Annotated in this window: 45 protein-coding genes and 3 pseudogenes; 28 read left to right on the top strand and 20 right to left on the bottom strand. The window is 70.4% G+C overall.

The features are described from left to right. The first annotated feature begins 821 nt into the window (after positions 1-821). The 5 genes from ACFXOM_RS07380 (at position 822) to ACFXOM_RS07360 (ending at position 6771) form a co-directional block, all read left to right on the top strand. Entirely contained in the window at positions 822-2609 is a 1788-nt protein-coding gene (locus ACFXOM_RS07380) for a S8 family serine peptidase (RefSeq protein ID WP_384928198.1), read from the top strand. 1229 nt (positions 2610-3838) lie between these two features. Continuing rightward, on the top strand, positions 3839-4348 hold the full coding sequence (locus ACFXOM_RS07375; protein WP_384928195.1) for a hypothetical protein: 510 nt from the start codon (positions 3839-3841) through the stop codon (positions 4346-4348). Positions 4349-4363: 15 nt separating this feature from the next. Beyond that, positions 4364-4807: a hypothetical protein gene (locus ACFXOM_RS07370; protein WP_384928193.1), complete on the top strand. Its 444-nt coding sequence runs from the start codon at positions 4364-4366 to the stop codon at positions 4805-4807. Between the two features lie 18 nt (positions 4808-4825). Next, positions 4826-5503 (top strand): two-component system response regulator CseB, encoded by a 678-nt coding sequence (cseB, locus tag ACFXOM_RS07365; protein ID WP_385037278.1) that lies wholly within the window; start codon positions 4826-4828, stop codon positions 5501-5503. Between the two features lie 5 nt (positions 5504-5508). After that, entirely contained in the window at positions 5509-6771 is a 1263-nt protein-coding gene (locus tag ACFXOM_RS07360; protein ID WP_384928188.1) for an ATP-binding protein, read from the top strand. A 371-nt stretch (positions 6772-7142) separates the two neighbouring features. Here the strand turns inward: ACFXOM_RS07360 and ACFXOM_RS07355 are convergent, their stop codons facing one another. Continuing rightward, positions 7143-8399 (bottom strand): ROK family protein, encoded by a 1257-nt coding sequence (locus tag ACFXOM_RS07355; RefSeq protein WP_385037275.1) that lies wholly within the window; start codon positions 8397-8399, stop codon positions 7143-7145. Between the two features lie 777 nt (positions 8400-9176). On the opposite strand from ACFXOM_RS07355, the gene ACFXOM_RS07350 reads away from it, so the two are divergent. The 6 genes and pseudogenes from ACFXOM_RS07350 to ACFXOM_RS07325 form a co-directional block, all read left to right on the top strand. Beyond that, positions 9177-10055 carry a universal stress protein gene (locus ACFXOM_RS07350; RefSeq protein WP_384928182.1) on the top strand — a complete coding sequence of 293 codons (879 nt, stop codon included), beginning with the start codon at positions 9177-9179 and terminating at the stop codon, positions 10053-10055. Positions 10056-10811: 756 nt separating this feature from the next. Beyond that, complete coding sequence (locus ACFXOM_RS07345) at positions 10812-12035, top strand: arginine deiminase (protein WP_385037272.1); 1224 nt, start codon at positions 10812-10814, stop codon at positions 12033-12035. A 65-nt stretch (positions 12036-12100) separates the two neighbouring features. After that, entirely contained in the window at positions 12101-13102 is a 1002-nt protein-coding gene (gene argF, locus ACFXOM_RS07340; protein ID WP_384928177.1) for an ornithine carbamoyltransferase, read from the top strand. A gap of 34 nt (positions 13103-13136) precedes the next feature. Further along, positions 13137-14090, top strand: coding sequence for a carbamate kinase (locus ACFXOM_RS07335; protein WP_384928174.1), 954 nt, complete (start codon positions 13137-13139; stop codon positions 14088-14090). Then, complete coding sequence (locus ACFXOM_RS07330; protein ID WP_384928172.1) at positions 14087-15628, top strand: YfcC family protein; 1542 nt, start codon at positions 14087-14089, stop codon at positions 15626-15628. Before ACFXOM_RS07335 ends, ACFXOM_RS07330 begins: the two co-directional genes overlap by 4 nt. Positions 15629-16440: 812 nt before the next feature. Next, positions 16441-16626, top strand: a pseudogene (locus tag ACFXOM_RS07325) (LuxR C-terminal-related transcriptional regulator); the annotation flags it as partial. 203 nt (positions 16627-16829) lie between these two features. Here the strand turns inward: ACFXOM_RS07325 and ACFXOM_RS07320 are convergent. Beyond that, positions 16830-17702: a universal stress protein gene (locus ACFXOM_RS07320; RefSeq protein WP_384928170.1), complete on the bottom strand. Its 873-nt coding sequence runs from the start codon at positions 17700-17702 to the stop codon at positions 16830-16832. A gap of 273 nt (positions 17703-17975) precedes the next feature. On the opposite strand from ACFXOM_RS07320, the pseudogene ACFXOM_RS07315 reads away from it, so the two are divergent. Continuing rightward, positions 17976-18099 (top strand): annotated as a pseudogene (locus ACFXOM_RS07315) (IS630 family transposase); the annotation flags it as partial. A 237-nt stretch (positions 18100-18336) separates the two neighbouring features. On the opposite strand, the gene ACFXOM_RS07310 reads toward ACFXOM_RS07315, so the two are convergent. Beyond that, positions 18337-18882: a hypothetical protein gene (locus ACFXOM_RS07310; RefSeq protein WP_384928167.1), complete on the bottom strand. Its 546-nt coding sequence runs from the start codon at positions 18880-18882 to the stop codon at positions 18337-18339. Between the two features lie 204 nt (positions 18883-19086). Here ACFXOM_RS07310 and ACFXOM_RS07305 point away from each other — a divergent pair, with 204 nt between their 5' ends. After that, complete coding sequence (locus tag ACFXOM_RS07305; RefSeq protein WP_384928164.1) at positions 19087-19584, top strand: GNAT family N-acetyltransferase; 498 nt, start codon at positions 19087-19089, stop codon at positions 19582-19584. A 273-nt stretch (positions 19585-19857) separates the two neighbouring features. On the opposite strand, the pseudogene ACFXOM_RS07300 reads toward ACFXOM_RS07305, so the two are convergent. Both ACFXOM_RS07300 and ACFXOM_RS07295 read right to left on the bottom strand, forming a co-directional pair. Continuing rightward, positions 19858-19995 (bottom strand): annotated as a pseudogene (locus ACFXOM_RS07300) (DUF3291 domain-containing protein); the annotation flags it as partial. A 380-nt stretch (positions 19996-20375) separates the two neighbouring features. Next, the gene (locus ACFXOM_RS07295; RefSeq protein WP_384928161.1) at positions 20376-20852 is read right to left on the bottom strand and encodes a copper chaperone PCu(A)C; all 477 of its coding nucleotides are present in this window, start codon (positions 20850-20852) and stop codon (positions 20376-20378) included. Between the two features lie 1126 nt (positions 20853-21978). Between ACFXOM_RS07295 and ACFXOM_RS07290 the strand changes: the two genes are divergently transcribed. Then, complete coding sequence (locus tag ACFXOM_RS07290) at positions 21979-23220, top strand: cation:proton antiporter (protein WP_384928158.1); 1242 nt, start codon at positions 21979-21981, stop codon at positions 23218-23220. Between the two features lie 321 nt (positions 23221-23541). On the opposite strand, the gene ACFXOM_RS07285 is transcribed toward ACFXOM_RS07290, so the two are convergent. From ACFXOM_RS07285 to ACFXOM_RS07260, 6 genes are all read right to left on the bottom strand, one after another. Further along, positions 23542-24378: a DUF1206 domain-containing protein gene (locus tag ACFXOM_RS07285; RefSeq protein WP_384928155.1), complete on the bottom strand. Its 837-nt coding sequence runs from the start codon at positions 24376-24378 to the stop codon at positions 23542-23544. 272 nt (positions 24379-24650) lie between these two features. Then, a complete protein-coding gene (locus tag ACFXOM_RS07280) occupies positions 24651-25325 on the bottom strand; it encodes a formylglycine-generating enzyme family protein (RefSeq protein WP_384928152.1) in 675 nt (224 codons plus the stop codon). Positions 25326-25366: 41 nt separating this feature from the next. Further along, positions 25367-25945, bottom strand: a complete 579-nt coding sequence (locus ACFXOM_RS07275; protein ID WP_384928150.1) for a helix-turn-helix domain-containing protein — start codon at positions 25943-25945, stop codon at positions 25367-25369. 212 nt (positions 25946-26157) lie between these two features. Then, a complete protein-coding gene (locus tag ACFXOM_RS07270; RefSeq protein ID WP_384928147.1) occupies positions 26158-26613 on the bottom strand; it encodes a tellurite resistance TerB family protein in 456 nt (151 codons plus the stop codon). 76 nt (positions 26614-26689) lie between these two features. Next, a complete protein-coding gene (locus tag ACFXOM_RS07265) occupies positions 26690-27271 on the bottom strand; it encodes a TerD family protein (protein WP_385037268.1) in 582 nt (193 codons plus the stop codon). Positions 27272-27308: 37 nt separating this feature from the next. Beyond that, the gene (locus ACFXOM_RS07260; protein WP_384928141.1) at positions 27309-27884 is read right to left on the bottom strand and encodes a TerD family protein; all 576 of its coding nucleotides are present in this window, start codon (positions 27882-27884) and stop codon (positions 27309-27311) included. Between the two features lie 164 nt (positions 27885-28048). Between ACFXOM_RS07260 and ACFXOM_RS07255 the strand changes: the two genes are divergently transcribed. The 3 genes from ACFXOM_RS07255 to ACFXOM_RS07245 all read left to right on the top strand — a co-directional run bounded on the left by ACFXOM_RS07255 (position 28049) and on the right by ACFXOM_RS07245 (position 31603). Then, the gene (locus ACFXOM_RS07255) at positions 28049-28459 is read left to right on the top strand and encodes a BlaI/MecI/CopY family transcriptional regulator (RefSeq protein WP_385037265.1); all 411 of its coding nucleotides are present in this window, start codon (positions 28049-28051) and stop codon (positions 28457-28459) included. 4 nt (positions 28460-28463) lie between these two features. After that, a complete protein-coding gene (locus ACFXOM_RS07250; protein WP_385037262.1) occupies positions 28464-29390 on the top strand; it encodes a M56 family metallopeptidase in 927 nt (308 codons plus the stop codon). A gap of 500 nt (positions 29391-29890) precedes the next feature. Then, on the top strand, positions 29891-31603 hold the full coding sequence (locus ACFXOM_RS07245) for a hypothetical protein (RefSeq protein WP_385037259.1): 1713 nt from the start codon (positions 29891-29893) through the stop codon (positions 31601-31603). 140 nt (positions 31604-31743) lie between these two features. Here the strand turns inward: ACFXOM_RS07245 and ACFXOM_RS07240 are convergent, their stop codons facing one another. From ACFXOM_RS07240 to ACFXOM_RS07230, 3 genes are all read right to left on the bottom strand, one after another. After that, entirely contained in the window at positions 31744-32850 is a 1107-nt protein-coding gene (locus ACFXOM_RS07240; RefSeq protein WP_384948623.1) for an alpha/beta hydrolase, read from the bottom strand. A gap of 267 nt (positions 32851-33117) precedes the next feature. Continuing rightward, the gene (locus tag ACFXOM_RS07235; protein WP_385037257.1) at positions 33118-33975 is read right to left on the bottom strand and encodes a hypothetical protein; all 858 of its coding nucleotides are present in this window, start codon (positions 33973-33975) and stop codon (positions 33118-33120) included. Positions 33976-34102: 127 nt separating this feature from the next. After that, positions 34103-34330 (bottom strand): hypothetical protein, encoded by a 228-nt coding sequence (locus ACFXOM_RS07230; protein WP_384948627.1) that lies wholly within the window; start codon positions 34328-34330, stop codon positions 34103-34105. 314 nt (positions 34331-34644) lie between these two features. On the opposite strand from ACFXOM_RS07230, the gene ACFXOM_RS07225 reads away from it, so the two are divergent. Next, a complete protein-coding gene (locus tag ACFXOM_RS07225) occupies positions 34645-37134 on the top strand; it encodes a helix-turn-helix domain-containing protein (protein WP_384948630.1) in 2490 nt (829 codons plus the stop codon). Positions 37135-37747: 613 nt separating this feature from the next. Here the strand turns inward: ACFXOM_RS07225 and ACFXOM_RS07220 are convergent. Continuing rightward, positions 37748-38254, bottom strand: coding sequence for a hypothetical protein (locus ACFXOM_RS07220; protein ID WP_385037255.1), 507 nt, complete (start codon positions 38252-38254; stop codon positions 37748-37750). Positions 38255-39146: 892 nt separating this feature from the next. Continuing rightward, positions 39147-39284, bottom strand: a complete 138-nt coding sequence (locus ACFXOM_RS07215) for a hypothetical protein (RefSeq protein ID WP_384928109.1) — start codon at positions 39282-39284, stop codon at positions 39147-39149. Positions 39285-39722: 438 nt separating this feature from the next. Between ACFXOM_RS07215 and ACFXOM_RS07210 the strand changes: the two genes are divergently transcribed. Together ACFXOM_RS07210 and ACFXOM_RS07205 are read left to right on the top strand one after the other, a co-directional pair. Further along, entirely contained in the window at positions 39723-39959 is a 237-nt protein-coding gene (locus ACFXOM_RS07210) for a hypothetical protein (RefSeq protein ID WP_384928106.1), read from the top strand. Beyond that, positions 39959-42220, top strand: a complete 2262-nt coding sequence (locus ACFXOM_RS07205; RefSeq protein WP_384928103.1) for a heavy metal translocating P-type ATPase — start codon at positions 39959-39961, stop codon at positions 42218-42220. Before ACFXOM_RS07210 ends, ACFXOM_RS07205 begins: the two co-directional genes overlap by 1 nt. A gap of 337 nt (positions 42221-42557) precedes the next feature. On the opposite strand, the gene ACFXOM_RS07200 is transcribed toward ACFXOM_RS07205, so the two are convergent. Continuing rightward, positions 42558-42773 (bottom strand): heavy-metal-associated domain-containing protein, encoded by a 216-nt coding sequence (locus ACFXOM_RS07200; protein ID WP_384928100.1) that lies wholly within the window; start codon positions 42771-42773, stop codon positions 42558-42560. 314 nt (positions 42774-43087) lie between these two features. On the opposite strand from ACFXOM_RS07200, the gene ACFXOM_RS07195 reads away from it, so the two are divergent. The 4 genes from ACFXOM_RS07195 (at position 43088) to ACFXOM_RS07180 (ending at position 48661) form a co-directional block, all read left to right on the top strand. Continuing rightward, positions 43088-44494, top strand: a complete 1407-nt coding sequence (locus ACFXOM_RS07195; protein ID WP_384928096.1) for an MFS transporter — start codon at positions 43088-43090, stop codon at positions 44492-44494. A gap of 15 nt (positions 44495-44509) precedes the next feature. Next, positions 44510-46336 (top strand): asparagine synthase (glutamine-hydrolyzing), encoded by a 1827-nt coding sequence (gene asnB, locus ACFXOM_RS07190; protein ID WP_385037252.1) that lies wholly within the window; start codon positions 44510-44512, stop codon positions 46334-46336. Between the two features lie 10 nt (positions 46337-46346). Beyond that, complete coding sequence (locus tag ACFXOM_RS07185; RefSeq protein ID WP_385037249.1) at positions 46347-47612, top strand: cytochrome P450; 1266 nt, start codon at positions 46347-46349, stop codon at positions 47610-47612. Between the two features lie 119 nt (positions 47613-47731). Next, a complete protein-coding gene (locus ACFXOM_RS07180; protein WP_384928087.1) occupies positions 47732-48661 on the top strand; it encodes an L-tyrosine/L-tryptophan isonitrile synthase family protein in 930 nt (309 codons plus the stop codon). A gap of 391 nt (positions 48662-49052) precedes the next feature. On the opposite strand, the gene ACFXOM_RS07175 is transcribed toward ACFXOM_RS07180, so the two are convergent. Next, positions 49053-50300 carry a cation:proton antiporter gene (locus tag ACFXOM_RS07175; RefSeq protein WP_384928084.1) on the bottom strand — a complete coding sequence of 416 codons (1248 nt, stop codon included), beginning with the start codon at positions 50298-50300 and terminating at the stop codon, positions 49053-49055. Positions 50301-50307: 7 nt separating this feature from the next. Beyond that, positions 50308-50793 (bottom strand): cation:proton antiporter regulatory subunit, encoded by a 486-nt coding sequence (locus ACFXOM_RS07170; protein ID WP_384928081.1) that lies wholly within the window; start codon positions 50791-50793, stop codon positions 50308-50310. A 265-nt stretch (positions 50794-51058) separates the two neighbouring features. Here ACFXOM_RS07170 and ACFXOM_RS07165 point away from each other — a divergent pair, with 265 nt between their 5' ends. The 4 genes from ACFXOM_RS07165 (at position 51059) to ACFXOM_RS07150 (ending at position 54689) form a co-directional block, all read left to right on the top strand. Then, positions 51059-52027, top strand: coding sequence for a sensor histidine kinase (locus ACFXOM_RS07165; RefSeq protein ID WP_385037246.1), 969 nt, complete (start codon positions 51059-51061; stop codon positions 52025-52027). Next, complete coding sequence (locus ACFXOM_RS07160; RefSeq protein WP_385037243.1) at positions 52024-52692, top strand: response regulator; 669 nt, start codon at positions 52024-52026, stop codon at positions 52690-52692. Before ACFXOM_RS07165 ends, ACFXOM_RS07160 begins: the two co-directional genes overlap by 4 nt. 233 nt (positions 52693-52925) lie before the next feature. Continuing rightward, positions 52926-53918 (top strand): helix-turn-helix domain-containing protein, encoded by a 993-nt coding sequence (locus ACFXOM_RS07155; protein WP_384928072.1) that lies wholly within the window; start codon positions 52926-52928, stop codon positions 53916-53918. Between the two features lie 375 nt (positions 53919-54293). Then, positions 54294-54689 carry a hypothetical protein gene (locus tag ACFXOM_RS07150; protein WP_384928069.1) on the top strand — a complete coding sequence of 132 codons (396 nt, stop codon included), beginning with the start codon at positions 54294-54296 and terminating at the stop codon, positions 54687-54689. A gap of 359 nt (positions 54690-55048) precedes the next feature. Here the strand turns inward: ACFXOM_RS07150 and ACFXOM_RS07145 are convergent, their stop codons facing one another. Further along, positions 55049-57670, bottom strand: a complete 2622-nt coding sequence (locus ACFXOM_RS07145; RefSeq protein WP_385037240.1) for a Pls/PosA family non-ribosomal peptide synthetase — start codon at positions 57668-57670, stop codon at positions 55049-55051. Position 57671 lies beyond the last annotated feature (1 nt).

The raw sequence follows: 57671 nt of genomic DNA, 5'->3' as shown, positions 1-57671 counted from the left end.
CGTCCGCACCCCCGTCCCGGTCCCTGCCGCGCCGGCCCCCAGCTGTGCCACCCGCGCTGGTCCGGCCCGCTCCCGCAGTGCTCAACCCCGGGTTCGTGACCGCGGGATCCGCATCGGCGCCGCACGGGGTGCGTCGGCCGTGACCAGTATCCGGGAACGCGTCACCCGGGGCTCAACGCCGTCGCACGGCTCGTGCGGCGACCGTCGTGGTGTCGTGTGGCGTTGCCGTTCACGGCTGCACACCCGTCGGATCCGCACGGGCGCGTCGCGAGGGGAAGAGCCGGAGCTGGTTCTCCGGCTTTCCCGCCGGACGTCGGGGCCGGTCCGTGCCAGCGGCGCGACGGCCGTGTCGACACCGGAAGTCCGCCGTGCCGATGGCCGCGGAGTGCGGTGGCGGGCGTTCCCCGGCGGCGCGTCGAAGAGGCGGGACGCCGGTTCCTGCCTGCCGAACGGTCCTTTCCGAGTGGCGGTCGGACGGGCGTGCCTGCTGCGGTACTCGCGGAAGCGCTCAGGCCGTGCCGACGACCGTGCCCGCGGTGACGGTTCCCGGACGGCGCGTTCCGTGGCGAGGTGAGGGGAGTCCGGGGACGTAGGAGCCACTGCCGCAGCACTTCGCTCCCGTGCACGGCCAGGCGTGCGGGGCGGGGGCAGCTCGTCCGTGCCCCGCGGATGCGGAATCTGCATCAACCACTTGTCCCGGCAGGCTACTTGTACGATCAAATACTTCCCCTCCGGGGTGATCATCTGGCATCTTGCGTCCACCACTTCCCACACTCGGCCCGGCTGGTGCCCCAGCACCACCGAGCCACCCGGAGGACTCATTGCTTTCCCTCATATCGAGCCGCCTGAGACGTTCCGTCACCGCCGCCGCCACCCTGGGCGCGGCCGTCGCGCTCGTGGTCCCCGCAGGTGCCGCCCACGCGGCGCCGGACGCGCACACCGGAGCCACCGCCCCCACGGTGTCCACGGGGACGTGGGCCGCCGGAACCCGGGCCTATCTGGTCATCACCTCACCGGGCGACACCTCGGCCGTCCGCGCCGCCGTCGCGAGCAACGGCGGCACGGTCTTCGCCTCCTACGACGCGATCGGTGTGATCGTGGCGCACTCGACGTCCGCAGCCTTCCCGGGCGCCATGCGCGGCGTCAGCGGCGTCCAGCAGGTCGGTGCCACGCGGACCTCGGACGTTCCCGCAGACGCCTACAACCCGGCGCTGCCCGCCACGCCCACGCAGTCCACGACGACCCTCACCGAGAGCAACCGGTGGGACATGACCCAGATCAAGGCCGACAAGGCCTGGGCCGTGACCACCGGCTCCCCCTCCGTAAAGGTCGGCGTCCTCGACACCGGCGTCGACGACCTGCACCAGGACATCGCGCCCAACTTCAACGCGGCCGACTCGGCCTCCTGTGCCTACGGCAAGGCCGACACCCGGCCCGGTGCCTGGCGCGACGTCGACGAGCACGGCACTCACGTGGCGGGCACCATCGCGGCGGCCAAGAACGGCAAGGGAGTCGTCGGCGTGGCCCCCGGGGTGAGGATCTCCTCCGTCCGGATCGCCGAACCCAACTCCACGTTGTTCTTCGCCGAGAACACCATCTGCGGCTTCATGTGGGCGGGTGACCACGGCTTCAAGGTCACCAACAACAGCTACTACACGGACCCGTGGCAGTTCAACTGCCCGGACGACGTGGACCAGGCCGCCATCATCGAGGGCGTCAAGCGCGCCCAGGAGTACGCGGAGCGGAAGGGATCACTCCAGGTCGCCGCCGCGGGCAACTCCAACGTCGACCTGGCGAACAAGCGGACCGACACGTCGAGCCCCAACGACTCGACCCCCGTGACCCGCACCCTCACCAACGCGTGCATCGACGTGCCGACCGAACTGCCGGGCGTGGTGACCGTCGCCGCCATGGGCAAGGGCAACGTGAAGGCGTCGTACTCCAACTTCGGTCGCGACATCATCGACGTCGCCGCTCCGGGCGGCGACGGTGCGTACGGTGTCTACTCCACCCTCCCGGGCGGCAAGTACGGGAACTTGAACGGCACGTCGATGGCCTCACCACACGTCGCCGGCGTCGCTGCGCTGCTGGCCAGCACCAACCCGACGGCCACCCCGGCCGACCTGAGGGCCAAGCTCGCCGCACAGGCCAACGACACGGCGTGTCCCTTCGACAGCCGGTGCACCGGCACGACGGCCAACAACGCGTTCTTCGGTGAGGGCCAGGTCGACGCCCTGAAGGCGGTGGGCAGCACCCCGCCGCCCGGTGGCTACTTCGAGAACACCGCGGACGTCGCCATCAACGACAACACCACGGTGGAGTCCCCGATCACCGTGACCGGCGTCAGCGGCAATGCCCCGGCGGCCCTGAAGGTCGGCGTGGACATCAAGCACACCTACCGCGGTGACCTCGTGATCTCCCTCGTGGCCCCCGACGGCTCCGTGTACCTGCTCGAGGACTTCCCGAACGGCGACAGCGCGGACAACGTCGTCACGTCGTACACGGTCAACGCCTCCTCCGAGGTGGCGAACGGCACCTGGAAGCTGCGCGTCAGCGACCAGGCGTACCAGGACACCGGCAAGATCGATTCCTGGAACCTGACCTTCTGACGCCTCGTGTGCACACGCTCCGGGGGCGGTCCCACAGGGCCGCCCCCGGAGCCGTGCGTCGCCCGAGTCGCGTTCCACCGCCGAGCGGCCGGACGGACGACTGCACGGCACGACACGTGGATGGCCGCGCCGTGGGACGGGGCAGACAACGGCGGACCACGGGAGGGGAGCACCACACGGGCACGCTGCTCCTGGTCGCTTCGGCCGTCGCCGCCATCTGGGTCGTCGTCAGGGAACCGCTGTGGGCCGGGAGGCGCGCCGCCGGTCTCGGCGTCACCCGCACCGGTGGACGGGGGCCGCGAGACCGTCCACGCGGACCCGCGATCCCGAGGCTTTCGGACGCGTGAGGGGAGCTCCCGCCGCGGGCGGGTCCAGCCGATCCGTCCGCTACCGAGCGGTAGTCAACGCACCCGATCTCACCGGTGCACAAGGGTTCCTTTCCAGCCAGCACGGCGCGTACTGTCCAGGTCCCGGCACTCGCCCGCCGGGACTCGCGGTGCACCTCCCCCCTTGCGCACCGCTGCGAGACCCCGCCCGCGTCATCGCGGCGGGGCCTCGCCACGTCGTCGAACGCGGCCGTGTCCCGCACGGCGTCGGCCCGCCCGACGAGGTGCCGGAGCCCGACGAGGTACCGGCCGGGCCGCCCCCTGCGCCAGCCGTGACTCGGCACCCGCCCGTACGTTCGGAACCAGGGCGTCCATCGGACGCCGTGTCTCCCGCATGCCGCGCGTGTTCCGCAGGGCCGGGCCGGGCCGGGCGCGGGGCACCGGTGGTCCGTGGTGGGAGACGGGAACACGGTTGCCGGGTGGTCGCGGAGCACGGGCGTCACCTGAACCGGGCCGGCCTGTGCACACGGGCGCCGCAACCCACGGCGGCCCGTGCGGAGCTCCGCGCGGAATCTGGGCCGACCGCGTTCCGGGTGCTGCGCCCGCGGAGTTCCGCGGGAGGGCGCCCGGGTGAAGCTCGCCCGCAGACGTTTCCGGGCGTCCCGGACGACGGCATGTTCCCTTGCACCAGAGCTGCCGGCAGCGATCGAACACGCATCGGAGCGCCACCGGATTCCGGCCGCAGCGCGGGGCGCGGTCTGCTCCGGACCGGAGTCAACGTGACGCACACCGATCGTGTAACGACTTCCGACGTACGGCCGTGACACGGCTGACGGATCACCGAGAAGCGCCGCTCGTAGCTTCTGAGGCCCATCCGCTCACCCACGAACCGGAGCCCCAACCATGACGCGCACCACCGTGACCTCCCCCCGTCGCACCACCAGGCCGCTGACCGCCGCCCTCGCCGGGGCCCTGTTCCTCGGCCTGCTCACCACCGCCTGCGGACAGCAGGGAAGGACCGCTGGTTCTTCCGGAGTCGTCAGCCGCACCGAGAGCGTCGCCAGCACAGGTGCCACCCCCTACGTCGTCAACCACTACGGCGAGGAGAACACCGACGCGGGACGCGCCGAGCGCAGCCCCAAGACCCTCGTCCTGTCGGAGTTCACCACCATCAGCGACGTCACCTGGCAGGAGTGGGGAGCGGAGCGGGCCGTGGGCACCGGTGGGGTCACCGGCACCTGGTGCCTGGATGCGTGCGTGGACCAGCCGCTGAAAGCCACCGTCACGCTCTCGGACCCCACATCGGTGGACGGGAAGGAAGTCTTCTCGGCCTTCCGGCTGTCGCTCACGGTGAAGGCCGGAGCGTACGATTCCGAAGACCTCAGGGGCAAGCGCCCACTCGTGACCCACTGATGTGAAAGGCGTTCGATGAGCAAGCCGACGGCCGCGGCCGCAGTCCTCGTGGTGGCGCTCGCGGCCCCGGGAACGGCCGGCTGCGGTACCGGCGGCGGCCCGCACGTCCAGGGTCCCGCGCCGAGCGCCGACCGGAACACCAAACCCGTCTACGTCTCCGACACCATGGGCAACCCGCTGAGCCGCCCCACGGGCTTCGGCATCACGGAGCACGCCTCGCTGTCCGAACTGCGCTGGCGTGCCTGGGGCGAGGAACGGGCCACCGCCACCGGGAGGGTGAGCGGCCCGTGGTGCCTGCCGGATTGCTCGGACAGCGGATACCCGGCCAGTGTGGAACTCACCGGACTGGAGGGCCGCGAAAACGTCGCCTACTACACCCACGCCGTCGTCCGGTCCTCCCACCTCCCGGTGGAGCAGGCGGCCGAACTGCACGACCTCCGCCTGCCCGTCCCCAACTGACCCCGAGGAGTGGCCCACATGACCGAGGTACTGCTCGTCGAAGACGACGCGCTGCTCCGTGAGGCCACCCAACTTTCCCTGGAACGCTACGGCTACGCCGTGCGCACCGCGTCGGACGGACTCGCCGGCCTGGCGCACTTCCGCGACCGGGCGCCGGACGTGGCGGTGCTCGACGTCATGCTGCCCCACCTCGACGGGGTCAGCCTCGTGCGCCGCATCCGGGAGGAGAGCAGGGTGCCGGTGCTGATGATCTCGGCGCGCACCGATCCGGTGGACGTCGTGCTCGGCCTGGAAGCGGGTGCCGACGACTACCTCACCAAACCGTACGACGTCCCCGTACTCGTCGCCCGCATCCGCTCCGCCTTGCGCCGCGCCACGGACTTCGCCCATGGCGGTCGTCGCGCCGACCGGTCGCTCCTGCGGTTCGGCGACCTCACCGTGGACCCGGCATCCCTCCAGGTCCGCCGGGGGGAACGGCTACTCGAACTCACCCCCACCGAACGCAAACTCGTCATGGAGTTCGCGGCGAGTCCCGGCGTCGTCCTGTCGCGAAGCACCTTGCTGGAGCACGTATGGGACTACGCCTGGGGCGGTGACACCCGTGTGGTGGACGTCCACGTGCAGAGGCTGCGCGCCAAGATCGGCCGCGACCGCATCCAGACCGTCCGCGGCTTCGGCTACAAGCTCGCCCCCTGACCACCATGCGGACCGGACCCCGGACGACCGCCGTGAGGCCCGCCGTCGGGCTGCGCACCAAAGCCGCACTCGTCATCGCCGGCACCGCCGCGGTCATCGCCGCCCTCATCGGGATCCTCGTACACCAACGCACCGCCGAGAACCAGCGGCAGAACGTCGCCGGCCTCGTGGACGCACAACTCCTCGACGCAGCCGACGACTACGCCGCCGGCATTGACAGCGGTGCCCTCGTCAACCCTACGGACCTGCCGGCCGAGTTGCGCCGGACCGTCACCGACGCCCCGGTACGGGCCACCTTCCTGCAGGACGCCGGCGACTCCCGGGACGCGGTGATGTGGGCCGCCGCCAAGACCGGGGACGACGTCCTGGCCGTACGGCGGTCCTACGCCCCCCAGGCCCGTGCGCTCGCGGACCTCGACCGGGTGCTGCTCGGCTCCGGAACGGCGGCCGTCGCGTTCGGCTGTGTCCTCGGTGCTGCCGTGGCCGCCGGAGCGGGACGTCGCATCGCGGCCTCCGCCCGCACCGCGCAGCAGATCGCCGACGGTGATCTGACGGCCCGGGTCCTGCCCAGCGGCACGGACGAGATCGCTCGGCTCGGCGCGGCGGTCAACACCATGGCCGACGCCCTGAGCGCCCGTCTGGAGGCCGAGCGCCGGGTCACGGCGGACATCGCCCACGAATTGCGCACACCCGTGGCCGGCCTGGTCACGGCGGTTGGCCTGCTGCCACCCGGACGTCCGGCCGACCTGGTGAGCGGGGGCGTCGACGTGCTGCGCCGACTGGTGGAGGACGTCCTCGAGGTGGCCCGGTTGGACGTTCCTGGCGTCGAACGGGCACAGACGGAGCAGGTTCCGGTCAGCACGCTCGCCCACCGGGCTGCCGCCGCGGTGGGCGCGGGCACGGAGGTCAGGGTCCGTGGCGACGCGGTGGTCGAGACCGACCCCCGCCGGGTCGAGCGCATCCTGGCCAATCTGATCGGCAACGCCCGGCGACACGGTGCCCCGCCGGTCCTGGTGGAGGTGGACGCGACCGCGGTGCACGTCAGCGACGAGGGTCCCGGCTTCCCCGAGGACCTGCTGGAGCACGGGCCACGACGCTTCCGCACGAGCGCCCGTGAACGCGGCACGGGTATCGGCCTGGGGCTGACCATCGTCGCGGGCCAGGCGCACGTGCTGGGCGCTGCGGTGACATACGAGAACCCTCCGACGGGAGGAGCCCGGGCGACCCTCGACCTGGCGCCGGACGTCGGTCGGGTGCCCAGGAGCTGACGGGCCCACGTCCTGTGGTGGGGACACGGGTGGTGACCACCGGCTTCGCCTGTGCCCGGCGGTGGTTCCCCGCCCGTGTGATCGGCGGGACTGACAGGCGAGGGGCCGCGTTTCCGTGCGCTGCCGACGGCTCGTCGGGCCGGGACGGCACCACCGCACGGGGACCGGGACGGCCGACCACCGCACGGTGGGGGCCAGGCATGGTGAGGCCGGGTCCTCGTCCTGCGTCGGACGGTCCGGGCCCGTTCCGAACGGGGAGCCGGCGAAGCACCGGGCGTCAGCCCTGTGCGGTGTTCGAGGGACGGCGTCCGACCGGCCCCGATCACGGTGAGTCTGCCCTCGCTGCCCTCGTGCTCGGTCTCCGCACCGGTTCAGCCGGGTTGGGATTCGACCGCGGTCTCCGCGCGCCCGAACACCGGCGCGAGCACCAGCTGGGCCGCTCCTTCCGCGACGCGGTACGCACTGCCTCCGGCGGGGGCCACGAGTACCTGGGTACGCGAGGGCAGGGCGGCACGCACGCCCCGGACGAACTCCGATTCGTCCGCTGCCACCACACGGCCGCCGAGCAGCACCTGGTCGATGTCGAGCAGCTCGGCGAGGTTGGCGATGCCCACGGAGAGCACCCGCGCGGCCTCCCCGACGTCACCGCGGTCCGCGGCAGCCAGGCACACTGCCTCGATGCACCCGTGCTTGCCGCACGCACAGAGGGGTCCGTCCAACTGGACGACCTGGTGGCCGAATTCCCCGGCCCCCGTCCGAACTCCCCGGTACAGGCTCCCGTCCAGGACGAGGCCCGCACCGATCCCGGTGCCGAGGTGAAGATACGCGAACGATCCGCTCTCTCCCCGGAGCAGGATCCCGAGGGCCGCGGCATTGGTGTCCTTGTCCAGGACCACCGGCAGCCCGAGCCGGGCGGCGATCTCGTCACGCAGCGGGTACCCGTTCCACTCCGGGTAACCGGTGACGCGACCGGGAACCCCGGCACGGTGGTCGAGCGGCCCGGGCATGGCGACCCCGACGCCCAGGACCCGCGCTCCCGCCCCCACGTCCGCGGCCGTGTCGCTCGCCGAGCCCGCAGGTTCTCCTGCGGTGCTCTTCAGATAGCCGGCGTTCACGGGGTCCGCGTGCAAGGAGTCGCTCAGCAGGGCCCGTACCTGCTTGGCCACCTGCTCCGTCACCGCATCGGGGCCGGCCCCGAGATCTGCGGAGACCGCGCGGGTCGCGATCTGGGTACCGGCCAGATCCAGCAGCACCGCCGTCAACTCGTCACGGTCCAACTGCACGCCCACCGCATACGCCGCAGAAGGGACCAGCCGCAGTGCCGTGGGCGGCTTGCCCCCGGTCGAGGCGCGCCGTCCCGCTTCCGTGACCAGGTCCTGCTCCCGCAGCCGGGCGGTGATCTTGCTGACGGCCTGCGGGGTGAGTCCCGTGCGTTCCGCGACCTCCAGGCGGCTGATCCCCTCCTCGCCCGCCGTACGCAGCAGGTCCAGCACCAACGCCGCGTTGTGATTGCGCAGCGAGGGGAGGTTCGCTCCCGGCCCGCCTCCCCAGCCGACCGCCGCGGAACCGTCCGCGTCGTCGCCGGCGGCTCCGATGGCCCTGGCCCAATTCACCCTCACGCCTCCCATTGTGCTCTCTGCTCACCGTTTGGCAACAGCGTTGCTTAAGTGTGCGGGGGTGCGGCGCCGGGCACATGGGCGGAACCACGCGTGCGGGGGTGCCGAGCCGCGCGTCGCCCGTGATCAAACGGTCGTCGGGCGCCTGGTCCGTCCACGGCGGCGTCCCGCCCCTTCCCGCTTCCTCTCGCCGCCACGATCGCCGGGTCCGCTCCCGCCCCGGTCACGCGCGCCGCCGGCTTCGGGACCCCCCGTCAGTGGTCCCACCCCGGCATCCTGCGTGACGGAGCGCCGGGGAACGGCGCTCGCAACCGCAAGCGGCGACTCGGGCGCCTTGTACCCGGGCGTGCGGTCCGACTCCCTCTCCGTGGCCCCGCGCGCCCTCCACCGCTTTGCCTGCTTCTGGTGAGCTTGCTCCGGTTCGGCGGACATTCGAGATCAGGGGTTCGTCCCCGGGAGGGTGTCCACCATGTCACCAGGCGCCTGGGGACCAACCCCGAAGGCGGCTGGCTGGATCCTCGTACCACCGCGGAACTCCTCAGCCACGACAACATTTCGCAGCTGTCGTGGACCTCGGCCGAGGACGGGAAAGCTGCCGTCAGCGCAGCCGAACGGCTCGCCGGCGCAGACGGACGCGTGGTGATGGAGGCGTACTCGCGTGCACGTCAACTTCCGCCCCGGCCCGCGCGGGCCCTCCAGCCCCCTGCGGGGACCTGTGGCCCCTTCTGCTCCGTGTCAGCACCCACCACTGTGAGGGCATCACGTCGTCCTGGACTCGGAGGTCCCCAGATGTCCCGCACTGTCACCGTCGGCCTCGACGGTTCCCGAGAAAGCATGGCGGCCGTCGACTGGGCTGCGCGTGAGGCGCTCGCGCGCAGCCTGCCGCTGCGGCTCGTCCATGTCTGGGACATCGAGCCGGATGTGCACACGCCGCTCATCAGCCCGGACAAGCGGCGCCATTGGGCCGAGCGCACTCCGCGCAAGGCCGCGGAGTGGGTGAGCAAGCACCACCCCGGGCTCGAGGTGGAGACGGCACAGGAGTGCGGGGATCCTGCCACGATTCTCTGCGAGGCAGCCGAAGAGGCCGCTTTGCTGGTCCTTGGGTCCCGAGGGCTCGGCGCGATCACCGGCTTCGTCGCGGGGGCCGTGTCCTTGGCCGTCGTCGCCCGTACTCGCCACCCCGTCGTACTGGTCCGGGGCCAAGAGCCGCCGGTGCCGTCCAGCGTGCCCCAGGCGGTGAGCGGCCCCGTCGTCCTCGGAGTGGACATCTCGCACCCATGTGACGAGCTGCTGGAATTCGCCTTCGCCCACGCTGACCGTCACGGGGCCGGGCTGCGCGTGGTGCACAGCTGGAACTTCCCGCTGGCTTGGGGGCCGGATGCGGCAGCAGCCGCCGCCGTACTCAAGGGCGAGCTCGAGGGGGCGAAGGCAGACGCCTTGGCTGCGGTGCTCCTGCCGTGGCGGCATAAGTTCCCTGAGGTACAGGTCACCGAGGAATCCCGCCTCGGCCGTCCCACCACCGACCTGCTGGCCGCAGCACGCGGTGCCCGTCTCGTCGTGGTCGGGCGCCGCAACCGTACGTCCTCGATCGGTACGCACACCGGGCCGGTGACACATTCTGTCCTGCATCACTGCGCGGCTCCGGTCGCCGTGGTGCCGCACAACTGAACGACTCGTCAGAACGGCGCCGCTGCCTCGTGTCCTGGCAGCGGCGCCGCACGTGTCGGCGTGCCGAAGCCCAAGCGTGGATGGGCAGTTTGCCCAGGCATCGCTGTGCGGCGCCTGCAGATCACTGACAGCCGGGACCCAAGGCCCGGTGTCGCTGCCCCGCAGGGTCGGTCGGCGGTGAGTTGGACTCTTGAGGACCTGCGCCGGGGCTTCGGGAGCGGCGAGCGTGGACCAGGAGGGCGCCGCCGGATCCGGCCGTGGGCGCCACGTCGACTGTTCTGAGGCAGCGATGACCGTGGTGCTCCGACGACGAAGAGGCCGTCGACGGCCTGGCAGCCTTCGTCGCCGGGCTCGACAGTGCCGAACGCGTCGGTGTCCCGCCCTTCCACCGACTCGGTGTCCCCGAGTACGAAGCCCTCGGCATTCCGTTCCCCTTGCGCGCCACGCCCGCGCCGGATGCGCAACTCGTGGAGCGGGTCCGAGGACAGTTCCGCGCCCACGGCCTGCAAGCGGACTGACGCATCGCCCGGTCGGCGGCGGCGCAGGGCCGAAGGTCCCGTTCGGCCCGGCGACCGGGTCAGGGGCGACAGGTCCTGTACGGCCTTTGCGTGGGGACTGTTGCCGTCCGTCTCCGCACGGTCCGCATGGCAGGGTCAACTCATGGCCGAGGCGCGGTCCGGCGGCCGCCGGACCGCGCGGCGAGAGCCTCACTTCGCGCCCGAGCGCAACAGACCCTCCAGCGTGCCGAGGAGCACTATGTCCTTTCATGTCGATTCCGAGACCGGCAGGCTCAAACAGGTCATCCTGCACCGGCCCGACCTGGAGTTGAAGCGGCTGACCCCGACGAACAAGGACGCGTTGCTCTTCGACGACGTCCTCTGGGTCAAACGAGCTCGGGAGGAGCACGACGCCTTCGCCGACACCCTGCGCGACCGCGGAGTCCGTGTTCACCTCTTCTCCGACCTGCTCACCGAGACCCTGGCTCGCCCCGCCGCCCGCACCCTCGTCCAGGACCGCGTCTTCGACGAGCGGGACTTCGGCCCGCTCGCGACCGACCGTATGCGTGTGCTCTTCGACTCCCTGGAACCGGCCGAACTAGCCGCGTGCCTCATCGGCGGAGTCACGAAGAGGGAGTTGCTCGGGCGCATGGGCGCCGTGCCGAGTGTGCGGCTGCACGCCATGGCGCCCGACGACTTCGTACTGGCCCCGCTTCCCAACCATCTGTTCACCCGCGACACCTCGTGCTGGGTGTACGACGGCGTGAGTATCAACCCGATGAAGAAGCGGGCGCGGCGCCGCGAGACTGTTCACTTCGAAGCGATCTACCGGCACCATCCCCTCTTCGAAAAAGGAGAGTTCCAGCGGTGGACGGACGGGGAAGCTGCCTATCCGTCCACCATCGAGGGCGGCGACATCCTGGTCATCGGCAACGGCGCGGTTCTCGTCGGCATGAGCGAGCGCACCACCCCGCAGGCGGTGGAAAGGCTGGCCCTGCGCATGTTCGCCGGAGGCTCCGCGCGGTGCGTGGTGGCACTCGACCTGCCCAAGAGCCGCAGTTTCATGCACCTGGACACGGTGATGACCATGCTGAGTGGCGATACCTTCATCCGCTACGCCGGGCTGGGCATGCTGCCGTCCTCGACGATCGAACCCGGCCTCGGTGGCCAAGGCCTGAAGATTACCGACCACGTGCCCGAGGAGATGGACCAGGCCATCGCGAACGCCCTCGGTCTCGATTCCATCCGGGTGCTCACGCCCAGCCAGGACGTCCGCTCCGCGGAGCGGGAGCAGTGGGACGACGGCTGCAACGTACTGGCCGTGGAGCCCGGTGTCGTCGTGGCGTACGAGCGCAACGTCACGACCAACACGCATCTGCGCAAGAGCGGTGTCGAGGTCGTCACCATCCGGGGCAGCGAACTCGGCCGGGGCCGCGGCGGCCCGCGCTGCATGAGCTGCCCGATCGAGCGCGAATCGGTCTGACGCACAGTCAGTCTTCCTTCCCAATGACCCTCACTCGTCGAAGAGAACCAAGGAGTCGTGCCGGCATGGCCGTCGATCTGCGTCATCGCCCCTTCCTCAAGGAACTCGACCTCACTCCGGTCGAGTTCCGCCACCTCCTCGAGTTGTCAGCGCAGCTGAAAGGCGCCCGCCACGCGGGCACGGAAGAACCCCGCCTGCGCGGCAAGAACATCGCGGTCATCTTCGAGAAGACCTCCACACGTACGCGCTGCGCCTTCGAGGTAGCGGCGTACCAGGAGGGCGCCCACGTGACCTATCTGGAACCTTCCAGCTCGCAGCTTGGCCACAAGGAGTCCGTCAAGGACACCGCCCGGGTCCTGGGGCGCTACTACGACGGCATCGAGTACCGCGGCAGCGATCAGCGCCTGGTGGAGGAACTGGCCCGGTACGCCGGCGTCCCGGTGTGGAACGGGCTGACGGACCAGTGGCACCCGACACAGTCGCTCGCGGACGTGCTGACCATGTGGGAGCACACCGACAAACCGCTGACCCAGGTGTCGTTCGCCTACCTCGGCGATGCCAGGAACAATGTCGCCAATTCCCTCCTGATCACCGCCGCGATGCTCGGTATGGACGTACGCATGGTTGGCCCCCGGTCCCTGCACGGTGCCCCCGAGTTGGTATCCGAAGCACGCAGGGCAGCAGCTCCCACGGGCGCGCGGATCACCGTGACCGAAGACGTCCCCGAGGGCGTGGCGGGTGTCGACTTCGTCTACACCGACGTATGGCTGTCCATGGGGGAGTCCCCGGAGATGTGGGACGAGCGGATCGCCCTGCTCAAGCCGTACCAGGTGACCATGGACGTGCTCAAGGCGAGTGGAAACCCGCAGGTGAAGTTCATGCACTGCCTGCCGGCCTTTCACGACAGCGACACCACCGTCGGCGCGAAGATCGCCGCACGGACCGGCATGACCGCCATGGAAGTCACCGACGAGGTCTTCGAATCGGCCCACTCCATCGTCTTCGATCAGGCAGAAAACCGGCTGCACACCATCAAAGCCGTCCTGGTCGCCACCCTCGCCGACTGAAGCTCCACCTCCACACCTCCGTGAAAGGCACCCCATGCGCGTCGTCGTCGCACTGGGCGGCAACGCCCTGCTCCGCCGGGAGGACCGGCCGGACGCCGCCGTACAACTGGCCAACATCCACCTGGCGGTAGCCGCTCTGGCACCACTCGCACACCATCACGAGCTGGTGATCACCCATGGCAATGGTCCACAGGTCGGCGTCCTCGCGCTGCAGAGCGCAGCCGACCATTCCCTGACCCGTCCGTACCCTTTCGACGTCCTGGGGGCGGAGACCCAGGGCATGATCGGCTACTGGCTGCTGCAATCCCTGCAGAACGCCCTGCCAGACCGCCAGGTCTGTGCCCTGCTCAACCAGACTCTCGTCTCCGCCGCCGACCCTGCCTTTGCCCATCCCGAAAAGTTCGTCGGTCCCGTCTACGAACAGGCCGAGGCAGAACGGCTGGCTGCGGAGGGCAACTGGACGATCAAACAGGACGGCACGCGATGGCGGCGGGTCGTGCCCTCACCTCGCCCGCAACGCGTCGTCGAAACGCCCCTGATCCGCCTGCTGCTGAACGCCGGTGCCGTGGCCGTCTGCGCCGGCGGCGGCGGTGTACCCGTCATCCGGGATGAAAAGGGGCAACTCGTCGGCGTCGAGGCGGTGGTGGACAAGGACCTCACCGCAGCCATGCTGGCCGAGGCACTCGACGCCGACGTGCTCCTGCTGCTCACCGACGTACCCCACGTCGAACTCGGCCACGGAACCCCCGAAGCGCAACCCATCGGCCACACGACGCCGGCCCGTCTGCGCACGCACCACTTCCCCGCCGGGTCGATGGGCCCCAAAGTCGACGCCGTCTGCCGGTTCGTGGAACTGACCGGCGGCATGGCCGCCATCGGCGCACTCGACGACGCGCAGGCCATCCTCGACGGCGCCACCGGCACCGTCGTCACACCCAGCGGCCGCCACGGTGACGGCGGCCCGTACGCATCCCAGGACCCGAGATGACAACCAGCAGCGCCAGCAGCGTTTCCCCCGCGCCCGAGCCCGCGGAGCAGGACACCGACCCGCACGGCGCCTCGGCCGGCACGCGCAGATTCTCCTTCCCCTCGGCCTTCACCGTCCTGATAGCGGTGACGGTCGGGGTATGGGTCTTGGCCTTCGTCATACCGGCCGGCCGCTATGACACCGAGGACGGCAGCCCGGTCCCCGGCACGTACCACCCCGTGGATCTGACGACCGGCATCGGGGACCGGCTCAAGGACCTCTTCCTCGCACCCGTCAACGGCCTGTACGGAGTCACCGACCCCGAGAGCGCGCTCACTGCGCCCGGAGGCAGCGGCGACTTCGCCGGAGCGGCCGGTGTGTTCCTCTTCATCCTGGCGGTCGGAGCCTTCATCACCGTCACCATGCGCACGGGTGCTCTCACCCTCGGGGTAGCTCGCCTCGCGCACCGCCTGCGGGGCCACAGGACACTGCTCCTCGTGGTGCTCCTGACCGTCTTCTCTCTCGGCGGCACTACCTACGGCATGGCAGAGGAAACCCTCGGCTTCTACGGACTGATGATCCCGCTCATGCTCACACTGGGATACGACCGCATGGTCGCCGCGACGGTCATCATGGTCGGCGCCGGGGTGGGCACGCTTGCGTCCACGGTCAATCCCTTCGCCACCGGGGTCGCCTCCGACAGCGCGGGCATCGGTACCGGCGACGGGATCGTCCTGCGGCTGGTGATGTGGCTCTGCCTGACCGGTCTGGCGGCGGCCTATGTGGTGCGCTACGCCCGGCGGATCCTCGCGGAACCCGCCCGGTCACTCGTTGCCGACGCGGAGGAGGACCATCTCCTCAAGGACAACGGTCATGAGGCGGCGCAGCTCTCCGGCCGTCAGCGCATCGTGCTCTGGACCTTCGCGGGCACCTTCCTCTTCATGATCTTCGCCGTGGTCCCGTGGGCCGACCTGCACGTCACCGTCCTGCCTACGCTGGGCTGGTACTTCCCCGAGCTCGCCGCCCTGTTCATCGTCGCGGCGATCGCCGTCGGCCTGATCGGCGGCCTGGGGGAGAAGGGCACGGCGGCCGCGATCACCAGCGGGGCCGGGGACTTCGTCGGAGCGGCGATGATCGTCATGCTGGCGCGCGGAGTCACCGTCATCATGAACAATGCCGCCGTGACCGACACCATCCTCAACGGGCTGCACAGCGCGGTCTCAGGTGCGTCCTCCGGCATGTTCGGCATCCTGATGTTCCTCATCAACATCCCGCTTGCCTTCTTCGTGCCCTCCTCGTCGGGGCACGCGGCCCTGGCCATGCCGATCCTCGCGCCGTTGGCCGACTTCGCGGGGGTCAGCCGGGCTCTTGTGGTCACCGCCTACCAGTCGGCCTCGGGCTGGGTGAACCTGATCACCCCGACCTCCGCCGTCGTCATGGGCGGCCTGGCGCTGGCCAAGGTCCGCTACGACCAGTACCTGCGGTTCATGGCTCCGCTCATGGGGGCACTCCTGGTGGTCATCGCCGGATTCCTCGCAGTCGGGGCGACCCTGAACTGACGTGTGAGCGAGGGACAGCCGTATACGTGGTGGGCGACCGACCTCCCCGGTCGCCCACCACTGGCGCGTTCGCCGGTACGTGCTCCGGTCCGGCTGCAGCTGAGTATCGGACAGCGCCCGCCGACTTGAGGGGACAGCCGGCACATGCCTCGGGCGCTTGTCCCGACCCGCACACCGTGCTCCGCCATCCCCCCGTACCCCAGCGACGTGTGCCCGTTGCCGACTCTCGCCACAGACCAGCCCGCTGTCGTCCCGCGTCCAGCGGCATCGGTGCCGTGCGGCGGTGGACATGTATGCCGCCTGCGCCGTCAGCGCAGAGCCTCGGTGTGCGGACAGCAGGCGGTTTCCGGCTGGATGGCGGCTCCCCGTGAGGCGGCGGCTGCGGGCGATCGTTGACCATGTGCTGGCCACTTCCTGGTGCCCTGTCGCCCGCACCCCACCGCAGCCGGATGCGCCGTGGGTACGTCGCGGTCGTCGACGGTGTGGGTCAGCTCGTCGATGACCGGCCACCGCGCCGTCGACCCACTCGGTCACCCGAAAGGTGACCGCCTCCAGGGCTTGTCCGGCGGATCATGTGACGTCTCGAGCTCCGGCGCGTTGGCATGCCCATGGGGCGAGGGGGATCTCGCGAACGAGGAATGGGTCCGGCTCGAGCCGCATCTGCCCACGTCCGGGCTGCGCGGTGAGCGTGGCTTCCAGGGCGCCGTGACCGTCGCAGCGATCCGGCTCTGGCTCCGAGGGTTCCACAGCGTGACGCCCGCTTCCCACGGCGCGTCCGGTGGATCACCACCTGCCGCAGGCGATGATCCACCGGACATGCCCTGTCCAACCGGGAGATCGGTAAGCAGCTCCACCTGGCGGAGAAGACAGCCGAGAACAACATTTTCCGGCTGTTGGCCAAGCTGGGTGTGGAGCGGCGGGTTCAGGCCGCCGTCATCGCAACGCAGGCACTGGCGGTTCATGGAGGCCGGGCAGGCCCGGCCTCCCCCGGCGCATGAGGCCCGCTCACGGAACGGAGGTTCCGCGCACCGGAACTGAATGTCCCTAGCCGCGTCCCGCACAAGAAACCGATACCCCGGTTCCTCTCGGAACCGGGGTATCGGCCGTCGGGTGAGGGACGGTGCCGGCCCGGACCAGGCTTGGGAACGTATCGAAGGACCTGCTCCCCGGAGCCGCCATCCTGGCGCGGACCGATCGATTCTCAGGCGTGCGGCACCACTGCGACGGGGCAGCGGGCATGATGCAGAGCGGCATGGGCCACCGACCCGATGCGGGTACCGACAGGGGAGCGGCGTACCCGGCGGCCCAGCACGAGCAACTGGGCCCGGGCGGCAGCCGAAAGCAACACCTGCCCCGCGCTCCCGATTTCCACGTGCGCGATCACCGGCACGGCGGGGAACTTCTCCCGCCACGGAGCGAGCGCCTGCTCCAAGGTCTTCCTCTCGAACGGTTCCAGCCCTCCCGACTCATCGGCGAGGCACATCGAACTCGGGCTGTAGGCAAAGATGGGCGGCAAGCTCCAGGCCCGTACTGCTCGCACGGTCGCGCCTCGTGCGGCAGCCGCCTCGAAGGCGAACCCCAGTACGGCGTCACTGTCCTCCGCCTCACCCTGCTGCCCCACGACGACCTCGCCGCCGTCCGGCTCGTGCACCTGCCCGTCGCGGACCCGGACCGACACCACCGGGCGCGTCGCGTTCGCGATCACTTGCTGACCGTACGAGCCGAGCAGGAAACCGGCGATCGCTCCGTGCCCACGTGACCCGAGGACCAGCATGCCTGCCCGGTCAGCTTCGGTGAGCAGGGCGGAAACTGCCGCATCCGGCACCACTTCGGCTGTGACCGACAGGTCCGGATACCGGTCGGACACGCGTGTCTCGGCCTCCAGCAGCACGGCGTTGGCGGACTGGGCCTGCACCTCCCTGTCCTGGACGACGGGGACGTCCAGGGGCTGCCAGAGCCAGGCGTGCACGATGCGCAGAGGCACGCCGCGGAGAGTGGCCTCACGGGCTGCCCAGTCCACCGCGGCCATGCTCTCCGAGGATCCGTCCACTCCTACAGTGACAGGGCGAGTCATGCGATGGCCTCCGTACGCGTCGGGCGGGCACGGCCCTTCGACCGCCCCTGGGGCCTTCGATCCTCACGGAGCCGGGAGCTGTTCGACGAGGGCCGGTCGGCCCGACATGCGGACCCCGTTCGGCTGGGACGCCCGCCCGGCGCCGCCGGCCGATCCGGAAAGCGATCCGCGCTGAGGACCCGGTCACGGCGGAGCCTTCGTGAGTGCGGGACGCGTCTCCCAGCCGACGAGCCCCGCGTCGGGGGCAGGTGCCCGAAGCAGCTGCTGGCCTGCCCGCGCTTCCACCTGCACTTCACACCGACGAGTTCGTCCCGGCTCAACCTGGTCGAGCGGTGGTTCGCCGGGCTGACGCCGAAACAGCTCAAGGCGCGGTGTCCACCGCTCCGTCCGAGCCCTCGAACGTCCGAGGTGCGGACCGTGTCCGGGGCGGCCGTCGGCCGCCGTGACATCTCCATGATCGAGCGCCCCTCGGCACACACCGGAACGAACCGGGACCGCAGGCCAGAGCCTGAGTCGTCGGCCGGCGATGCACCCATCCCTCAAGCACAGCCCGCTGGGCATCCGTCACCGCCAACGGCGCGATCTCCGGGCCACGACGACTCACATCCATCCGACGACGAACCTCTGACTCGGGTCACGAGCGACGGCCCGGCGGTATCTGGGTGAGCAGCAGCCGCCCGTCCGCCCGTATGTTGCACTCGTTGACGGTGCGCGAGACTTCGTGCACGTCCCCGGCCCGCGTCTGCAGCCGGAGGGTCAGGGTGACTTCGCCCAGCCCAAGACGGGGCCCGTCGGCCAGGGCGTGTTGGCGGAAGAGGGTGTTGGGCCAGCGGTCCGGATCCGATTCCGTCCGCATGCTCAGTGCACGGTCCGTGTAGCGGCAGGGCTGGCCGCCGTGCGGCTCCTGCAGCAGCGAGTGGTTCATGGGCAGGGTGCCGAGCAGGGGGCCAAGCCGCTGGTGCAGCCGGTCGTTCTCGACGAGCCTGTGCTGCTGCCAGTACCTGCCGGCGGGCACCGTCATCCGCAGTGTGGCGAGGAGGTAGGGCTCCCCGCCCGGAGCAGTCGTGGGGTAGTCATCGCGCCATGCGGGCCAGTTGGCGGATCGGCCGCCCCGTGCGTCCCGTGCGCTCCTGTCGTGGCCTGGACCAGACTGCTGGCGCGCCCCGTGCTTGTCATCCACCGGCAAATTGTGGCCCAAGGTTGGCGGGGAGATATGCATGAGGGGGCAATGAGCAGCATAAATCAGCCACTTCGGTCGCATGTGTGGATCGGGTCGCCGCCCCCGCTGGTGGCGCCCCCGGCCCCGGTCGCGGGCGACGTACAGTGGCGACGCACCGGCCACGGACCCGTCGGTCGCCGAGGTCGTGCGCGGGACGGTGCTGGCATGCTGGTGCCAGCCGCTGCCGACGGACTGCGAGGAACCGTGTCGTCTCCCACCAGCATGGACGTGCGTCCCCTGACACCCGGCGACCGCGCGGCCTGGGATCCGTTGTGGCGGGCGTACCTGGAGTTCTACGACCACGCCCTGCCGCCCCAGGTCACCGACGCGACCTGGGAACGCCTCGTCGATCCCGCGGAGCCCATGGGGGGCCTGGGGGCCTGGACCGACGGTGCCCTCGTCGGCATCTGCCACTACGTCCTGCACCGTTCGACGTGGGCGAAGGGGAGCTACTGCTACCTGGAGGACCTGTTCACCGCGCCGGCGGCCCGGGGGCGTGGCGCGGCCACGGCCCTCGTCGAAGCAACGGCCGCCGCGGCCCGCGACGCCGGGGCGGAGAAGTTGTACTGGCAGACGCACGCGGACAACACCACGGCGCGCGCCCTCTACGACCGACTGGCCCGTCATGAAGGCTTCCTCGTCTACGAGCGCCCGCTCACCTGATACGGGGCCGGACCGGTGATGCGGACGGGCGGTCCGGCCACGTGCCGTGATCCGCGTGCGGGGGCGGGCCGGGGCAGGTCGCCCCGCACCCCTGCGCGCGCCGGAGCACGACGACGGGGGCACTGCGGGTGGCGACCTCGCGCTGCGCGACCGTGGATGGGCGCAGGCCACCCCGCGGTGGCAGCGAGGACCCGTTGAGCATCGACCATCGGCGAGTTCGCCGTCACCCCATCGGGGGTTCGACAGCGAAACCCGGTCGTTCGGGCTTCCTTGTCAGTGAGCCGGACCGCCCTTCGGGGCGATGCCCGTGACCCTCGTCGGAGTTCCGTCCGGGGTGAAGGCGTGGTGGAAGGCGAAGGCGTGCGGTGCACAGCCGTGGTCGTGGAGGTGTTCCAGCCGGGAAACCCCGTCATGCCCTGGCCGACAGGCCGTTGGGTGCGCTCCGAAGAGCGTCAGCGTGCGGAGCCAGCGGTCGCGGAAGACCAGCCGCAACCCGTCGCCGACGTCACCGAGGAGGGTCGTGGAGGTGCCTGTGGCGTTGGGCCCGGACCTCCGGCCTTCCCGGTCGCATCGGGCCCGCGTCCGGGCGGGAAGGAGTGGGAGGGGAGTGACCCGCCGGCGACGGATCCGGCGGGCGGGCCACGGACGCCCACACCGAAGGGCAGGGCCGTGGACGGCTGCCCGCTGAGCAGTACCGTCGTGCGGACGGCCGCCACCGACGGGCCGGAACCGGCCGCGCCCCCCCCAGAACCGCGGGTGCGGGCCATCGGCGGCTCGTGACCGGGGCCGGATCAGGTGCCCGGCCGCACCACCATGACCGCGGTGTCCACCGCGCCGCCGTAGCGGAAGCGCAGCGTGAACGGAAGGGACTCGCCGACCTGCCGGTAGAGCCGACCGTCAGGCACGGTGACCATCACGTCCAGCCCGCCCGGCGACATGTCGAGGGTCGTTCCGGCAGGAATGCGAGCGGAGGCGACCATGCGCATCCCGTCGCCCCCGCCCGAGCTCACGTGCCGGCTCAACATGGCCGTACCGGTGACCGGAGAGGTGACCGACAGCAATTGGTCGTCGGAGCCACCATCGTTGGTGATGCGGAAGAACGCGGCTGTTTCGGTGCGGTCTGCGTACGGCAGGAAGATCCGCGCTCCTTCGACCCGGATCCGGGGTGGTGTGCCCGCGGCCCCGAACGAGGTCCACGTGGTCAGACCGGCCAGCGCCACGACGCAGGCCGTCACCGGCGCCAGCCCCGCGAGGAGTGCGTCCCGCAAACGCTCCCGACCCCGACCCGGACCCGGACCCGGACCCTGACTCGGAGAGGTGGTTTGTGCCGAGAGTGCCTGGGGTGGGCGGCTGTTCATCGCCCACCGCCGTGGTGCTGACCGGGGGTCGCACCCTGCGCGTTCCGGATGGCGGTGGAGCGCTTCCCGGGCACAACGGGGGCGGAGGTAGGGACGACCGTGTGCGAGTCGCAGAACGGTACGGCGGGGCGGGCGGCGGAGGCCGCCGTCACGGGCGGCGCGCACCCCTCTGGGGCGGCGGGCACGGCCGTCCGACTCCGCTGGCGCGGGTGTGGGTCTGCCATGGCCACTCCAGATCGGGCAGGCGCCACCCCGTGCGGGCGGCGCGGACACGTCGACGGTGCCCGGCAGGGTGGCATCGCCGGTGGCTCGGCGGAACTGCCCTCCCCGGGCGGCAACAGCCATCCTGTCACGCACGCTTGCCAGGGCCGAGCCCGAGCGCGGTGATCCATCGCGTGATGATTCTCCCGGGGAGCCGCGGGAACCGGAGGGCTCCCTCGTCCGACTCCGGCGGGTAGCGGGTAGCGGGTAGCGGGTAGCGGGTAGCGGGTAGCGGGTAGCGGGTAGCGGGTAGCGGGTAGCGGGTAGCGGGTGGGGACACGCGCACCCCTCGGTCGCAGTGCACCCCGAGGGGCCCACAGTCGGTCGAGCCGCGTGCCGCTCGCCTCCCCTGAACCCGTGGGCGGTCCGCGGCGTCGTCAACCCCGACCCTCGCGGGAGGGGAGCTCGCGTCCGTCGTGGAAGACGACGGTGCCGCCCGTCCAGCCGCGCGGCAGGGGTGGGTCCGCCAGCGCAACCGAGCACCCGCGTACCCCCGGCGCCTCCCGCACCGGACCGGGCGCCGCCGGTCGCTGGGTGGGGGCGCCGCGGAGTTCTTGACTGGGACCGGAGACCCGGCCGTCCACCCGGCCCTCGCCCGGTTCCCCGTGAATTCCCCGCACGTCCGCGCCCGGTGGCGGAAACGTATACGAATTTCGAACGCGCGAAGAGGTGTACGCCGGGAGAGCGTCCCCGATTGCTGGAACAGACGATTCTCCCGGCGGCGTTGACGGCCGCCGTGACGCACCCGTCCTAGGCTCTGCGCAGGACGGAGGACGTGCAGAGCAGGAAAGCGGGTGGCATGCTTGCCGTCGCGGTCATCGCCGGAATCCTTTTCGTCTGGTCGCTGCTTGCGCACCGGCTTTCGCGATGGAGCATCACCGCGCCCATCGCCATGATGGTCGCGGGTATCGCGTTGACCAGGGGGGACCACCCTCCCCTCCACTTCGACCTCGACACCGCCGTGTTCGAGCATTCCGTGGAAGTCATTCTGGCGCTGCTGCTCTTCGTGGACGCCATCGAAGTCCCCGGAGGGATCCTGGGAAGGGAGAAGGGGCTGGTCCTGCGCCTGCTCGGCGGCGCGCTCCCGCTGACCCTGTGCGCCGCGTTCCTGACCGGCGTCCTCGTCTTCCCCGACCGGTCGGGGTGGCTGCTCGCGGTCCTCGCGACCGTGGTCGTCCCACTGGACCTGGCGCCGACGGCCGCAGTCGTCCGCGACCCGCGGATCCCGGCCCGGCTGCGCGAGGTCCTCAACGTCGAAGGCGGGCTGAACGACGGGATCGTCTCGCCGGTCTTCCTCCTCTGCGTGGCGGTGAGCGTGGAGTCGCACGGCGTCCACGCCGACTACGTCGGTGCGCTGTTGGGCGCGGTCCGGTCGGCGGGCTTGGCCCTGCTCACCGGCCTTGCGGTCGGCTACACGTGCGGCTGGCTGGTGCGGTGGTCGTGGTCGCGCGGGTGGACCCGGGCGTCGGCGATGCGGCTGGGCGTGCTGGCCGTGCCGGTGGCGGCGTACACCGTGTCGGGAGCCCTGGGGGGAAACGGCTTCGTGGCCTCCTTCGTCGCCGGCGTCTGCATCGCCCCGGCCGTGCGCCGACTCCCGGGCAGTGTGGTGGAGATGACCGACGACCTGGTCGCCCTCTTGACCCTGGCGCTCTGGTTCCTGTTCGGGCAGGTCGTCAACGACGAGTTCTGGGACGGCTTCCAGGCACCCGTCATCCTGTACGCGCTGCTCGCGGTGACCCTGGTCCGCATCCTCCCGGTCATGCTGATGCTCCTCGGAACGGGACTGAGCACTGCGGACAGGCTGTTCCTGGGCTGGATGGGGCCGAGGGGAGTGACGTCCATCGTGTTCGGGGCCCTCGCGCTCATCGAACTCCCCGCCACGAGCGGGGACCTGATCGCCCGGGTGATGGTCATGACCGTCATGGTGAGCATCGTCCTCCACGGCATCAGTACCGAACCGATCGGCCGCCTGTACGGTCGGCGCGACACCCCACGTACGGTCGCTCCGGAGGCCTGAACCGGACCGGGCGCGCGGGAGGCCTGGACCGGACCGGCCGCACGGGAGGAGGTCGTGCTCGTGCACCGGTCGCCCGCCCGGACATCAGTGTCGCGTCCCTCACCCCGGGGCGATGCGCCGACGTGCGCGCCCCGCGGCGGGCGGGGCGTTCCACACCGCCCGCCGGCGGACGGCCGGGGCTCGCCCCCGACGAGGCATCCGCCGTCCGCCTGTGGCTTTGCGGTCGAGACAGCCGACCGTCTCCGGCCCGTCCGGGGGTGCGTGAAGTCGCCACGCAGGTCCTGTCGGTACACCGGCCGGTCACGGGAGTGCCCCGGCGCTTCAGACCCGGCGCCAGCGGGCCATCGAGAAGGAGAAGAGCCCGAACATCACCAGTCCCAGGGCGGTCGCCACCAGCAGCCACGGGCCCGCGCCGGTCGCGGCGAAGGTTCGGAGCGTGTCGTCCAGTCCCTTCGCGTCCGAAGGGTCGAAGGTGACCGCGGCCCGGACGGCGAAACCGCCCGCGACCGCGAAGACCAGACCGCGGGCCGCACCTCCGGACACCCCGGCCACGTCCACCGCCCGGCGGGTCCGCCGCCCCATGTCCGCGCTCCGCAGGTGCTTGCGGTACTTGCGCAGGGCAGCCCGGACGCCGATCCACACGCCCGCGCACGCGACGCCTGCACCGCCGACTCCCACGATCCACTGGCCACCGGGCAGTTCGAGTGCGCGCGACGTGACGTCCCGCGACTGCTGGTCGCTCGACCCCGCGTCCTCGACGCCGGCCGCGAAGGCGAGCACCGAGTACGCGGCGGACCCGTAGAAGACGCACCGTGCGGCTGACAGGGCCCGCTTCTGAGGCTTCTGCCCGTCGGGACCCGCCGCGCCGAACAGTGCCTCGGACAGTCGCCACACCACCATGCCGACCAGTCCGATTCCGACGGCCCACAGCAATGCGGCACCGAACGGTTTGGTTGCCATCTCCTCCAGGGCGCCCCCGCGGTCGGCCTCCTTGCCGCCACCGGTCCCGAAGGCGACTTGCAGGGCCAGGACACCGATCAGGAGGTAGATCAGCCCGCGTGCGGCCAGACCCCAGCGGGCACCGGTCTCCACCGCAGAACTACGCGCTGCCCGGTGGGCCATGGCCCGGCCCCGGGACGTCCATGCGTGTGCATTCATGCTCCCCGGCTGCCCCTGAAACCCCCGTTCGAACGTCCGTCGAGCCCCGGGACGAGCAGGGCGAGGTCGGACCGTGGCGGTCGCCGGAACCGGACGCGGCGCTCCACCGCACCGGCATCGGCAGTCCCCGAGCGTCCGGTGAGCCCATGGAGATGAGGAAGCGCCGGACAGTGCGCGCCGTGCCGGAGGGCGGTGCGCCGCGGCGACCGCTGGTGCGGGGCGTACCTGCCGACCGCTTCGTGGCGGCAGGGAGGCTCAGTGCGCCGGGCGGATCAGCGCACCGAGGAGCTCGCGATGCGCAACCCCACGTCGTCGACGCGGAACGTCGGATGGCTGCGGCGCCGCACGGACGCCCGGCAACTCCAGTGCTCGTCGAACCAGCCGCCGCCGCGCAGTACCCGGTAGCTGCCGTAGGCCTCGGGGTCGTAGACGTCCCAGCACCATTCCCAGACGGTTCCGAGGGTGTCGTGGAAGCCCCACGCATTGGGGCGTTTGCCGCCCACCTCGTGGATCTGTTCCCCGGAGTTCCCCCGATACCAAGCGATCTCGTCGAGGTCCCCGTAGCGCGGTCCGCCGGTGCCCGCGCGGCACGCGTGCTCCCACTCCGCTTCGGTGGGCAGTCGGTATCCGTCTGCCGCCGCGTCCCACTCGAGGGCCGCGTCGTCACCGTGGACGAGGTAGACGGGTGACAGTCCTTCACTGTGTGACAGGGCATTGCAGAACCGGACCGCGTCCCACCATGACACCCCCTCGACGGGCAAGCGGTCTCCACGGGCGCTGCTCGGGTGCTGACCGGTGATCCGCGCGTACTGTGCCTGGGTGACCGGGTGGGCTGCGAGTCGGTAGGGCGCGAGTTCCACGGACCAACTGCGCTGCGTGCGCCGGTCGGACAGGGTGACCCGCCCAGCAGACACGGTGATCATCTCGTGATCGGCTGTCGCACTCATGACCAGATGGTCTCACCCGACCCATCCCCCGCCCCGAGAATTCAGGAGCCGCGAGGCTTCGCGCGAACATGCATGCGTTCCCCCTGCGGCCCGAAGAGACTGAGGATCTCGACGGGCGCCTCTCCGGTGCTGCCGAACCAGTGCGGCAGTCGAGTGTCGAACTCCGCGGCCTCGCCCACCTTCAGCACGACGTCCCTCTCGGCGAGCACCAGGCGCAGCTTCCCACCCAGCACGTAGAGCCATTCGTAGCCCTCGTGGGAGCGTGGCTCGGGTTCGCAGCGGCTGGTGCCGATGACCATTTTGAACGCCTGCACTCCTCCCGGGTGCTGGGTCAGCGGCACGATCGTCGAATCCGCGCGCTTCATGGGCTTCAGACGGACCCGAGGGTCACCCACCGGCGGGGCGCCGACGAGCTCGTCGAGCGGCACCTGATAGGCGCGGGCGAGCGGCAGCAGCAACTCCAGGTTGGGCCGGCGCTCGCCGGATTCGAGGCGGGAGAGGGTGCTGACCGAAATGCCGGTGGTCTTCGAGAGCTGGGTCAAGGTGGTGCCGCGCATCGTGCGCAGCGCGCGCAGCCTGGGGCCGACGGAGGCCAGGACCGCGGCGTCGTCGTCTGCCATGTCGGCAACGATACGTGCCGGCACAGCGGTCCGCCCACACCGTGTGGGCCAGGAACGACGTGCCAGGATCGTGGTCACCGTATGCCCCGCGGTGCCGAGCCCGCCCTGTGGCCGCTGCTGGTACGGCGGAAGGGGATCACCGCCACGGCGCCCACCGTTGCGTGGTGGGGGGAGGGGGCCGCAGGAGCGGCGCCCCTCCGGACGGCGCCCCGCTACAGGTCGAACTCGTGTGGCGGCAGGCCGAGGGCGTAGCAGGCTTCACGGACCACGGCCTGCTCCGTCTTGTCGAAGTCGCCGTCGGCGCCGCCGATCACGATGCCGATCTGGATGACGGCGCGTGCCTCGGCGGGCTTCTTCTTCGCCTTGGCGATCTCCTGCATCACGCTGACCTTCCCGAAGTCCAGGTCGGCGGTCAGCTTGTTGAGGTTGCCCTCGAAGCGCTGTCGCAGGTCGTCAGCGTCGAAGTTCTGCAGGACCTCGTTGCTGGCGATCAACTGCGCAACGCGCTGGCGCTCCGACGGGTCGACGGTACCGTCAGCGGCGGCGACCAGCGCACACATCGCCATGCTGGCGTCGCGGAACGCCCCGCTCTTGAGGTCGTTCTTCTTCGCGACGAGTTGGGTCTGCATCGTCGTGGCGGATTCCTTTATGCGGTCCCACAGGGCCATGGTCTTCTCCTCGGGTTGTGTGTGTGGTCGTTCGTGGCCGGGCAGGTGCCGCTCGCCACGTGGTGGTGCGCGGTGGCTACAGGTGGCTGCCGATGGCGGGCATCAGGTCCTGGAAGGTCCGACCACCGGCGCGGGAACCGATCGCGGTCATCGTCCAGCCGCCGGTATCACGCTGGACTTTGGCCATGATCTGGGACGTGTGCCGTCCTCCGCCGCTGAGTGTGTAGCGCGCGAGTTCCTCGTCGGTGGTCTCGTCGACCAGTCGGCAGAAGGCGCTCTCCACCTCGTCGAAGGTCTGGCCCGTGAAAGAGGTGGCGACGAAGACGATCTGGTCGATGTGCGTCGGGACCTGCTCGAGGTCGACGGTGATCCACTCGTCCTCCTCGCCGTGGCCGGTGCCTCCGGTGAGGTTGTCGCCGCTGTGGTGTACCGAACCGTCATTGCTGGCGAGGTGCTCGAAGAAGACGACGTCCTGGGGTTCACCGGCGGAGAAGAGGATCGCCGAGGCGTCCAGGTCGATGTCCCGGGCCGTCAGCCGGGCCAACAGGCCTTTGCGTGCGACGGACTTCCAGCCCAGCCCCATGCGGACGAGGGAAGGGGTGTGCCCACCGGTCTTGGCCAGGCTGATCTGCTGGCCCTTGGACAGCGTGACGCTCAAGGTTGCCTCCGTGGGAGAGCGTGGTGTCGGCGCGTCGTCAGACGTTCACTCCGAAGTCGGAGGCGATTCCGGCGAGTCCGGATGCGTAACCCTGGCCGATCGCCCGGAACTTCCACTCGGCGCCGTTGCGGTAGAGCTCGCCGAAGACCATCGCCGTCTCGGTGGAGGCGTCTTCCGAGAGGTCGTAGCGGGCGAGTTCGTCGCCGCCGGCCTGGTTGACGATCCGGATGAAGGCGTTGCGGACCTGCCCGAAGCTCTGGCCGCGGCCGTGGGCGTCATGGATGGAAACGGGGAAGACGATCCTGGTGACGTCAGTGGGAACCGCAGCCAGATCCACCGTGAGTGACTCGTCGTCGCCTTCGCCCTCACCGGTGAGGTTGTCCCCGGTGTGTTCGACGGAACCGTCCGGGCTCTTCAGGTTGTTGTAGAACACGAAGTGCTGGTCGGAGGGGACCTTGCCGGACTCGCCCAAGAGCAGGGCGCTCGCGTCGAGGTCGAAATCGGCACCGGACGTCGTGCGAACGTCCCAACCGAGCCCGACGATCACCGCGCTCAGCCCGGGAGCTTCCTTGCTCAGTGACACGTTGCCGCCCTTGGCGAGGCTCACACCCATATTTCTTCTCCTCGTGCATGCGTGCCGGACGTCTCGGAGCCCGAGCACCCGATGACTGCGACTCCTGAAATCTACAACACTGTAGATATTGCCGGGGTGAGGCACACCCGGAATCAGTACGATGACGCCGCGGAACGCGCAGGCGAACACGACGGGAGCCGGAGTTGAGAAACCGGGAAACATCCGCCCCGCTCCCCGAGGGTGGCGGTCGGCGTCGTGGGCAGGGTGAACTCGAGGCCCAGGTGCTGGCCGTGCTGCAGCCCGCACCCGGACCGGTCACGGCCAGCTGGGTGCAGGGGCGCCTGGCCGGAGACCTCGCGTACACCACGGTGATGACCATCCTGTCCCGGCTCCAGGTCAAGGGCGCCGTCACCCGACACCGGGAGGGGCGGTCCTTCGTCTGGGAGGCGACGGCAGACCAGGCCGGGCTGGCTGCGCTGCGCATGCGTCGCGTCCTGGATGGCGAGAGCAACCGGGAAGCGGTGCTGACACGGTTCATCGTCTCACTGTCGCCCGAAGACGAGCAGGTCCTTCGCGAACTGCTCCGCCATACGGACGACGAACCGGAAGACTGACGGGATGGGGCACGTCGTTTTCCTACCGCTGGTCCTGCCGATGACGGCGTGGCCGATAGCGCGCCTGGCCGAGCAGCACCTGCACCCTCGAACGGCCACCCGCCTCCTCGCGGGCGTGAGCGCACTGATGGCCTTGTGCAGCACCCTCTGCCTCGCGCTGATCATGGTGGTGGGAACTGCGCAACTGCCGGGCAATCCGCTCCCCGACAGCTGGTCCGACCCGGAGGTGCGCGAGGCCGTCCCGTACGACGAGGTCGTCGGCAAGGCGGCCATTCCCGCACTGGTCGCCGTCGCGGCGGCCTGCGCCGTCACGGTGTGGCGCCACCACCGCGTCCGGCGTCGCGCGGCACGAGCCCTGGAAGGCCTGCCACCCGCCCGGATCGCGGTACTTCCCGACACCGCGAGGTACGCCTTCGCCCTGCCGGGCCCAGCGAGCAGGATCGTCGTGAGCACGGGCATGCTCTCGGGGCTGGATCCCGCGGAGCGCAGGGCGCTCTTCGCCCACGAAAGTACCCATCTGGCGGCGGGGCACCACCGCCACCTCATGGCCGCGCTCCTCGCCGCACGGGCCAACCCCTTCCTGCGCCCGCTGTACACCGCCGTCGCCTACTGCGCCGAACGCTGGGCGGACGAAGAGGCCGCGGAGCTGATCGGCAACCGGCGTGTGATGGCACGGGCCGTGGGCAAAGCCGCACTCGCCTCGACCGGCACTCCCCACCCCACGTTCGCGGGCTTCGCGGCCGGCCCCGTGCCGCGCCGGGTCGCCGCGTTGCTCGGACCCGTGCCGTCCACACGCGCGTGGCCTCCCGCGTTCACGGCGGCCGGCGTTGCGGTCTGGACGGCAGCCGCCGGGACGATGGCTTCCGCCTTCTCCTCGGCGAACTCGGCGGTCGCGTTGTTCCTCGTCCTCAGGACGGCGACCTCGCTCTAGCCGGGGCGCCGCTGTCAGGGGCTCCGGTGTGCGGCGGGCTCCGGCTCGGATGTGGCTCGAACCCGTCGCGTCGTGTCCGACCGGGGCGTGTTCCGGCCCGTGCCAGCTGTCCGTGTGCGCTGTGCCCGGATCCTGCCCGGGCGCGGCCCGGCGTCGTTCCGCGAACGAACACCTCCGGTCCGTCATGGGCCGTGCCCTCGGCGACCCTCGCGGACGGGTTCCCCACGGATGCGGTGCCGGCGCGCATGCCGCGCGCTGCCACCGCTGTGCGGGGACGGTGGTTCCTGCGGTGGGACGGTCCGCGATCCAACCCAGGCCGTGGTGCCGTCCGGGGGTGGGTTGCCGGTGTGCGGGCGTGAACCCGTATGGGGTAGTACAGCGATATTCACTGGCTAAATACTCACATTGGCCGCTGATGTGATGATTTGATATGTGCTGTGACGCGGAGGGGGATCGCACCTGACCAGTCATCACACGACCCACCGGCCATAGGAGTCGACATGTCTCGACCGCAGGAACCAGCCCCCGCTCCGGCCTCAGGTGCGGATGCGCAGCCCGCCGCCGTACCCATCACCGGGCTGAGTAGGCGCTGGAGGCTGGCCGTCATCGCGGCCGCGGGCCTGGCCTCCGCCGCCACCAGCGCGGCTCTGATGCCCGCCATCGCCGCCACCCCGGTCGGAACGGGTCGAGGCGCCCGTGTCGCCGTCGTCGGGGTGGAGGCGTTTGCGCACCCGGCAGGCATGTCCGGCAAGGGGGGTGGCCCGGTCCAGGATGAGGACGGGGAGTACTGGGCCGACCGCGCAGGCAACCCCGACCAGCCCCACTCTGCCGACCCCGGTAGGCCCGAGGAGGGCCAGGACCGGAGCGGCGAGGGCGGGGAAGGGCACGCCATGGGGGATGAGAGCGTTGACAAGGGCGACAAGGGCGACGGGGGCGCGGACGGGCAGGCCAAGGGCGACCAGGGCCGGGGTGAAGCCGAGGGGCATGCCTCGGGGCGTTCGGGCGGGGGCGAGGGCCCGGCCGTACCGGTTGCGTGCAGTCCCAGCGCGCTGATCGCCGCGATCACGGTTGCCAACCAGGAGGGCGGTGGCCACCTCAGTCTCGCACCGCACTGCACCTACACCCTCACCGCCAACGACGGCTCCAACGGTCTGCCCGTCGTCATTCAGCCCATCACCATTGATGGCAACGACGCCACCATCGCGCGGGCCGCCAACGCCGACCAGTTCCGCATCTTCAACGTTGGTGCCGGCGGTGACCTGAAACTGCGCCATCTCACCGTCGCTCGCGGCAAGACCGCCAGCACGGACACCTACGGCGGCGGCGCCTACGTCAACGCCGCGGGCCGTCTCGACCTGGACTGCGTCACCTTCGAGAACAACACCGCCAAGGGCGTGGCCACCGGAAACATCACATTGGACGGTTTCGGCGGTGCCATCTACAACCAGGGCATCACCCGCATCCACCGCAGCACCTTCACCCGCAACAACGCCATCGGTGCCACCCCCGCCGAGGGCAACTCCGCGCGCGGATCCGGCGGCGCCATCTACAACGACAACGGCAAACTCGAAATCACCACAACGGAATTCACCCGCAACACCGCCGGCAATAACGGCGGCGCCGTCCTCAGCGCCGGCTCCACGACCATCGGCAAGAGCCTGTTCAAGAGCAACACCGCCGGAGGCGAAGCCGGCGCCGTCGACGTTGACGAGGGCGGGCCGACCGACATCGACAGCAGCACCTTCCTCTACAACTACGCCGCCAGCGGTGGCGGTGCCTTCTTCAACAACAGCACCGCGACGCTGTACGTCCGCAGGAGCACCATCGCCCGCAACACCAGCGAAGACGGCGGCGGCCTCTACGCCGACTCCAGCTCCCACACAGCGATCACGGACAGCCGCTTCCGCGACAACACCGCCTCCGACAGCGACGGCGGCGGCATCTACCTGGACGGCGATCTCGCCCTCCAGCGTACGGTGGTCAGCCGCAACCAGGCCCCCGCCGACGGTGCCGCCGGCGGCGGCATCCACATGGACGGGAGCGCCGTCCTGAACCTCACCGACAGCAAGATCACCGACAACACCTCCGACACAGCACCCGGCGGTATCGACAACAACGGAACCGTCAACACCTACGGCACCAACACCATCGTGGACAACGTGCCGACCAACTGCGACGGCAGCGCCAACCCCGTCCCCGGATGCTTCGGATAACCCCACCCCAGCCCCGGGCACGGGACCGCCCGTGCACCGTCGGCGCCCGTCCGTCAGGACGGGCGCCGTTGCGGCCCGATGGGCGCAGCGGGGCCGTCAATGCCCACGTCACCGATACGGGACCTCAGCGAGTCGGGACCTCAGCTCCGTGCGGCGAAGGCGCTCGCCAGCCGGGGGACGTAGTCGGCCAGGGCGGGTGCCCAGCAGCCGTAGTTGTGGCCGCCGTCGCACGAGGCGGCCAGTGTGGAACCGTCGCCGTAGTCGACGACTCGACTGGGGAGACCGAGCCGGTCCATGCGGGTCTTGACGGTGTTGGTCGCGATCTCGGTGAAGTGGTCGATGGGACCTCGGTTGCCGGTGTACAGCGTGACGTCGACACCCGTCAGCCGGGCGAGATTGGCCGGAGCGGCGGGGTCGACCGCCTTCCAGACACGATCAGCACCGAAGACGGGGTACGGGGAGCCGAAGATCGCGTCGCTGTCCACGTACGGGCCGTATCCGGTGCACCGGCCGGTGCCGGCCGGTGTGGACGTACTCACCGCGCACCACGCTCCGGTGAGGTTGAGCTCCGTGGCGAGGACGGCCGCGCGTATTTCCGCCATGCCGAAGTCGATGCCGCCGGACAAGGAGGCGACGTGGCCGAAGAGGTCGGGGCGGGCCTCGGCGTAGTGCAGGGCCCCGTAACCACCCATCGAGAGGCCGACGACGGCCCGGTGGTCCTTGTCGGCAATGGTGCGCAGGTTGGCGTCGATGAACGGAACGACCTGGGTGAGGTGGAAGGTTTCCCAGTTGGCAGCACCCAGAGCGGTGTTCTGCATCACCCAGTCGGCGTACCAGCCCTTCAAGCCGCCGTCCGGTACGACGGTGATCATCGAATCCGAGTGCAGGGAAGGTGCCGCAGCCGCATCGTCCACGCCTCCGCCCCCGCCGTGCAGGAAGTACGCCACGGGCCACCGTTTGCCCGGGGTCGCCCGATAGTCCGCGGGAAGGAAGACGCGTATCTTGTGGCGGCCGGACAGCTCTCCGGTGGTCACGGTGAGGGAGAAGTCGGTGTCGGAGTGGACCTCGGTGGCGCCGGCGACCTGGGTGAGGCCGTAGCCGTCGGTGAACGTCGGGATCCCGGGGGTGTCGGCGTGCGAGGGCGGTGCGGCCAACGTGGCCAGTAGCGCCGCCGTTCCGGTCGCAACGGCGGCCGCCCTGTTCCACAGGGCGCCGCGGAGTCGGGTGCCGAACTGCCATGTTCTCATGGGGTGTTCTCCTTCCGGAGGGATTTTGCTCGATGGTGTGAGGCGGGGTGCGGCATGTGGCCCGCCGACGGCGGATCGAGCCGGGCCGACCCCGAGCGCGAAGCGTGGCGGCGCCGGTTGCTCCGGTCGGCCGCCCTGCTCGTCCGGTGCCGGTTGCGACGGGCGAAGGCACGCCTCGACCATCGTGTGGCGTGCCCCTCCGCGGCTCGGTGTGCACGGGGAGCTCCACCCCGTTCGGGGTGTCCCGCACGTGCGGACGACCGCTCTCTAAGGGTTGTCGGTGACGTGGAATCCCGCGCCGTAGACGCCGGGGTGGGCGGCGTCCCGGGCTCGTAGGTCGGCGAGGATGTTCGCGGAGCTCGTGTAGACGAACGGGGGAACTCCCAGGACGATCGCCTTGGTGATGCCCGCCCAGGGCCCGGACGCCTGGAAGTTGTTCGCGGTCGAGGGGTAGGGACTGCCGGGCACGTGCCAGATGGCCGGGCCGCCCGAGTCCCCGCCCTTGTGGGCGGCCCAGGACTGGTAGACACCCTGCGAGTTGTTGGTGATGCGCCCGTAGAAGACACCGAGCTGGCCGGACACCACGAGCTCGTTGTTGTCGAACAGGGCCGCGCCGAGGAGGCGTTCACGGGGGAGCGACGGGTTGAGCGCATTGGGGCTGGGCTGTCCGCCGGCGACCTCCACCTCGCCCGTCTGCCTGAGGTACGGGCCCTGCGAGGAGGGGATCACCGCCGGCACCAGCTCGATGACCATGTAGTCCTTGGTGGCGTGGCCCACCATCGAACCGGCGGGGTCCTTGAAGTACCGCACGTACCCGATGGGCCCGAAACCGACGTCACTGCGGTCGTAGACGGGTTGGACGTCCTCGGGGATGTCATGGTCGGCGTACCTCGCGTCGCGCAGGCAGTGCCCCGCTGAAATGGCGATCTTCCGGCCGTACTTGTCGTTGCCGACCGCCCCGATCGTGCAGAAGGCGTCGGGTGTGTCCGGCCCGAAGACGATCTGCATGGCGTTGAAGACGCGCTTCCCCGTTCCCGTTCCCGCCCCGGCTCCGGGCGTTGTCGCGTTTGCCGTGCCCACCAGGGCGAGGAGAAGGCCCAGTACTCCGGCGAGGATACTGACCATTCGTCGTCTCCGCATGTGGTGTCCTTCCGTTCGGCAATGCCATGTGTGGGGTTGTGTGTTCAGGAGCGGTGCGCCCCTCCCGTTCGGTTGACTGCGGCGCTCGAACCGCCGGCCCGTTCGCCCAGGTCTAGCGACGGTAGGAGGCCGAGAGGATCAGCAGCAGTACCACGATCGCGATGATTCCCAGACAGCCGAGGCCTCCCATCGGATTCCTGCGGTTGACCTCGACGTGGCCGCCGGGTTGGATTCCCGGGTGCCTCCTGGCGTAGTGGTCCATCTGTTCCTGCTCGACCTGGGATTCGCTGATCCACGGCGTTTTGGCGCCGCATTCGCCGCACCAGTAGCGATATGCCATGTCGATTGACCACCTCTCGATTCCGACAGGGCTGTGCGTGTCCCATTCGGATCCCGCACGTTGCTTCGGAGCGCCGGTCACCTCCCCTCGCCGTGGACCGCCGTGCGAACAAGGGACCTTTGCGTACGGGCCGACTGCGCCGAGGACCCCACCGGGGCCCGCGAAACCGCCGGGGTCGGGTGACGCGACGGCCGGGCACCACCGATGGTCGGGGCCAACCGGCCCGGGGCACAGGCCACGGCACCGGCCATGTATGACCGGCCGGTCACGCTAGACTCACCGGCGTCCGCGCTGGCGAGTGGAGGGGCACCGAAGTGACGGATCAGCTCGGCACGTTGTTGCGCCGGCTGCGGAGTCGGGCGGGACTGACCCAAGAGCAGGCGGCGGAACGGTCCGGAGTGAGTGTTCGCACGATCCGGCGACTGGAGACCGGCAAATCCACCGACCACCGGCTGGGCACTGTGAACCTGCTGGCCGACGCTCTCGACCTCGGGCACGAGGACCGCCGAAGGCTGGCGGCCGTCATCGCGAAATCCCCCACGGTGTCATCCGCAATTGCGGAAAAGGCCGTTGCCGACCCGCAAGAGCGGGTCGCCCCGGCCGACCCGCAGCCCTCCGGGCCCTTTCCGGTAATCAAGTCGACCGACGGCGTGCTCGTCGAAGCGGCTGAGGAATTGGCGAGACAGGTACGGCGGCGCCGGCAACTGGAGGAGGAGATGCGCCGGATCCACGACCCGTTCCCGCTGCCGGTGCGGTGGCAGCGGGCGAACGTCCGCCTCACCGACCACGCCGAGAACATCCAGCGACTTCCCCCGGGGGCCGCTTCACCCCTCCTGGACGTGGAGGGTGACTTATCCGGCGTTGCCGAGGTCTACCGGAAGGTTCCGTCCGGACGGCTCGTGATCCTCGGCCGTGCCGGCTCGGGCAAGTCCGTTCTGGCGATCCGACTCATCGTGGATCTCCTTGACTCCCCGGCCCCGTCCGGCCGCGTGCCGGTGGCGTTCAGCGTCGGTTCCTGGGACGCCACGGCCATCGCGTTGCGGGACTGGTTGGTCGAACGACTGCTGCGGGACTTCCCCCATCTCGCGAGGAGGACGCCCGGCGGCTCGACCCTCGCTGCCGCGCTGGTCGACGCCGACCTCGTGCTGCCCGTCCTGGACGGGTTCGACGAGATCGCCGAGGGGCTGCGGGGCGAGGCGCTCGAAGCGCTCAACGCGACGTCCCTGCCACTGGTCCTGACGAGCCGGAGCGCGGAGTACGCCGAGGCGGTACGGGTGGCGCGGTCACCACTGGTGTGGGCTGCCGGCATCGAACTCACCGATCTGACCCTCGATGACCTCCTGGACTACCTTCCCCGGACCGTTCGACCCGTCGCGCACGACGAGGACGGGGCCGGTGCGCCGTGGGCAGCCGTCCTGGAAGAGCTGCGGTCCCCGCAGGACCGGACGGCGGCGGAGAACCTGGTCGGGGTGCTGAGAACCCCGTTGATGGTGACCCTGGCACGGACGGTGTACAGCGAGGCACCGGACGAGGACGCGACGGAACTGCTGGACGCCGAGCGGTTCCCCACCGGGAACTCCCTGGAAGAGCACCTGCTGGCGGGCTTCGTGCCCACGGTCTACCGGCCCCGTGCGCCCGAGCGGAACACCGGGCGTCCGCGCCGGCAGCGGAGGTGGAAGCCGGAGCAGGCCCAACGGTGGCTCGGCTACCTCGCCCACCACATGGACCGGCTCGACCGGCAGGACCTCGCATGGTGGCAGATCGGCGACTCGTTGGGCCGCTCGACGCGCATCCTGACCGTCATGCTGGCCTCTGCGCTCTGCATCGCCGTGGCCGACTGGACGATCGGCCTGCTCGTCGCTCCGGTGGCGCTCGGTGAGACCCTCGTGCAAGGAGCCATGATGGGACCGGCTGCCGGTCTCGCGTTCGGATCCGTCTACGGTGCGATCGTCGCGTCCGGCGGTGGCACGTTCGAACCCAGCCGTGTGAGGGTCCGACTGCAGGGTCGGCCCAACGGCGTCGGGCGCGGGCCCGTACGCGCGTTCACGGCCCGCTTCGCGGCCGTCCTTATGGGCGGGTTCGTCATGGGTATCGGGTGCGCATGTGCCTTTGCCCTGCAACGCGCCCTGTACTACGGGCAGTCGCTCGTCGAAGCCCGGGTGATCGAGGGCACGCTCATCAACATGCTGGTCTTCGGACTGATCTTCGGTTCGGCCGCCGGCCTCGTCTTCGGGCTGGTGGCCGCGCTTGAAGCCCCGCTCGACGCGTCCTTCGCGGCCACCCCCGCCAGCCTGCTGTCCTCGAACCGCGGGACGGTGTACCGACAGGTCCTCGTCATCGTGGCCGCACTGACCCTGACGATCGCCTTCGGCGGGCACCTGGTCGTCGACCTGCTCCGCGGAGTCCTCGGGCCGATGAACTGGAGCGTGTCGGACGGGCTCCTGATCGGTGCCGTCGGAGGATTCGGCGGTGGCCTCTCGTACGCACTCTGTTTCACGGCCTGGGGGCAGTGGCTGGTCCTCTCCCGCGTCGTGCTGCCGCTCACCGGCAAGCTGCCGTGGCGCACGGCCGCCTTCCTCGACGACGCCTACCGTCGCGGTGTGCTGCGCCAAACGGGTGCGGTCTACCAGTTCCGCCACGCTCGTCTCCAGCACCACCTCGGCCGCTCGTACCGCCACCACCAGGCGCAGTACCGGTCGGCCCGGCTCCCTGTGCCAGGGAGTGGACCCGTGACGGGGCACCGGCATCCGACGGGCGCACGGCGGACATCACCGGATGACCACCAGGGACCGGAATCACCGTAGCTCCCTCGCGGGCGGCCGTCAGCCTCCTCACGAGAGGAGGCCCGTTCCGCAGGGACCACGACCCGCGGGGCGGCTCCGGTCGATCCACGGTCCGCACCGGGGGGCGTGCGCCACGGACCTGCGGATGGATTCTGGTGAGTGTTTCCGGTGTGATTCCGGCGCGGGTTTCCGCTGGTGTGTGTGCGTGATCACCGGGTTGCCGTCCCGGTGGCGGGGTCTCCGAGGTCTTTCGGTCGTGGGCGGGCGGGGCGGCGAGGGGTCAGGTCCGCAGGCGGCAGCCGACGGCCCTCCACAACGTCTCGAAGGCGTCCTGCCAGGGCCAGCGTTCGGGCAGGTGGAAGGTCAGGGTGGTCCGCGGGTGGTGAGTCGTGCCGGGACCGCGATCAGGTGGCGGCGGACCAGCTCAGCGGGCACCTCTCTCCGTCAGTCCCGTCCTACCTCGATCATCGATCAGAGGTCACCCGCTCCAACCGGAACTTCGATGCGTGCGAGACGGGTCGACCGGCAGACGTCACGCCGGCGTGACCTGCTACTTCGCAGCAGCACTCGCACTTTGAAACAGCCCTGGCAGCGTCCCGTCAGGCGATCACACAGCAGAAGACGGAACAGTCCTTCATTGGTCGTCGAGAGAGCTGTAGAGATTGATCGCCATTCCGTTGAACTGCGAGGAGTCCGAACTACTCGCGAGAGTCTGCAAGAGGCGCGGTGTCACCAGGTCCGGAAACTTCAAGGTAAATGTCCCGCTGAGAGCATCACGCGGGTAGATGATCATGCGCCCATCGCTCCCTGTAGCGGTTGTCCATTTGCCCCAGGGGAACGCCACCGCACGGCCGTCGGAACCCCAGCTGTAGGTCCAGTCGCTGGGGTAGGCGATCAGTCGTCCGTCCGGGCCCTGGGTCGTCCGCCAGCTGCCACCCCAGGGGAACGCCACCGCACGGCCGTCGGAACCCCAGCTGTAGGTCCAGTCGCTGGGGTAGGCGATCAGTCGTCCGTCGTTGCCTCTGTTCGTCCGGATTGACGGGATGCTGCCGGAGAGCGTGACGAGGAGGCTGTCCGTGCCGGACGTACTGCCGGCGTCGGCGGCTCTCGCTTGGGATGTTGGGGCGGAGAACGCCAACATCATCAGAACGGCAAGTACCCACGGTATGAGCCGATGCCCGGATAAGCCGGTTCGGGCATTCCTGGAAATGAGCACAGAGCTTCCTTCCTCTGGTGAGCCACGCATCTACGCTGCACGGCGCGGACCTGACTGCTGACGAGGCAGCTGTGGTTCCGCTGTCCGGCCCGGCCAGCGGCTCAGTGGAGTGACAGTGGATGGAGTCACGTCAACACCCCTGCGTTTGAGCCTTGAGTGGCAGATCAGGTCCTGGTCAATGGCGCAACGGGAGCCCTGATAGGTCAACTTGCTGCTGAAGTAAGGCGATCACCGGGAGTCCCGTTACGGGAAGAAGTTTGTCATGGCCAGGACGGTAGGGGTAGTCGGAGGTGTCTACGCGCCCGTGACCTTCCCCTCGTAGCGTAGAGACCCTGACTACAGGGGAGGTTGAGGGTCATGGCAGGCGAGAGGCGGAAGTTCGACGCGGAGTTGCGTGAGGGGGGCTGTGCGGATCGTCGCCGAGATCGGCAAACCGATCGCGCAGGTCGCGCAGGATCTCGGGATCAACGAGACTATTGCGAGGTGCCTTGCCGATCGGTGCTGATGGAAGCGTCAGAACTCCCATCTTCCCAGCTCAGCGGGCACCTCTCTCGGTCAGCCCCGTCCTGCCTCGATCATCGGTCGGTGGACCCAGGATCAACTCATCAGCGCAGGCTCCGCGTTAGTTCCCTCGAAGCGTAGCGAGACGGAAGACGTGGCACGTCTTCCGCAAAGCCCGCGTCAGTCGCAACCTCATGACGGCCTTCGCCGCGGTCGTCCTCGCCCTGGAGCGTCAACGCTGACCTACTTCTTCACCATCGCCTCTCCAGGGTGAGGAAAGGTTTCGCGATGGCTACCATGCGGTTGGGAACTGTTCTCACGACCAGACGAGTCGACCTTCGGCGACCTCACAGACCGGATGGTTTCCATCGGCGATCCTCGTCAGCGTCTCCGCTACGGAGTCAAAATACTGGGCCAGCGATTCGTACTCGCCCGTGATCGTGATCTCACCCACGAACCACCTGCCGACCCGCCCGTCCCGCACATCGATGAACTTTCACAGACGAGGCCGCTGTGCCCGGCGGGCCCCGCCGAGGAGTCTCCATGGCACCAACGAGGGCCGTGGCGTCCGGCACGGGAACCTGCAACGGCCGCATGCCGAGGCCGTCGAGTACGCAGACCGAGGCGCCCTGCTCCTGCGTTTCCTGGTCGAACTCCTCTCGGGCCCTCCGGGCCGGTTGGCCGGAGCCCGCTCACCCCACCACATGACATCAGTCGCCAGTGCCGCCCTCACCCCGGAGTGGCGAAGCTGAAATCGCTCAGTGACTCAGATCACATTGATCTTTCGGGAACCTTACCCCCCACGGGTACGACATCTGGACCGTACGGTGCGCCCGAGGCGTTGCCGTGCGCACGTGACCAGGCCGTACGACGCGATCAGGGAGACCCGGCGATGGACGCTTCCCGACGAACCGCATCCGGTGCTACGCCGATGTCCCGGAAGGCGGGGCCGCCGATCGCCTTGTGTGGCTTCCTCCTACTGCTGGCCGTGTTCTTCGCGGCCTCCTACACCGCGGGAGTCGTCGTCGGGCCTGTGGCGCCCGGCATGCACGCCGACCCGCCCGGCGGTGCCCCGTACCGCGACGGGACGTCCGGCGGCAGTGGTCACCGGCACGGGGAGCACGGCTGATGGGTGTCGGTGCGGAGACCGTCGTGACCACCGACCTGACCGTCGGAGGTATGACCTGCGCTGCCTGCGTACGGCGCGTCGAGAAGCGCCTCGGCAGGCTGGACGGCGTTACGGCGACCGTGAATCTGGCGACCGGGACGGCCAGGGTGAACCATCCGCCGGCCGTCGAACCCGCACGGCTCATCGCGGCGGTGGAGAGCGCCGGATACACGGCTCGCCTTCCCGCGCCCCCCGAGTCGCGTCAGCGGCGCGAGCAGGGTGGCGGGGGCGAGACCGAGGACGCGCGGCCGCACCGTGACCGACTGGTGGTCATCGCCTTCCTCGCCGTGCCGGTGCTCCTGTTGTCGATGGTGCCCGCCTGGCAGTTCCGCAACTGGCAGTGGCTGTGCCTGGCCCTCGCCGCGCCGGTCGCCGTCTGGGGCGCGTGGCCCTTCCACGTGAGGGCGTTGCGCGGGCTGCGGCACTCCGCGGCTACCATGGACACCCTGGTGTCCCTCGGCGTGGTTGCCTCCTTCACGTGGTCCCTGTACGCCCTGTTCCTCGGCGGTGCCGGCGAGCCCGGGATGACCATGCCGTTCAGCCTGCTGCCCACCGCCTCGGACGGTGTCGCACACCTCTACCTCGAAGCGGCGGTCGGCGTGCCGCTCTTCGTCACGGCGGGACGGTTCCTCGAGGCGCGCGCCCGGCACGGCACCGGTGCGGCGTTGCGGTCGCTCGCCCGGCTCGCCGTCAGGGAGGTGGCGGTACGCGACGGAGACGGTGAACGGCTGCTATCCATTGCGGAGTTGCAGGCGGGTCAGGTGTTCGTGGTGCGTCCGGGGGAGCGTGTCGCCACCGATGGCGCAGTGGTCGAGGGCAGCTCCGCAGTGGACCTGTCCCTGGTCACGGGAGAGAGCGAACCGGTCGAGGCCGGACCGGGGTCGGCTGTGGTCGGCGGCGCTGTGAACGTCGGTGGCCTGCTGTTGGTGCGCGCGACCGCCGTGGGCGCCGACACCCAGCTCGCGCGGATCACGGCGCTCGTGACAGATGCCCAGGCCGGAAAGGCCAGAGCCCAGCGACTGGCCGACTCGGTGTCAGGCGTGTTCGTCCCGGTCGTCCTCTCCCTCGCCGTGACGGCTCTCGGGTTCTGGCTCGGTGCGGGCGCCGACCCGCAGGCCGCCGTCACTGCCGGCGTGGCCGTCCTCGTCGTGGCCTGCCCCTGCGCGCTCGGTCTCGCGACGCCGACCGCGCTGATGGCGGCGACCGGCAGGGGAGCCCAACTGGGCGTCCTCGTCAGTGGTCCCCAGGCGCTGGAGGGTCTGCGGCACGTCGACACGGTCGTACTGGACAAGACCGGCACGCTCACCACCGGGCACATGACCGTCGCCCGGGTCACCGCCGCCCCGGACGGACGGGGCCGGGAGGAGGCGCTGCGTCTGGCAGGCGCGGTGGAGCAGGGGTCGGAGCACCCGCTGGGTCGGGCGGTCGTCTCGTACGCGCGCAGGACGGCTCCCGACCGGTCGCTACCGGACGTGCACGGCTTCGTCGCCGTGGCCGGCAAGGGGGTGAGGGGCCGGGTCGACGGGCACCTGGTGGAAGTGGTCGCGCCCGACGGGGAACTGCCCGCGCTGCTGGCGGAGGCGCTGCTGACGGCGGAAGGCGCTGCACACACCCCGGTCCTGGTGCGTGTCGACGACGTGCCCGAAGCGCTCATCGCAGTCGGTGACGTCGTCCGCCCCGGAAGCTACCGGACCGTGGAGGCGCTCCGCCGCCTGGGCGTCGAGCCGGTGCTCGCCACCGGCGACCGGGAAGCACCCGCACGCAGCATCGCCTCGGAGCTGGGTATCAAGGACGTGCACGCGCGGTGCACGCCTGAGGAAAAAGCCGCACTCGTACGACGGCTGCGGGAGGACGGCAGGCGGGTCGCGGTGGTCGGCGACGGGGTCAACGACGCTGCCGCGCTGGCCGGGGCCGACCTCGGGATCGCCATGGGGACCGGCACCGACGTGGCGATCGGCGCTGCCGACGTGACCCTCGTGCGCGGTGACATCGAGGCGCTCGCGGACGCCGTCCGACTGGCCCGGCGCACCTTGGGAACGGTCCGGGCCAACCTCGTGTGGGCCTTCGGGTACAACGCCGTCACCGTACCGCTTGCCCTGGTGGGCCTGCTCAATCCGATGCTCGCGGCCGCGGCCATGTCCGTGAGCTCGCTCCTCGTGGTCGGCAACAGCCTGCGGCTGCGCGTCTGGCAGCCGTCCCGCGGACCGGGGCGCAGGCGTTGACGCCGGGGAAGCGTGCGGTCGGCGGCGTGCAGCACGCTGCGCCGGTTCCCCTTCGCCGCGTGCTCGTCGCTCACGGTGGCTCGCGAGCCGGGTCCGGGGCGGGGGCCGGGAGAGGGCCCCGGCCGGCATCGCTCCGGACCGGAGTCCCCGCCGGACGGGGTGCGTGCCGGCTGTGCAACGGGATGCGGGGCGACGGAAGTCCGGGCCCGTAGCAACGGCTCCGCCGGGTGACGGAGGGTCGGGACGCTGCCACGTCCTGGCCCTCCGCCGGCATGTGACGGGCCACGGTCGCCCGCATGCGAAGGGGTGCCTTCCGCCCGCACGTGAAGCGGTGCGATCAGGCGGGTACCGGACCGCTCACGTCGTGGCCGGCCTCGACGATGGCGGCCCGCACCAGGTGGTCGTCGAGGTCCGTGCCGTACACGGTCACGGTGCTCGCGGCCAGATCGACCGCGACCTCGCGGACACCCGTCACTTCGCCGACCTCCTCGGTGATGCTCGCCACGCAGTGCCCGCAGCTCATTCCGGTGACGCTGTAGTGCTTCTGGGGCATGGAACCTCTCCTCGGTGCCGGTGAGCGCTCGCACCGGCGTACGAGTGCGCGGGTGGCTCGGATGCCCGGACCGGAGCTCCAAGAGGACGCCCCGGCCGCATCAGCCGTACCACCCGTGCGCGCCTGTCACCCCAGTCGTCGACGGCGGGGACCCCGGCCGCTGGGTGTGACCCGGGACATGGGGACCCCTCGCCGCAACAGGTGTGTGTCGGCGCCCACTTCCCGGAACCGGCCGGGAACTCTTCCCGCGGTGCCGCCGACATGTGGGACGGGGCTGCCGTCCGGCAGCCGGTGCACGGCGGAAGGGCGGAAGGGTGACGCACCACGGCAGGGGCTCGGCGGGATCCGGGCGCATATCCGACGGCGGGGACCGCTGGCTCCTGGTGGCCGTGGCGGGGTTGCTGTCGTTCGTGGCGATGCTCGACATGAACATCGTCAACGTGGCCCTGGCGCAGATCTCCCGGGATCTGCACCTGTCCGCCGCCACGGCTCAATGGGTCGTGCTCGGCTACCAGTTGCCCGTCGTGGCACTGCTCCTGCCGGTCGGCCGGTGGCTGGACGGGACGGGTCCGCGGTCCGCGGTGCTCGGCGCAACCGTCGGATTCGCCGTGTGCAGCGCCCTTGCCGCGGCGGCGCCCTCGGCGGAACTGCTCGTCATGGCGCGCCTGGCGCAGGGCCTCTTCGGTGCGGTGCTGTTCGTGCTGATGCCCGTCCTGGCCATCGGGTCGGTGCGGCCCGAGTTGCGCGGCCGGGCCATGAGCGTACCGGCGACGCTCGGCCCGCTCGGCGCGGTGACCGGGCCCGCGATCGGCGGGCTGCTGCTCGACCAGCTGGGATGGCGCTCCGTCTTCCTCGTCAAGATCCCCTTCTGCCTGCTGGCCCTGATCGTGGCGTGGAAGGGCATGCCACGGGACGGCGGACTGCGCCTCCCGGGCCGACGTCCGCTGTGGGACGCCTTGCTGGTGGCCACTGGCGTAACGGTCATGCTCGTGGCCTTGAGCCTGGCGGCGGGAAACGTCTCCTGGCTGGCGCTCACCGTGGCCGCCGTGCCGCCGCTGTGGCTCTGGATGCGCGGGCCGGGCGGCGACCCCGTGGCCACCGCGCTGCGCGCCCCCGGGCTGCCGCAGGCCCACGGCGCCGTGTTGTCACTCGCGGCGGGCTTCGCCGCGATGCACTACGTGATCGCCCTGCACCTCCAACGTGACGACGGCTTCAGCGCGACCGCCACCGGCTTGACCGTGTTGGCGTTCCCCCTCGGCATGGGCCTGGCCGGACCCCTCGGCGGACGTCTCGCCGACCGCTACGGCGCGCGGCCGGTGGCGGTCGCCGGGGCAGCGGTCACCTCGGCCGGTCTACTCCTGTTGGTTCCACTCGGCGGAGACGGGGCGCCGGGCGACCTGGCCTGGCGCCTGGCGCTCGCCGGCGTCGGCATGGGTCTGAACGGTGGTCCCACCCAAGCCCTGGTCATGACGGCGGCGCCCCGGCAGCGGACCGCGACCGTCGGCTCGACCATCCAACTGGCCCGCAGTCTCGGTTTCACGCTCGGACCGGCCCTGGCCACGGCTGCCTGGGGCGTGGCCGGACCAGTCCACGGCACCCGCGCGGGTCTGGTCCTCGCCGCCGCGGCGGCCTGTCTCTCCGTATCCCTGCTCGCCCTGCCCCCACGCCCCACCGCCGACGCGGCGGCGGGGACCAACGCGGCCTCCACCGCCCCGAACTGACCGAGGAGCGTGCCCATGTGCGGCATCACCGGCTGGGCGTCCTTCCACGAAGACGCCCGCACCCATGCCCCCACCATCGACGCCATGACGGCCAGCCTCACCCCTCGCGGACCCGATGCGGGCGGCGTCTGGCTGGGCCCCCACGCAGCGATCGGCCATCGCCGCCTCGCCGTCATCGACCTCGCCGGCGGAACCCAGCCGATGACCGACCGTCCCGACGCCCCGACCGTCGTCCTCAGCTACAGCGGCGAGGTCTACAACCACCACGAGCTACGTGCAGAACTCAGGAACCTGGGACACGCCTTCCGCACCCGCAGCGACACCGAGGTGGTGCTGCGCGCCTACCAGCAGTGGGGCGAGGACGTCGCGCAGCACCTGGACGGCATGTTCGCCTTCGCGGTCTGGGACGAGCGTGCGCAGCGACTGCTGCTCGTCCGCGACCGCCTCGGCGTCAAGCCACTGTTCTGGGCGGCCGTCGACGGCGGGCTGGCCTTCGCCTCCGAGCCCAAGGCCCTCTTCGCCCACCCCGAGATCCGCCCGCGGGTGGACGCGAACGGGCTGCGCGAGGCGTACAGCCTGCTCTTCAACACCGGGCCGACGGTGTGGTCGGGCGTACGGGAGGTCGAGCCGGGCGGTGTGCTCGTACTGGACCGCGGCGGCATCCGCGAGCGCCGCTACTGGCAGTTGGAGGCATCGCCGCACCGCGACGACCTGCGCACCACGGTCGAACGGGTCCGCGACCTCGTCGGCACGGCCGCGCGCAGCCAGCTCGAGACCGACGTCCCCCTGTGCAGCCTGCTCTCCGGCGGCATCGACTCCACCGTGCTGACCGCACTCCTCGCCGGTGAGCTTCGCCTGCGCCAGGGCCCGGACGCGCGCATCCGCTCGTACGCGGTGGACTACAGCGACCAGGCCGAACAGTTCACCGGTGACGTCCTGCGCCCCGGCCACGACACCCCTTTCGCCGCCGAGGCCGGGGCGTACATCGGCACCGACCACAGCACCGTTGTCCTCGACCCCCGCTCCCTCCTCGACCCTGCTCACCGCAAGGCCGTCGTCGTGGCGCGGGACTCGCCCATCGGCGTCGGGGACATGGACACGTCGCTGTACCTCCTGTTCGGGGAGATACGCAAGCACTCCACCGTCGCCCTGTCCGGTGAGGCGGCCGACGAGGTCTTCGGCGGCTACCCGTGGTTCCACAACCCCGCGGCCCTCGCCGCCGACACCTTCCCCTGGCTCCTCGTCACCGGCGACGAGGCAGCGATGCCGCTCAATCCCGAACTCGGCCTCGACATAGGTCGGTTCCGGGACGAGACCTATCGCGCAGCCATCGCCGCCGTACCGCACCTCGATGACGAGACCCCGGCCGAGCACCGGCAACGGGAGATGCAGCACGTCTCACTGACCCGATGGCTGCGGCAACTCCTGCACCGCAAAGACCGGTTGAGCATGGCCCAAGGGCTGGAGGTCCGCGTCCCCTACTGCGACCACCGGCTTGTCGAGTACGCCTTCAGCACGCCCTGGGACCTGAAGAGCCACGACGGTCGGGAGAAGAGCCTGCTCCGTGCGGCAGGAACGGGCCTCGCGCCCCTGTCCGTGCTGCACCGGCCCAAGAACCACTACCCGGCCACGCACCACCCCGACTACAACCGCGGGTTGCAGGAGCTGGCCCGGGACGCGCTCTCCGTACCCCAGGTCCGCGCCCTGGCGGACGAGGCACTCATCAAACCCTGCCTCGACGCCCCGCCCGACCGACTGCGATGGGGACACCGCCTCCGCCTCGAGCGCGTCGTCGACCTCGCCCTGTGGCTCGACCACCACAAGCCCGAACTCACCCTCTGAGGAGCCCCCCTTGACCACTCAGCAACAGCCGCCGGCCACGGACGACACCGAAACACTCCCCGATCCGGTGCCGTTGTCCGGCTGCCCCTACAAGAGCAACCCCTATCCGCTCTACGAGCGGATGCGCGACGTCGGACCGGTCCACCGCGTGCTGTTCCCCAGCGGTGTGAACGCCTGGCTCGTCACCGGCTACGAAGCCGCCCACGCCGCCCTCAACGACGACCGCCTGGGCAAGAGCCACGATCGCGGGAACGAGCGTTGGCGGGCCCGTGCGTCGATCATGCCGGAACCCCAACACTCCCAACTCCAGGTGCACCTGCTCCACCAGGACCCGCCCAAGCACACGCACATGCGGCGTTTCGTCACCGATGCATTCACCCCACGCCGCATCGACGGACTGCTGTCGCGCATCCAGCAACTGGCCGACACCCTCGTCGACGCACTGCCCGACACCGGGCCCGCCGACCTGGTCGGCGGCTTCGCCGCCCACTTCCCCTTCCGGGTCCTCGCCGAAGTGATCGGACTCCCCGGCGAGCTGGCAGCCCGGTTCGACCGCGACTGGGGCAAGGTCGTCCAGCCGGTCGGGCCCACCGACCCGGGACGTCCCCTCTACGAGGTGCGGCTGCACGGCCTGCAGAGCTACATCGCCGAGGTCGTGGCCCACAAGCGGGAGCACCCGGAGGACGACCTGCTCAGCAGCCTCGTCGCCGCCCGTGAGCGCAGCGAACTTTCCCAGGAGGAGCTGGACTCCATGGTCTTCCAGCTCCTCGTCGCCGGCCAAGAACCGGTCACCAACCAGATCACCACCGCCCTCATCGCCCTCTTCCGCAACCCCGACGCACTCGACCGGCTCCGCGCTGAGCCCTGGCTGATGCCCCGGGCCGTGGAGGAACTCCTGCGCTACGACAGCGCCTTCGAGCTCACCACATGGCGCTTCTTCGCCGAGGACGGCGACCTGCACGGAACCGAGGTTCCGGCCGGGGACTCCGTGATCGTCTCCCTGTGCGCCGCCAACCGCGACCCCCGGCGCTTCCCGCAGCCGGACGAGCTCGACCTGGGGCGGAGCCCCAACCCGCACCTGGCCTTCGGACACGGCATCCACTTCTGCCCCGGTGCGGCGCTCGCCCGCGCCGAGCTCCGGATCGCGCTCGGCACCCTGCTCGCCCGGCTGCCCGGCCTGCGCCCGGCCGTCCCGGACGAGGACATCGAGTGGATCCCGGCCGTCCTCGGCCGCGGTACCAACCACCTGCCCGTCAGCTACGACCGGCGTCTCTGACCCGATGCCGCGGACCTGACCGGCCGAACCAGCCGAGCGGGCCGCCCATCCTACCGCGCCGCGCACGGCTGCCCGCCGAGGCGCCATGCCGCCATGCCCGCACCCCCACGGAGGCCCCCATGCCGCTGAAGACCGCCCCGGACACACGCTCCACGAACACCGTCGCCACCGCGGTCCTGAACCTCCTCCTCCCTCACCACCGCACGACCGACGGCGCATCAGCACCCGCCGACGGCTTTCCCCACCAGTTGCGCCAGATCGGCGACTTCGTACGCCGCAACGAGCCCATCGTCTTCACCCTCCCCGGCTTCCCCTGCAAGTCCCCCAACCCGGCCAAGGTCCTCGGTCACCTACCCGACCAAGGCGAACGGCTCTCCCTCGGTTTCCTGAACGCCCTGTGCGGCAGGATGCAGGAGATCCACCCACCCGGGGCCCGCGTGATCATCTGCTCCGACGGCCACGTCTTCGGGGACCTGATCCGGGTCCCCGACGAACACATCGATGCCTACGCGGACGACCTCACCCGACTCATCGCCGAACTCCATCTCGACCACCTGTCGGTCTTCGATCTCAGGGACGTCCTCGGCGACCTGACCCACACCGAGAAACGTGCCTACGTCCAGGACCGCTACGCCCCCGACCTGGACGACCTACGAGCCGAGGTCCGCGCCGACGGACACACCCTCGCGCTCTACCGCGGCATCACCCGGTTCCTCGTCGACGACACCGCCGACTTCACCGGCACCCGCTCCGCCCTCCAGCGCACCTGCCGACGCCGCGCCTACGGCGTCATCCAGCGCAGCCGCGCCTGGGGAGCGCTCATCGCCGAGCACCATCCCCGGGCCGTACGGCTGTCCATCCACCCCCAGGACGTCGGCGGGGACAAGTTCGGCATCCGCCTCCTCGACGCTGCTGACGCGTGGACCACCCCCTGGCACTCCGCCGCGCTCCGACGGCCGGACGGGACCTGGAGTCTGCTGCCCCGGGCGAGCGCCGAGCGGCTCGGGCGCCTGGTGCACCACGACGGCAGACCCAGCCACTTCGTGTGAGGCGCGACGCCGGCACCCCGACCGGGAGGAAGAGCCGCGCCGTGCGGGCTGGTCGGCCTCCGCGCTGCCGAGCGGGCGGGGACGCACGTGCGGGACACCCCGCCGCTCCCCCGGGGGGTGCAGTGCACCCGCGTCAGGTACGGGTCGAACCGCACGCGACGTCGATCAGCGGCACCGCCGGCACGGAGCACCCTCGAGGGCCCACCCGGGTGGGTGCGCGGGGCCGCGGCCCGCACCGAGCCCGTTCGAGGATGCCCGCGGCCCGTCCGGTGGTGGCCGCAGCCGCCACCGACCCGGCCTCCTCCGCAGGCCGGTACCGTCGCCGTGGGCGGGGCGGCCCCGGGAGACCGACCGGGGCCGCCGCGGGTACCGGCAACGTCGCGGCGACGCCTCAGGCCCTACCGGCGCGGTCGTGGTCATCCAGCGGTGCACACCGGTCCACCGGAGTCCGAACCTCGGCCGGCACCGGTCCGGTCGGGCGGTTGCGCCGGGCGGCCAGCCACGCGGCCGCCGGCTGGGTGTAGCGGGCGGTGAGCGGCCCCAGCACGACGAGGATCAGCACATAGGCGGTGGCCAGCGGCCCCATCGCGGGCTCGATCCCCGCGGTGACGGCGAGTCCCGCGATGACGATGGAGAACTCCCCGCGGGCCACCAGGGTGCCGCCCGCCCGCCAGCGTCCCTTGACGCCGACGCCGGCACGTGCCGCCGCCCAGTACCCCGTGGCGACCTTCGTGATCGCCGTCACCACCGCGAGGCCGAGGGCGGGAAGTAGTACCGGAGGGATGCTGGCCGGGTCGGTGTGCAAGCCGAAGAAGACGAAGAACACCGCGGCGAACAGGTCCCGCAAGGGGCTCAGCAGGGCGTGGGCGCCCTCCGCCACCTCACCCGAGAGGGCGATCCCGACCAGGAACGCGCCGACCGCCGCCGAGACCTGCAACTGCTGGGCGAGCCCGGCGACCAACAGGGTCAACCCGAGCACCACCAGGAGGAGCTTCTCGGGGTCGTCACTGGAGACGAACCGTGACAGCAGCCGACCGTAGCGGACGGCGACGAACAGCACCGCGCCGGCCACTCCCAGGGCGACAGCGAGCGTGACCGCGCCCGCGGCCAGGCTCACCCCGGCCAGGAGGGCCGTGATGATCGGCAGGTAGACCGCCATGGCCAGGTCCTCGAAGACCAGGATGCTCAGCACGACGGGCGTTTCACGGTTGCCGAGCCGCCCCAGGTCACCGAGCACCTTGGCGATCACACCTGAGGAGGAGATCCACGTGACGCCCCCGAGGATGACCGCGGCCACGGGCCCCCAGCCCATCAGCAGGGCCGCCGACGCGCCGGGTAGCGCGTTCAGCGCGAAGTCGACCAGTCCGGCCGGGTACTGGCTCCTCAGGTTGGAGACGAGATCGCTCGCCGTGTACTCGAGCCCGAGCATGAGCAGCAGCAGGATGACACCGATCTCCGCCCCGATCGCCACGAACTCCTCGCTCGTGCCCAGCGGCAGCAGGCCGCCCCTGCCGAACGCGAGTCCTGCGAGCAGGTACAGCGGGATCGGAGAGAACTTGAGCCGTCCGGCGACCCTGCCGAGCATGCCCAGCCCGAGGATGATCGCTCCGAACTCGATGAGGAAGACAGCGGAGTGCACGGGCTGCTCACTCCCGTCCGAGTATCGCGGCAGCGGCGTCCACGCCCTCGCGGGTGCCGATGACGATGAGGGTGTCCCCGCCGGCCAACCGGAAGTCGGGCGCCGGTGACGGCCGGGCCTCCGCACGGCGCAGGACGGCGACGATCGAGACACCGGTCTCGGTGCGCATCCGCGTCTCGCCCAGGCGCCGGCCGTTCCAGTGGGAGTGCGCCGACAGCTCGACCCTCTCGGCCACCAGCCCGAGGTCGGTGGTGTGGAGCAGGCTCGGACTGTGGTGCGCGGGGGTCAACGCGTCGATGAGCGACGCGGTCTCCCCGCCCGTCAGGTGGAGGGACTGGGCACACGCATCGGGGTCATCGGCCTGGTAGAGGTTGACGGTGCGGGTCCCGTCGCGGTGGGCGATCACCGAAAGGTGGCGGTGTTCGCGGGTGGTGAGGTCGTACTGGACCCCGATCCCGGGCAGTGGTGTGGTGCGCATCCGTGGAGCAGGCACGGCGCAACCCCCTCGTTGTGATCCTTGCGTGGTACCGGTGCGGCGTGACGAGGGTCCGGACGAACGGGGACCCCTGCCGCGGCGGGCCCATCGTGCCACTTTCCGCGCGCCCGCAATATGGGTGCCGGCACGGATGGACGCGGACGTTCCGGCTCGGTGAGGATGTACCGGGGACGTAGGCTCTACCGCAGTACAGGGTGCGGGTGCACCGGAGCGGAAGCGACGACGACACGCGTGGGGAAGCAGCGGGAAAGGTATCGGAGGCATGTCGCTGTACTGGAGGATCTTCCTACTCAACGTCTCCGTTCTCGTCCTCGCGGTGGCCCTGCTGTTGGGCCCGGTGACCGTCTCCACGCCCGTCCTCCCCGGTCAGGCAGTGGTCCTGCTGGCGGGACTGGCCGCCATGCTCGTCGCCAACGCCGTACTCCTGAGGATCGGCCTCGCCCCCCTGGGCAGGCTCAGCCGCGCCATGGCCACCGCGGACCTCCTCAGGCCGGGCCACCGCCTGGCCGTCGCCGGGCACGGTGAGGTCGCCGATCTGACGGCGACGTTCAACGCCATGTTGGACCGGCTCGAAGCCGAGCGGGCCACCAGCAGCGGCCGTGTGCTCTCGGCCCTGGAGGCCGAGCGCCACCGCATCGCCCAAGAACTCCACGACGAGATCGGCCAGACGCTCACCGCCGTCCTCCTGCAGCTCAAGCACGCGGCCGACCGGGCACCGCAGCCGGTGCGCGACGACCTGCACCAGGCCCAGGAGACCACTCGGGCCAGCCTCGACGAGATCCGCCGCATCGCCCGCCGGCTGCGGCCCGGCGTGCTGGAGGAACTCGGGCTGCACAGCGCGCTGCGCGCCCTGGCCACCGAATTCACCACCTCCCGCCTCAGTGTCACCGCGCGCATTTCCCCGGGACTGCCCAGCACGGACGCGGCCACGGAACTCGTGCTGTACCGCGTGGCCCAGGAGAGCCTCACCAACGCGGCCCGCCATTCCGGCGCCACCCGTGTTGAGCTGCGCCTCGGTTCCCTGCCCGAGGGCGGGGCGGGGCTCCTGGTACGGGACGACGGGCGGGGCCTGGGCGGTGCTCCGGAGGGTGCGGGGATCCGCGGGATGCGGGAACGGGCCCTGCTCATCGGCGCGGACCTCGACATCACCAGCAGTCCCGGCCCGGACCTCGGCACCGAGGTTCGTCTCGACACCACCGGCCGCGCCACCGTCACGGGGGAGACACCATGACCGAGCGCACCGAGGGACCCGCCCGCATCCTGCTCGCCGACGACCACACCCTCGTGCGCAGGGGTGTGCGCTTGATCCTGGACAGCGAGCCGGACCTCGCCGTGGTGGCGGAGGCGGAGGACGGATCGGAAGCGGTGACCCGCGCCCGCCAGGACCTCGATCTCGACCTGGCCGTCCTCGACATCGCGATGCCCCGGCAGACCGGGCTCCAGGCGGCTCGTGCACTCGCCCGGGTGCGTCCCGGACTGCGGATCCTGATGCTGACCATGTACGACAACGAGCAGTACTTCTTCGAGGCACTGCGCGCAGGGGCCTCCGGATACGTGTTGAAGTCGGCGGCCGACCGTGACCTCGTCGAAGCCTGCCGGGCCGCCCTGCGCGACGAGCCGTTCATCTATCCCGGTGCCGAGACCGCCCTCATCCGGAGCTACCTCGAACGTGCCCGTGCCGGTGCCTCCCTCCCGGACCGCCCGGTCACCCAACGAGAGGAGGAGGTCCTCAAACTCGTCGCCGAGGGGCACACCTCGAAGGAGATCGCCGACCTGCTCGTCATCAGCGCCAAGACCGTCGAGCGCCACCGTGCCAACATCCTGCAGAAGCTCGGACTGCGCGACCGGCTGGAACTCACCCGCTATGCCATCCGCGTCGGACTCATCGAACCCTGACGCCGACAGGGGCCCGCGAGTTGACCGTCATCGCAACGGGTACCCGTGAAGACCGGCCCCGGGGCGGGTTCCTGACGTTCCGTCGATGAGTGATGCTTCGTCAACTTGGCGAAGCGGGGGGCGTGCGCTCAGGGGACGGGCTCGAATCCGTCCCTCCAGCGGGGCGCGGGCATGGACCGGGTCGACGTGCCGCGGCGGACCAGGTATCCATGGTCTGCCGAACGTACCTGAGGATGATCACCGAGGAAATGATGATCAGAACTGTGTTCCGGAGCGACGTCCTGCCACCGGGGGAGCGACTGGACTGCTTCGACGAATTCCACGTCAACAGCTGTCACCCGATGCGGGTGACGAGCCCCCATCCGGATGGCTTCCACGCCACGGTGAGGGCGTTGGACCTCGGTACGGCGGACGTGGCCGAGCTCAGCTGTTCCCAGACCGACATGTGGCGCGGTGCGAAGCTGATCCGGCAGTCCGATCCGGAGCTGTGTGCCGTCGTCGTCGCGCTCGCCGGGCAGCTGGGGGTGGTCCAGGGCGGCCGGGAGGCCGTGCTGGCCGACCGGGACTTCGTGCTGTGCGACAGCTCGCACCCGCTGGACCTGCGGGCCGTGGGCAGTGAGCCCGTCACCATGCTGCGAGCTCATGTGCCACGCGCGCTGCTGCCGCTGTCCATGACGCAGACCGATGTACTGCTGGCGAGGAGGTTGTCCAGCCGTGAGGGCGTGGGGGCACTGCTCGTCCAGTTCCTCAGCGGCGTGCTCGCCGGATCCGGCTCCTACCGTCCCGGTGACGTGGCACGGCTCGGTACGCTGGCCCTGGACATGCTGGTCGCGACGCTGGCCCATCATCTCGAAGTCGACACCCTGGTACCGGAGGAGTCGCGCGGCCGTACCCTCCTGCTGCGCATCGAGGCGTTCGTGGACGAGCACCTGAACGACCCCGACCTCTCGCCCCGGACCATCGCGTCCGCCCATCACATTTCGACCAGTTACCTGCACCGTCTCTTCGAGGGCTGCGACACCACGGTCGCGGGGCTGATCCGTCGGCGCCGCCTCGAGGCGGTCCGTCGTGACCTGTGCGACCCCCAGCTCCGGGACGTGCCGGTCCACCGGATCGCGACCCGCTGGGGCTTCAAGAGCCATCCGGCCCTCACCCGTGCCTTCCGTGACGCGTACGGCATTCCGCCCAGCGACTACCGCCACGGTGGCCCCGGCCTGTCCGCATAGCGGTGCGCGTCCGCCCCTGCATCGTGCAGCGGGCGGACGCCCACCGAGAGGAGGGCTCAGCGGACACCCCCGTGTCCCCCGTTCCGCTGAGCCATCCGTTCCCCCGTTCCCCCGTGTCTGCGGAACGGCCGCGCCGCGTGCCAGTACGCAACGCCGGCGCCTCTCCACCGACAGTCTCTCGGATCACGCACCCGCCGTCCTTACCGTCCAGTCCACAGCCCTTGTCCGGCGGTCCACACGGCGGCCGGATCCCCAACATCGTCCGCGGTACCGTTCGGAGCTCTCCGCCACCACGCGACGTGCCCGACCGGTACCCCAGGGTTGAGCCCGGGGCCGCCCTCGCCGACGGTCGTCGACTACCGGCAGGATGGTGCAATGCGCGCACATTCACGGTCCAAGGATGTCGTCGCCGCGGTGGTACTGCTGGCGGTGGCCGTCGGGGTCTTCCTCTGGGGCGTGCGCGCGATCGGTGTCGGGGAGGAGTCGGACGGTGCGGACGGCCGCCTGGGCACGCTCGCCGAACGGGCGGCCTGCCGCCCGGAGCTCGTGGCCGACGAGCAGGAGTACCGGGTTGCTTCCTGCGAGGCGGGCGGAGCCCGCCTCGTGCTGGCCGCGTTCGCCTCGGAGCGTGGGCTGCGTGAGTGGGTCGACGACACCATCATCGAAGGTTCGTACCTCGAAGGGGACTTGTGGATCGCCTACGGCCGGCCTGAGGTCCTGCCCGGTCTACAGCGTCGGCTCGGCGGGACGGTGCGAAGCGTCCGCCCCTGACGAGGAACGTCGACGTCGTCCACGGGGCCATGGCGATAGGGACGGCGGTGGAGAGCCGTTCCCCTCCTCGGCCGGACCCCTGCCCGCTCGAGGTCACCTCACACGGGTGTCCCGCGCTTCAAGTCCCGCAAGGTCACCCGGCAGGCGGTGCGGTTCACCGCGTGCGGGGCCGTCCTCGACCAGGACGGCAACGCGGCGGTCAACGCCGCCAAGGCGCCCGGACTGGCCGTGTCGGCCTGCGGAGCGCAGATGAGACCGGGACTCCTCCCGGCACCGCGCAGCGAAGCAGAACCCACCCGACACCACGGCCTTCAACGGCGCGATAGGCGGAACACCCCACACTGCAGGGGAAGGGGATGTCAACGCTCGGTGATGTCATCCGCTTCACGGGCGGGATTCCCCTCCCAGCGGGCCTCACTGGGGACTTCCTCACCCTTCATCAGGAAGGAGTCGGCGGCCAGCTGCGCCCGGTCCCCGATCGTCGTGCTGTAGTGGACGAAGGCTCCAACGCCGAGGGTGACACCCGCGCCGACCGTGGCGCGGTCGGATTTGAAGGTGCCGTCTTCCTGCGAGTGGCACTGGATGACGCTGCCGGCGTTGAGGGTGGTGCCGTCCCCGATGGTGACGAGGGTCCGCTCGATGATCGAGCAGCCGTCGTCGAAGACCCGACGGCCCATCTTGGCGCCCAGTAGCCGCCAGACCATCGCCTTGAAGGGGGTGCCGTTGAAGGCCTGGACGTAGTCGTGCGAGGTCAGCTTCCAGTAGCGTTCGTGCCCCCAGAAGTCGGGCTCGTAGATGGAGCAGTACAACGGCCTCAGCGAGCGGAATCCCGTGACGATCCTTTCGACCAGTGCGAAGTAGAGGACCGTGAACACGAGGGTGAGCAGGCCGGCCAGGGCGTACGCCGTCGCACCGACGGTGTCGTAGAGCTGGACGGCGGCCATGGTGACGAGGGCGAGCACGAAGAAGTGGAACCAGCGCACCACCAGGTGCAGGCTTGCGGTGACTGCGTTGTGCCTGTTCTTGGCGGCGAGCCTGCGGTGCAGTTCGGCGCCCCGGGCGAGGTGGTCGAACCGGGTGTCGCGCAGCACCGTGCGAGGGATCTCGAAGCAGGGTGAGCCGAGCAGCCCGACTCCTTCGCGCACCGGGCCGTCGATGGGGACCATGACCTTCGTCGCGAGGAGACAGTTGTCGCCGGTCCTGCCGCGTGCGGGATAGGCGATGCGGTTTCCGAGGAAGTTGTTCGGCCCGATCGAAGCGGGCGAGAGGCGGAAGGACGAGCTGGAGAAGTCGGCGTTGATGACCGACAGCCCGTCGGCGACCATCGTCCCGCTGCCGACGGTGCTGAGGTACGGGGTGTCGTGCTTGACGAGCGTGCCGAAGTTCGACCCGGTCTGCTCGACGTGGCGGAGGTCGTACCCGATGCACCGCAGGTAGTGCACGATCGCGGAGCTGTCACCGAAGAGCGTGGTGAAGAACCTGATGTTGGTCAGGCGCAGGATCGCCCGCTGGATACCGTGGTGGAAGCCGTACAGGGGGTAGACCCGGCCGGGTTTTATCGCCCGGCTGAGCAGCCGCGGCAGCGTGCTCACCAGGAGCAGGCCCAGCAGGATGCTGCCGAAGAATGCCACCAGGGATGCCATGAGCGCCTCGAGGTAGAAGGCGGAGCTGGTGAAGGCCGGCGGTCCCGGCGTGAACACCGCATTGAGCTGCGGTACCAGGGTGAACGCGAGGCTCACGCCCGCGATCGTCAACGGCAGGTAGACCAGCAGCAGGGAGAGCACCTGCGACAGGCTGTAGAAGACCCTGCGCAGCGGGCTGCAGGCGGCGGGTTCGACGGCGCGGAAGTCGGTCGTGGTCGGCTCCGCCGGAGTGCCGTGCCACGACTCTCCGGTCGGAACGGCCTGTCCGGAGTGCAGGGAGGAGGCGTGGCCCAACTGGCTGTCGTCTCCCATCGACGTCCCGATGTCGACGACGGCTTGCTCTGCGACGGTCACGTTCCTTCCGAGGGTGACGGGGCCGGTTTCGAGCCAGCCGTCGCGCGCCCGGTAGCCCGACATCAGCACGTCCTTGCGGACGACCGTGCCGTCCCCGATCGTCAGGAGGTCGGTGCAGATGGGGATGGCGCGGGGAAGGAGGGTCACGCCCTTTCCGATGTGTGCACCGAGGGCCCTGAGGTACAGCACGTACAGCGGTGAACCGGTGAACAGCCGCGCCGGGCTGGTCCGGATGAGGGCCTTGACGCACCAGAAACGCAGGTAGGCGAAGCTCCACAGAGGAATCCGGCGCGGGGTGAAGCGCCCCACGAGTATCCACTTCGCCGCGATGGGCAGCGCACAGGCTCCGAAGAACAGCACCGTGCCGAACAGGACCGCCCGCAGGTACACGCCCGCGGCCCCCGATCCCTCGAGTGTCCACTCGTAGCCGACGACGGCGACCGTGGCGCCCAGGGCGGAGAGGAGGAGGAAGACCAGGAGTTGGGCCGCCCCGCACAGTGCGTACTGCCAGGGGCCACTCGGAGACGCGGCCGATGCGTCGGACCGGGCGTCGCTGTCTGCCGGGTCGGGAGCGACGGCCCGTGAGGTGGCGTCCGGGGTCGCCGACCGGGCGGCGACGGGTGTGGTGTTGGTGAATGCGGTGGCCAGGCTGTGGATCGTTGAGTGTTGGTAGATGTCCTTCATGGATATGGTCGGGAGGTCGTCCCGTTTGCGTATGCGTGCGCAGAACTGTGCCATGACCATGGAGTCGGCGCCGAGGTCGGTGAAGAAGTTGCCGTCTGGCGGGATCTGTTGGGTGTGGAGGATGTCGGCGAGGATGTCGGCGAGGAGCGTCTCGGTCGCTGGCTGTGTCGATGTCGTGTTGTTCGGCGGGTGGTTGTTGGTGGGTGTGGTGTTGGTGAATGCGGTGGCCAGGCTGTGGATCGTTGAGTGTTGGTAGATGTCCTTCATGGATATGGTCGGGAGGTCGTCCCGTTTGCGTATG

Origin of the sequence: Streptomyces sp. NPDC059169, assembly GCF_042755225.1 — a bacterium.
GTDB lineage: Bacteria > Actinomycetota > Actinomycetes > Streptomycetales > Streptomycetaceae > Streptomyces.
The sequence above is the reverse complement of the archived record's forward strand: the minus strand, read 5'-3'. Positions and strand labels throughout refer to the sequence as shown.

Bases quoted from the DNA above. Each gene is read 5' to 3' on its own strand.
- ACFXOM_RS07375 (WP_384928195.1), top strand. From the start codon at position 3,839: ATGACGCGCACCACCGTGACCTCCCCCCGTCGCACCACCAGGCCGCTG.
- ACFXOM_RS07370 (WP_384928193.1), top strand. From the start codon at position 4,364: ATGAGCAAGCCGACGGCCGCGGCCGCAGTCCTCGTGGTGGCGCTCGCG.
- cseB (WP_385037278.1), top strand. From the start codon at position 4,826: ATGACCGAGGTACTGCTCGTCGAAGACGACGCGCTGCTCCGTGAGGCC.
- ACFXOM_RS07360 (WP_384928188.1), top strand. From the start codon at position 5,509: ATGCGGACCGGACCCCGGACGACCGCCGTGAGGCCCGCCGTCGGGCTG.
- ACFXOM_RS07355 (WP_385037275.1), bottom strand. From the start codon at position 8,399: ATGGGAGGCGTGAGGGTGAATTGGGCCAGGGCCATCGGAGCCGCCGGC.
- ACFXOM_RS07350 (WP_384928182.1), top strand. From the start codon at position 9,177: ATGTCCCGCACTGTCACCGTCGGCCTCGACGGTTCCCGAGAAAGCATG.
- ACFXOM_RS07345 (WP_385037272.1), top strand. From the start codon at position 10,812: ATGTCCTTTCATGTCGATTCCGAGACCGGCAGGCTCAAACAGGTCATC.
- argF (WP_384928177.1), top strand. From the start codon at position 12,101: ATGGCCGTCGATCTGCGTCATCGCCCCTTCCTCAAGGAACTCGACCTC.
- ACFXOM_RS07335 (WP_384928174.1), top strand. From the start codon at position 13,137: ATGCGCGTCGTCGTCGCACTGGGCGGCAACGCCCTGCTCCGCCGGGAG.
- ACFXOM_RS07330 (WP_384928172.1), top strand. From the start codon at position 14,087: ATGACAACCAGCAGCGCCAGCAGCGTTTCCCCCGCGCCCGAGCCCGCG.
- ACFXOM_RS07320 (WP_384928170.1), bottom strand. From the start codon at position 17,702: ATGACTCGCCCTGTCACTGTAGGAGTGGACGGATCCTCGGAGAGCATG.
- ACFXOM_RS07305 (WP_384928164.1), top strand. From the start codon at position 19,087: ATGCTGGTGCCAGCCGCTGCCGACGGACTGCGAGGAACCGTGTCGTCT.
- ACFXOM_RS07285 (WP_384928155.1), bottom strand. From the start codon at position 24,378: ATGAATGCACACGCATGGACGTCCCGGGGCCGGGCCATGGCCCACCGG.
- ACFXOM_RS07280 (WP_384928152.1), bottom strand. From the start codon at position 25,325: ATGAGTGCGACAGCCGATCACGAGATGATCACCGTGTCTGCTGGGCGG.
- ACFXOM_RS07275 (WP_384928150.1), bottom strand. From the start codon at position 25,945: ATGGCAGACGACGACGCCGCGGTCCTGGCCTCCGTCGGCCCCAGGCTG.
- ACFXOM_RS07270 (WP_384928147.1), bottom strand. From the start codon at position 26,613: ATGGCCCTGTGGGACCGCATAAAGGAATCCGCCACGACGATGCAGACC.
- ACFXOM_RS07260 (WP_384928141.1), bottom strand. From the start codon at position 27,884: ATGGGTGTGAGCCTCGCCAAGGGCGGCAACGTGTCACTGAGCAAGGAA.
- ACFXOM_RS07250 (WP_385037262.1), top strand. From the start codon at position 28,464: ATGGGGCACGTCGTTTTCCTACCGCTGGTCCTGCCGATGACGGCGTGG.
- ACFXOM_RS07245 (WP_385037259.1), top strand. From the start codon at position 29,891: ATGTCTCGACCGCAGGAACCAGCCCCCGCTCCGGCCTCAGGTGCGGAT.
- ACFXOM_RS07240 (WP_384948623.1), bottom strand. From the start codon at position 32,850: ATGAGAACATGGCAGTTCGGCACCCGACTCCGCGGCGCCCTGTGGAAC.
- ACFXOM_RS07235 (WP_385037257.1), bottom strand. From the start codon at position 33,975: ATGGTCAGTATCCTCGCCGGAGTACTGGGCCTTCTCCTCGCCCTGGTG.
- ACFXOM_RS07230 (WP_384948627.1), bottom strand. From the start codon at position 34,330: ATGGCATATCGCTACTGGTGCGGCGAATGCGGCGCCAAAACGCCGTGG.
- ACFXOM_RS07220 (WP_385037255.1), bottom strand. From the start codon at position 38,254: ATGTTGGCGTTCTCCGCCCCAACATCCCAAGCGAGAGCCGCCGACGCC.
- ACFXOM_RS07210 (WP_384928106.1), top strand. From the start codon at position 39,723: ATGGACGCTTCCCGACGAACCGCATCCGGTGCTACGCCGATGTCCCGG.
- ACFXOM_RS07205 (WP_384928103.1), top strand. From the start codon at position 39,959: ATGGGTGTCGGTGCGGAGACCGTCGTGACCACCGACCTGACCGTCGGA.
- ACFXOM_RS07200 (WP_384928100.1), bottom strand. From the start codon at position 42,773: ATGCCCCAGAAGCACTACAGCGTCACCGGAATGAGCTGCGGGCACTGC.
- asnB (WP_385037252.1), top strand. From the start codon at position 44,510: ATGTGCGGCATCACCGGCTGGGCGTCCTTCCACGAAGACGCCCGCACC.
- ACFXOM_RS07180 (WP_384928087.1), top strand. From the start codon at position 47,732: ATGCCGCTGAAGACCGCCCCGGACACACGCTCCACGAACACCGTCGCC.
- ACFXOM_RS07165 (WP_385037246.1), top strand. From the start codon at position 51,059: ATGTCGCTGTACTGGAGGATCTTCCTACTCAACGTCTCCGTTCTCGTC.
- ACFXOM_RS07160 (WP_385037243.1), top strand. From the start codon at position 52,024: ATGACCGAGCGCACCGAGGGACCCGCCCGCATCCTGCTCGCCGACGAC.
- ACFXOM_RS07155 (WP_384928072.1), top strand. From the start codon at position 52,926: ATGATCACCGAGGAAATGATGATCAGAACTGTGTTCCGGAGCGACGTC.
- ACFXOM_RS07150 (WP_384928069.1), top strand. From the start codon at position 54,294: ATGCGCGCACATTCACGGTCCAAGGATGTCGTCGCCGCGGTGGTACTG.